49 protein-coding genes (1 of these 49 only partly in view) are annotated in these 56,373 nt (G+C 75.2%); 24 read left to right on the top strand and 25 right to left on the bottom strand.

The window, feature by feature from the left end:
- On the top strand, positions 1–378 hold the 3' portion of the coding sequence (locus tag SM793_RS21165) for a copper chaperone PCu(A)C (RefSeq protein ID WP_320439804.1). The gene continues 84 nt to the left of window position 1, outside the view; the window shows 378 of its 462 coding nt (coding positions 85–462); its start codon lies beyond the left edge, outside the window; it ends in the stop codon at positions 376–378.
- A gap of 377 nt (positions 379–755) precedes the next feature.
- Complete coding sequence (locus tag SM793_RS21160) at positions 756–1,991, top strand: hypothetical protein (RefSeq protein WP_320439803.1); 1,236 nt, start codon at positions 756–758, stop codon at positions 1,989–1,991.
- 58 nt (positions 1,992–2,049) lie between these two features.
- Here the strand turns inward: SM793_RS21160 and SM793_RS21155 are convergent, their stop codons facing one another.
- Together SM793_RS21155 and SM793_RS21150 are read right to left on the bottom strand one after the other, a co-directional pair.
- Complete coding sequence (locus SM793_RS21155; RefSeq protein WP_320439802.1) at positions 2,050–3,180, bottom strand: hypothetical protein; 1,131 nt, start codon at positions 3,178–3,180, stop codon at positions 2,050–2,052.
- A 402-nt stretch (positions 3,181–3,582) separates the two neighbouring features.
- Positions 3,583–4,530, bottom strand: a complete 948-nt coding sequence (locus tag SM793_RS21150; RefSeq protein WP_320439801.1) for a universal stress protein — start codon at positions 4,528–4,530, stop codon at positions 3,583–3,585.
- A 424-nt stretch (positions 4,531–4,954) separates the two neighbouring features.
- Here SM793_RS21150 and SM793_RS21145 point away from each other — a divergent pair, with 424 nt between their 5' ends.
- Complete coding sequence (locus SM793_RS21145) at positions 4,955–5,110, top strand: hypothetical protein (protein WP_413816005.1); 156 nt, start codon at positions 4,955–4,957, stop codon at positions 5,108–5,110.
- A 71-nt stretch (positions 5,111–5,181) separates the two neighbouring features.
- Here SM793_RS21145 and SM793_RS21140 read toward each other — a convergent pair whose 3' ends face one another.
- The 3 genes from SM793_RS21140 to SM793_RS21130 form a co-directional block, all read right to left on the bottom strand.
- Complete coding sequence (locus SM793_RS21140; protein ID WP_320439800.1) at positions 5,182–5,544, bottom strand: hypothetical protein; 363 nt, start codon at positions 5,542–5,544, stop codon at positions 5,182–5,184.
- Positions 5,545–5,641: 97 nt separating this feature from the next.
- Positions 5,642–6,073: a pyridoxamine 5'-phosphate oxidase family protein gene (locus tag SM793_RS21135; protein WP_320439799.1), complete on the bottom strand. Its 432-nt coding sequence runs from the start codon at positions 6,071–6,073 to the stop codon at positions 5,642–5,644.
- A 163-nt stretch (positions 6,074–6,236) separates the two neighbouring features.
- Positions 6,237–6,680 (bottom strand): nuclear transport factor 2 family protein, encoded by a 444-nt coding sequence (locus tag SM793_RS21130; RefSeq protein ID WP_320439798.1) that lies wholly within the window; start codon positions 6,678–6,680, stop codon positions 6,237–6,239.
- Between the two features lie 281 nt (positions 6,681–6,961).
- Here SM793_RS21130 and SM793_RS21125 point away from each other — a divergent pair, with 281 nt between their 5' ends.
- The 4 genes from SM793_RS21125 to SM793_RS21110 all read left to right on the top strand — a co-directional run bounded on the left by SM793_RS21125 (position 6,962) and on the right by SM793_RS21110 (position 15,065).
- A complete protein-coding gene (locus SM793_RS21125; RefSeq protein WP_320439797.1) occupies positions 6,962–7,606 on the top strand; it encodes a class I SAM-dependent methyltransferase in 645 nt (214 codons plus the stop codon).
- 626 nt (positions 7,607–8,232) lie between these two features.
- Positions 8,233–11,400: a type 2 lanthipeptide synthetase LanM family protein gene (locus SM793_RS21120; protein WP_320439796.1), complete on the top strand. Its 3,168-nt coding sequence runs from the start codon at positions 8,233–8,235 to the stop codon at positions 11,398–11,400.
- Positions 11,401–11,511: 111 nt separating this feature from the next.
- Positions 11,512–11,703 (top strand): hypothetical protein, encoded by a 192-nt coding sequence (locus SM793_RS21115; RefSeq protein WP_320439795.1) that lies wholly within the window; start codon positions 11,512–11,514, stop codon positions 11,701–11,703.
- A gap of 290 nt (positions 11,704–11,993) precedes the next feature.
- Positions 11,994–15,065 (top strand): helix-turn-helix transcriptional regulator, encoded by a 3,072-nt coding sequence (locus SM793_RS21110; protein ID WP_320439824.1) that lies wholly within the window; start codon positions 11,994–11,996, stop codon positions 15,063–15,065.
- A 54-nt stretch (positions 15,066–15,119) separates the two neighbouring features.
- On the opposite strand, the gene SM793_RS21105 is transcribed toward SM793_RS21110, so the two are convergent.
- Positions 15,120–16,022, bottom strand: a complete 903-nt coding sequence (locus SM793_RS21105; RefSeq protein WP_320439794.1) for a virginiamycin B lyase — start codon at positions 16,020–16,022, stop codon at positions 15,120–15,122.
- Between the two features lie 132 nt (positions 16,023–16,154).
- On the opposite strand from SM793_RS21105, the gene SM793_RS21100 reads away from it, so the two are divergent.
- Entirely contained in the window at positions 16,155–16,727 is a 573-nt protein-coding gene (locus SM793_RS21100) for a hypothetical protein (protein WP_320439793.1), read from the top strand.
- Here the strand turns inward: SM793_RS21100 and SM793_RS21095 are convergent.
- From SM793_RS21095 to SM793_RS21070, 6 genes are all read right to left on the bottom strand, one after another.
- Positions 16,718–17,887 (bottom strand): AI-2E family transporter, encoded by a 1,170-nt coding sequence (locus SM793_RS21095; RefSeq protein ID WP_320439792.1) that lies wholly within the window; start codon positions 17,885–17,887, stop codon positions 16,718–16,720. The two genes, SM793_RS21100 and SM793_RS21095, sit on opposite strands and share 10 nt — an antisense overlap.
- Positions 17,888–18,194: 307 nt before the next feature.
- On the bottom strand, positions 18,195–19,334 hold the full coding sequence (locus SM793_RS21090; protein ID WP_320439791.1) for a winged helix DNA-binding domain-containing protein: 1,140 nt from the start codon (positions 19,332–19,334) through the stop codon (positions 18,195–18,197).
- Complete coding sequence (locus SM793_RS21085) at positions 19,331–20,044, bottom strand: glycerophosphodiester phosphodiesterase (protein WP_320439790.1); 714 nt, start codon at positions 20,042–20,044, stop codon at positions 19,331–19,333. Before SM793_RS21085 ends, SM793_RS21090 begins: the two co-directional genes overlap by 4 nt.
- A gap of 88 nt (positions 20,045–20,132) precedes the next feature.
- Complete coding sequence (locus SM793_RS21080; protein ID WP_320439789.1) at positions 20,133–20,588, bottom strand: hypothetical protein; 456 nt, start codon at positions 20,586–20,588, stop codon at positions 20,133–20,135.
- 123 nt (positions 20,589–20,711) lie between these two features.
- Positions 20,712–21,128, bottom strand: coding sequence for a TOBE domain-containing protein (locus SM793_RS21075; RefSeq protein ID WP_320439788.1), 417 nt, complete (start codon positions 21,126–21,128; stop codon positions 20,712–20,714).
- Positions 21,129–21,543: 415 nt separating this feature from the next.
- Complete coding sequence (locus SM793_RS21070; RefSeq protein WP_320439787.1) at positions 21,544–22,761, bottom strand: ROK family transcriptional regulator; 1,218 nt, start codon at positions 22,759–22,761, stop codon at positions 21,544–21,546.
- A gap of 210 nt (positions 22,762–22,971) precedes the next feature.
- On the opposite strand from SM793_RS21070, the gene SM793_RS21065 reads away from it, so the two are divergent.
- The 6 genes from SM793_RS21065 (at position 22,972) to SM793_RS21040 (ending at position 29,198) form a co-directional block, all read left to right on the top strand.
- Positions 22,972–24,297 (top strand): MFS transporter, encoded by a 1,326-nt coding sequence (locus SM793_RS21065; RefSeq protein WP_320439786.1) that lies wholly within the window; start codon positions 22,972–22,974, stop codon positions 24,295–24,297.
- A 222-nt stretch (positions 24,298–24,519) separates the two neighbouring features.
- Positions 24,520–25,149, top strand: coding sequence for an RICIN domain-containing protein (locus SM793_RS21060; protein ID WP_320439785.1), 630 nt, complete (start codon positions 24,520–24,522; stop codon positions 25,147–25,149).
- A 193-nt stretch (positions 25,150–25,342) separates the two neighbouring features.
- Positions 25,343–26,068, top strand: coding sequence for a TVP38/TMEM64 family protein (locus SM793_RS21055; RefSeq protein WP_320439784.1), 726 nt, complete (start codon positions 25,343–25,345; stop codon positions 26,066–26,068).
- 352 nt (positions 26,069–26,420) lie between these two features.
- The gene (locus tag SM793_RS21050; RefSeq protein ID WP_320439783.1) at positions 26,421–26,813 is read left to right on the top strand and encodes a cell division protein SepF; all 393 of its coding nucleotides are present in this window, start codon (positions 26,421–26,423) and stop codon (positions 26,811–26,813) included.
- A gap of 173 nt (positions 26,814–26,986) precedes the next feature.
- A complete protein-coding gene (locus tag SM793_RS21045; RefSeq protein ID WP_320439782.1) occupies positions 26,987–27,541 on the top strand; it encodes a helix-turn-helix domain-containing protein in 555 nt (184 codons plus the stop codon).
- Between the two features lie 82 nt (positions 27,542–27,623).
- Positions 27,624–29,198, top strand: a complete 1,575-nt coding sequence (locus SM793_RS21040) for an MFS transporter (RefSeq protein ID WP_320439781.1) — start codon at positions 27,624–27,626, stop codon at positions 29,196–29,198.
- A gap of 75 nt (positions 29,199–29,273) precedes the next feature.
- Here the strand turns inward: SM793_RS21040 and SM793_RS21035 are convergent, their stop codons facing one another.
- From SM793_RS21035 to SM793_RS21000, 8 genes are all read right to left on the bottom strand, one after another.
- Positions 29,274–31,748, bottom strand: coding sequence for a SpoIIE family protein phosphatase (locus SM793_RS21035; RefSeq protein ID WP_320439780.1), 2,475 nt, complete (start codon positions 31,746–31,748; stop codon positions 29,274–29,276).
- Between the two features lie 144 nt (positions 31,749–31,892).
- Positions 31,893–32,516, bottom strand: coding sequence for a TetR/AcrR family transcriptional regulator (locus SM793_RS21030; RefSeq protein WP_320439779.1), 624 nt, complete (start codon positions 32,514–32,516; stop codon positions 31,893–31,895).
- Positions 32,517–32,708: 192 nt separating this feature from the next.
- Positions 32,709–34,301, bottom strand: a complete 1,593-nt coding sequence (locus SM793_RS21025) for a 4-coumarate--CoA ligase family protein (protein ID WP_320439778.1) — start codon at positions 34,299–34,301, stop codon at positions 32,709–32,711.
- A 407-nt stretch (positions 34,302–34,708) separates the two neighbouring features.
- Positions 34,709–35,896 carry an acyl-CoA dehydrogenase family protein gene (locus SM793_RS21020; RefSeq protein ID WP_320439777.1) on the bottom strand — a complete coding sequence of 396 codons (1,188 nt, stop codon included), beginning with the start codon at positions 35,894–35,896 and terminating at the stop codon, positions 34,709–34,711.
- A 145-nt stretch (positions 35,897–36,041) separates the two neighbouring features.
- On the bottom strand, positions 36,042–38,117 hold the full coding sequence (locus SM793_RS21015; RefSeq protein WP_320439776.1) for a biotin carboxylase N-terminal domain-containing protein: 2,076 nt from the start codon (positions 38,115–38,117) through the stop codon (positions 36,042–36,044).
- Positions 38,118–38,131: 14 nt separating this feature from the next.
- Positions 38,132–39,730, bottom strand: coding sequence for an acyl-CoA carboxylase subunit beta (locus SM793_RS21010; protein ID WP_320439775.1), 1,599 nt, complete (start codon positions 39,728–39,730; stop codon positions 38,132–38,134).
- On the bottom strand, positions 39,727–41,466 hold the full coding sequence (locus SM793_RS21005; RefSeq protein ID WP_413816004.1) for an acyclic terpene utilization AtuA family protein: 1,740 nt from the start codon (positions 41,464–41,466) through the stop codon (positions 39,727–39,729). The genes SM793_RS21010 and SM793_RS21005 overlap by 4 nt, the downstream gene beginning before the upstream one ends.
- A 241-nt stretch (positions 41,467–41,707) precedes the next feature.
- Positions 41,708–42,559, bottom strand: a complete 852-nt coding sequence (locus tag SM793_RS21000; RefSeq protein ID WP_320439774.1) for a LysR family transcriptional regulator — start codon at positions 42,557–42,559, stop codon at positions 41,708–41,710.
- A gap of 95 nt (positions 42,560–42,654) precedes the next feature.
- On the opposite strand from SM793_RS21000, the gene SM793_RS20995 reads away from it, so the two are divergent.
- Positions 42,655–43,386 (top strand): SDR family oxidoreductase, encoded by a 732-nt coding sequence (locus SM793_RS20995; RefSeq protein ID WP_320439773.1) that lies wholly within the window; start codon positions 42,655–42,657, stop codon positions 43,384–43,386.
- A 45-nt stretch (positions 43,387–43,431) separates the two neighbouring features.
- A complete protein-coding gene (locus SM793_RS20990) occupies positions 43,432–44,325 on the top strand; it encodes a carbon-nitrogen hydrolase family protein (RefSeq protein ID WP_320439772.1) in 894 nt (297 codons plus the stop codon).
- A 133-nt stretch (positions 44,326–44,458) separates the two neighbouring features.
- On the opposite strand, the gene SM793_RS20985 is transcribed toward SM793_RS20990, so the two are convergent.
- Positions 44,459–45,373, bottom strand: a complete 915-nt coding sequence (locus SM793_RS20985; protein WP_320439771.1) for a S41 family peptidase — start codon at positions 45,371–45,373, stop codon at positions 44,459–44,461.
- A gap of 57 nt (positions 45,374–45,430) precedes the next feature.
- Between SM793_RS20985 and SM793_RS20980 the strand changes: the two genes are divergently transcribed.
- From SM793_RS20980 to SM793_RS20970, 3 genes are all read left to right on the top strand, one after another.
- On the top strand, positions 45,431–45,937 hold the full coding sequence (locus tag SM793_RS20980) for a winged helix-turn-helix domain-containing protein (protein ID WP_320439770.1): 507 nt from the start codon (positions 45,431–45,433) through the stop codon (positions 45,935–45,937).
- Positions 45,938–46,212: 275 nt separating this feature from the next.
- Positions 46,213–46,563 carry a thioredoxin family protein gene (locus SM793_RS20975; protein ID WP_320439769.1) on the top strand — a complete coding sequence of 117 codons (351 nt, stop codon included), beginning with the start codon at positions 46,213–46,215 and terminating at the stop codon, positions 46,561–46,563.
- Positions 46,564–46,672: 109 nt separating this feature from the next.
- A complete protein-coding gene (locus SM793_RS20970; protein WP_320439768.1) occupies positions 46,673–47,197 on the top strand; it encodes an ATP-binding protein in 525 nt (174 codons plus the stop codon).
- On the opposite strand, the gene SM793_RS20965 is transcribed toward SM793_RS20970, so the two are convergent.
- Both SM793_RS20965 and SM793_RS20960 read right to left on the bottom strand, forming a co-directional pair.
- Entirely contained in the window at positions 47,187–48,488 is a 1,302-nt protein-coding gene (locus SM793_RS20965; RefSeq protein ID WP_320439767.1) for an MFS transporter, read from the bottom strand. The genes SM793_RS20970 and SM793_RS20965 overlap by 11 nt on opposite strands.
- Before the next feature lie 114 nt (positions 48,489–48,602).
- Positions 48,603–49,976: an FAD-dependent oxidoreductase gene (locus SM793_RS20960; RefSeq protein WP_320439766.1), complete on the bottom strand. Its 1,374-nt coding sequence runs from the start codon at positions 49,974–49,976 to the stop codon at positions 48,603–48,605.
- Positions 49,977–50,092: 116 nt separating this feature from the next.
- Between SM793_RS20960 and SM793_RS20955 the strand changes: the two genes are divergently transcribed.
- The 3 genes from SM793_RS20955 (at position 50,093) to SM793_RS20945 (ending at position 52,217) form a co-directional block, all read left to right on the top strand.
- The gene (locus SM793_RS20955) at positions 50,093–50,851 is read left to right on the top strand and encodes an SOS response-associated peptidase (protein ID WP_320439765.1); all 759 of its coding nucleotides are present in this window, start codon (positions 50,093–50,095) and stop codon (positions 50,849–50,851) included.
- Positions 50,852–50,947: 96 nt separating this feature from the next.
- Positions 50,948–51,664 (top strand): helix-turn-helix transcriptional regulator, encoded by a 717-nt coding sequence (locus tag SM793_RS20950; RefSeq protein WP_320439764.1) that lies wholly within the window; start codon positions 50,948–50,950, stop codon positions 51,662–51,664.
- 31 nt (positions 51,665–51,695) lie between these two features.
- Positions 51,696–52,217, top strand: a complete 522-nt coding sequence (locus SM793_RS20945) for a DUF3291 domain-containing protein (RefSeq protein WP_320439763.1) — start codon at positions 51,696–51,698, stop codon at positions 52,215–52,217.
- Between the two features lie 36 nt (positions 52,218–52,253).
- On the opposite strand, the gene SM793_RS20940 is transcribed toward SM793_RS20945, so the two are convergent.
- Positions 52,254–52,775: a GNAT family N-acetyltransferase gene (locus SM793_RS20940; RefSeq protein ID WP_320439762.1), complete on the bottom strand. Its 522-nt coding sequence runs from the start codon at positions 52,773–52,775 to the stop codon at positions 52,254–52,256.
- 185 nt (positions 52,776–52,960) lie between these two features.
- Between SM793_RS20940 and SM793_RS20935 the strand changes: the two genes are divergently transcribed.
- Complete coding sequence (locus SM793_RS20935; protein WP_320439761.1) at positions 52,961–53,965, top strand: aldo/keto reductase; 1,005 nt, start codon at positions 52,961–52,963, stop codon at positions 53,963–53,965.
- Between the two features lie 48 nt (positions 53,966–54,013).
- Here the strand turns inward: SM793_RS20935 and SM793_RS20930 are convergent, their stop codons facing one another.
- Complete coding sequence (locus SM793_RS20930; RefSeq protein ID WP_320439760.1) at positions 54,014–54,871, bottom strand: class I SAM-dependent methyltransferase; 858 nt, start codon at positions 54,869–54,871, stop codon at positions 54,014–54,016.
- A 310-nt stretch (positions 54,872–55,181) separates the two neighbouring features.
- On the opposite strand from SM793_RS20930, the gene ddaH reads away from it, so the two are divergent.
- A complete protein-coding gene (gene ddaH / locus SM793_RS20925; RefSeq protein ID WP_413816003.1) occupies positions 55,182–56,000 on the top strand; it encodes a dimethylargininase in 819 nt (272 codons plus the stop codon).
- The last annotated feature ends 373 nt before the right edge of the window (positions 56,001–56,373 follow it).

Genomic DNA, 56,373 nt, shown 5'->3' with positions numbered 1-56,373 from the left:
CGCCCGGTCGAGGCCGGGCCGGGCTGGCTGCTCCTGCCCTCGGTGGGCGGGGTCCCGTCCACCGCGGCCTTCTTCACCGTCCGCAACCCGGGCGATGTTCCGGACGAACTCACCGGCGCCAGCTGGGAGTTCGGCGGCAAGGTGACCCTGAAACGGCACCTGCACCAGGGCGCGGCGGGTAGCTGGGCGCCGGTCACGGCCCTGGAGGTCCCCGAGCGGGGCGAGCTGGCCATGTCCCCGGAGGATGCCGATCTGATGATCATAAATCCGCCCGCGCTCAAGGTCGGCCAGTGGGTGGAGTTCACCCTGACCTTCCGCAACAGCCCCGACCTGCGGGTCAAGGCGGAGGTCCGCCCACCCGGCGGCCGCCGCAGCTGAACTCCGAGGAGGCCCGGCCCCCCGTCCGGCCTCCTCGGACCCCCCGGGTGGGCCGCTCGCGTCGAGGGTCGGCGGCCCACCCGGCGGGGGACGCCGGGCCCGGCCGACGGATAGTCGGTCGGGCCCGGTAGTTTGTGGACCGCCCTTCCGGGGGCCGCCGGGAATTCGGATGCCCTGACCAGGGAGTCCGTGCTTTCCTGTGTCACCGCGTCAAGCCGTCGCACCGTCGTGCTGTCGCGTCGTCGCGTCGTCGCGTCGTCGTACTGTCGCGCCGTCGCGCGGTCACGCGGTCACGCCGTCGCACCGTTCGCTGAGCGTGGTGGCGGTCGTAGGACCGGCAGCCCTGCCCCGCACCGAGGAGTCCTCCCATCAGTACCGTGATACGCCGGACCGCCCGCACCGCCCTGGCCACCGCCGCCTGCGGCGCCGTCCTCGCCGGCGGCCTCGCCGCGTGCGGGACCGTCCAGCAGCTCAACGCGGCCGACAAGGTGTCGAAGGCCTTCGAGACCTTCGGCAGCGGCAAGTCCTTCAGCGCCAAGCTGTCGGTCGACGCCACCCCCACGCAGATCGAGGCGTTCGGCGCGGCCACCGGCGAGGAGATCGACAAGGCCGGCGCAGCCGCGCTGGCCGGCGTGGGCCTGTCCGTCGCCTTCAGCGCGGACAAGCCGCTCAAGGACATCCGGCCGACCAAGGGCGCCGGTTCCGGCAACGGCGCCGCACCGGCCGCCGGCCCGTCGGTCTCGGCCTCCTACACGCTCACCGGCAAGGGCGGCGCACCGCTGCTGGAGCTCCGCCAGGTCGGCGGCAAGGCCTACGCGCGGGGCGACCTCACCGGCCTCGCTCAGCTCGTCGGTGAGGACGCCGCCGAGGTCGAGGGGCTGGCCGAGGGCCTGCCCGGCGCGCTGGGGAACGCGCTCAAGGGCCAGTGGGTCAGCTTCGACGCGAAGGCCCTCGAAGGCACGGGCACCACCGGCGCGACGGGCGGGGCCGCGACCCCCGCACCGACCCTGGACCCGAAGGCCGCGGAGAGCCTGAACGCCTCGCTGAAAGGCATCCTCACCCGCGACCTGTCCTTCGAGGACAAGGGCAAGCAGGACGGCAAGGACCGGATCACCGTCACCGCCCCGGCCCGCAAGCTGACGGACGACCTGCTGAAAGCCGTCGAACCGCTCGCCAAGGACATCCCGAACCTCGGCAAGCTGCCCAGGTCAGCCCCGTCCAACGTGCCGGACCGCCCGCTGGCGCTGGACGTCTACCTCGACGGCGGCGCGCTGTCCGCCGTGACCTTCGACCTGGCCCAGCTGGCGGAGAAGGCCGGGCCCGGCACACCGCTGCCGCTCCGGATCGCGTTCGGCCACGACACCCCGGCCGTCCAGGCGCCCGCCGGCGCCACCGAACTGGCCACCGATGACATCATGGGCCTCTTCGGCGAACTCGCCGCCGGCGGCACGGGCGGACCGGGCGGCACGGGCGGACCGGCCGCACCGCTCACCGACGCCCAGGTCAAGGAGCTGACCCGGGACGGCGCCATGAACGAGGAGCAGGTGCGGCTGTACAACTCCATGGGCCTGGACTACCAGGACATCAAGGAACTCGCCGACCTGAAATCCTGACCGTCCGGCTGCCCCAGCACGCCCCGGCCCGGCCCCGGCACACCCCGGTCCCGTCCGGCTACGCCGGTGGCGGCCCGGGGCGTGCCGACAGGTCCAGTACGTCCTCGACCGGTCGGCGCGGGGTGTCCGCACCGGCCGGACCGTAGCCCATCCGCAGCACCAGTTGGACGTGGCGGGGCCCGTCGGCCGGGTCGCGCAGGCGCCAGCGCAGGTCGGGCAACTCCACCGGCTGGTGCCACATCGTCAGCCGCAGTCCGTGCACGGTGGCCAGCAGCCAGACGCGCTCCAGCGCCTGCCCCGCCCGCAGCCAGTCCGCAGGGCCGTCCCCCGGGGTGCTCAGCGTGCAGAGCCGGGGCAGCGCCTCGAACCGTTCGGACGGTCGGGCCGGCCCCTCGTGGTGCGGCGGCCGGCCCTCGTACTCGCGCATCGGCAGCCGGGCGTCGTGGTCCTGTGGGCCGAGGGCCCCGTACGGCAGGCCGTCGACGGCGGCGGGTGCGGCCTTGTCGTTCCCGGCATCCCCGGTGACCCCGGTGACCCCGGCGGTCCCGGTGACCCCGGCGGTCCCGGCGTCCGGCCGGAGCCAGGCGCGGGTCTCGGCCTGCCATGCGGGGTCGTGGGCGATCCGGTCCTCGGCCTCCGTGGTGACCGCCTGCACCCGCCGCACCCCCGCCTCCCCCAGGACGACGAGCGCCGCACCCTCCTCCCCCGCGGCGGCGACCAACTCGGTGACGACCGCCTCCGGAACGTCCTGATCGGTGAACGGCCGCCGGCTGGAGTGGCGCTCGGCGATCGCGGGGTAGAGATCCCTGCCGAACGGCCCGACATAGCCGCCACCGCCGCCACCGTCGACACCGCCCACCTCGGCGGGCCCGGCGGGCCCGGACAGCTCCAGGACGGCGAGCAGCCGCGGGTCCGCCGGACCGGGCAGCAGCCGGACGACGGCCGCACGACCGAGCCGAGCGGCCGCGACCCGCAGATTGAACAGCGCCGCGCCCGCCGCGATGTGCAGGGCGGCGCCACTGGCATCGGCGAGCGGGACGGCCCGGCCCTGGTCGGCGTACACCTCGACGCCCTGGCCGTTCGGGGCCGGCCGGAAGCGCCACGGCTGGCTGTTGTGCAGCGACGGCGCCGCGCCACCGGCTGCGGCGAGCATCCGCAGGTCGGCCGGAGTGAGAGCTGGCTGGGTCATGGTGATCGTCTCCTGGCCTCGAAACCCCCGGGGTCCCGGCCGCACCGGCCGCACTCCCCGGTACCCCTGAGCGTGCCCCGCGCCCGCCCCGGCCGGAAGGGTCCAACGGCCCGCTTCCCCGGCCCGGGGCCCCCGGACTGTCGGCGGCAGGCGCTACCTCCGTCCCCGCCCCCGGCCTTCGAGCCGTCCTCGCTCCCGGCGAAATCGTCGAAGTGGAGGCCCGATACGGCGGCGAGCTCCGCCACCGGGACCGCGCGCGCAACCCGCCCTTCGAACCGGCCGTCGACGCGGGGGAACCGGCACGGTTTCGGGACGTGGTACCTCGAGTGGCTCGAGCGACGCGAGCGCGCGGCCCGATGACCGAAGGCGGCCGTACCGGGGCCCGTATCGAGGCCAGGGAGGTCAGGGGTGGGGGACGACGGTGATCGGGGGGCGGGCGTGGTGGAGGACGGCGTGGGCGACGCGGCCGAGGCGGGGAGCGAGGTCATGGGGGCGGCGTCGGCGGCCGACCACCAGCAGTGCGGCGTCGGCGGTGTCCTCGACGAGGGTGCGGGCCGCTCCCAGGCGGGCCTGTTCGACGACCTCGGTGTGCGGGTGCCGGGCGCGGTGGCCGGCCAGGGCGGCGGCCAAAGCCTTCTCCTCGGCCGCCTGGAGCTGGGCCGTCTCGACAGCGGACGGCAGGAAACCGACCACGGCGAAGGCCGGCGGGAGGTTCCAGCCGTGGACGGCGCGGAGCCGGGCGCCGCGCAGCTCGGCCTCGCGGAAGGCGAAGTCGAGCACCGTGTCGCTCGGCGCGCCCGCGTCGACGCCGACCACCACCTCGGGCACGGCCCCGGCGGCGCTCTCCCCGGCACTGTTCCCGGCGCTCTTTCGGGCGCTCTCCGTGCCGGTCTCCGGCCCCGGCTGCCGGACCACCACGACCGGGACGGCCGCGCGGCCGGCGACCGCCATGCTCACCGAGCCGACCAGCAACCCCTTGAACCCGCCCAGTCCGCGCGAGCCGAGAACGAGCAGACCGGCGCCCTCGGTAGCCTCGGTGGCCTCGGCGGTCTCGGCGGTCTCGGTGGCCGCGACCAGGCCGTCCACGGCGGCGTCGAGCACCACATCGGTCCGCACGGTGAGGCCCGGGTGCCGTGCGCCGACCTCCTCCGCCACGGCGGCCAGCATCCGCTGGGCGGCCACCGGCAGATCCTCCGGATCGGCGAACGAGGCGCGCCCGTCGGTCAGCCACGGCCAGGCGTGCAGCAACCGCAGCGGGGCTCCCCTCCGCAGCGCCTCCCCGGCCGCCCAGTGAGCGGCGACGGTGCTCTCGGGCGAGCCGTCGACTCCGGCCAGGACTGCGGGCGTCATGAGTGTTCCTTCCGCTGCGGGTCCGCGGTGCGGGGCGCACCGTCGGGTGGCACTTCCGGGTGGCGCTTCCGGGTGCCGGGTGCCTGTCGACCGCGCGCCCTCGATCTGCGCTGACGCGCCGTCGGCACCCTCCCCACCCTGGTCTGCGGGCCCGATCACCGGCCAGGGGCCACAAGGCCCTGCCCGCCGGGTCTTAGGGCCTGGATCATCGCCGGGGGCGCGGGGGCGGTTGCCGACCGGCGCGCGGACTGCCTCGGGCGGATCCGGACCAGCAGTACGACCGCACGAGCCAGCAGCACGAGCACACGAGGAGGACGCCGCTGGGCGGCGCGGAGGAGACGCTGACGGGCACCGGCGGAGGTCGGCACGGACGGGCGGACGGCAGCCGCGCGGCCACGCGTCCGGCGGCACGGTGACGCTCACGGTGACGGACGACGGCGTGGACGTCCCGGCCGCCGGACGCCGCAGCGGGCTCCCCAACCTCGCCGAACGCGCCGAACGCGCGGGCGGCACCTTCGACCTCCGGCCCGCCGAGGGCGGCGGCACCCGCCTGGTGTGGGAGGCCCCGCTGGGGAGCTGAGCCCTCACCGAGCGCGGCGGGGCACCGGGGCGGCACCGGGCGCGGCACCGGGTACGACGCCGGGCGCGGCCTCAGGTGCGGACGGGCTTGGCGAAGATCTTGACCGTGCCGACGGCGGCGGCCGTGGTCACGGACACGTGGTCCGTGCCGGGGCCGCCGGCGGTGACGGTGATGCACATCGGGCCGCCGAGGAGGGTGTAGCCCTCGATCCTGGTGATCGTGTAGCCGGGATAGCTCGCCTCGGTCCTGTTCCCGGCGACGACGCGCACCTGCATCAGCATGTCGCCCGGTTGCCGGGTGCCGACCTCGTTGCAGGCGGCCAACCGGGCCGCGGGCGCGGAGGCGGCGCCGGGGACCGCCGCCGAGGCCGCCGGGGCCAGGGCCAGGACGGAGAGGGCGGCCGAGACCGCGAGGCAGGCACTTCGTGTACGCATGGCTGTCATGCGGCGATCGTCCACCGGGACCCGTCCCCGCGCGAGCGGACCGGGAGGCCGACTGCTCCGAACGCTGGACACGCCCCCGGCCGGGCCCTCAGACCGTGTCGGGGGCCAGGCGACGGCCGACCACCAGTTCGGGGGCGATGCGGATCTCCGCGCGGGCGCCGGGCGCCGGAGACGGGCGGCGGACCTCCGCCCGGCCGAGGAGGGTGACGCACCAGCCGGTGCCGTCGGCGCCGTCCACCTCGTCCGCCTCGAAGGCGATCACGGCGCCGTCGACGGCGCGGGCCAGTTCGGAGCCTGGCGCCGTGGAGAGCAGCACGCCGCCGAGCGGGTCCAGCCGGAACCGGACCGGGAGAACGGCCGGCAGGGCGCCGACCGTGTAGACCACTCGGCCCACTCCGGCACGGCGTAGCAGTTCCAGCGAGCGGGCCGCGTCGAGGCGGGACTCCGGCGCGGCATCCCCCGGCCGCCGCGCGCCGGGCGGCTCGAGGTGCACGGGCGAAGCTTCACGATCGGCGTTCATGCGAGCGATCGTCACCCGTCGAGCCGCGCGGGGCGAGGGCCGATGGTCCCGCCGGGAGTCCCGCGCTCGGCCCGATCGACCCCCGCCCGTCCGGCCCCGGGGCGAGCACCGGACGGCCGGCCTCGGGGCGGCCCTGGGCAGCGGTCGGCCTCGCGAGTGCGTCCTACTCCGCCGGGCGGAGCGCGCCGAGCAGCCGCTCGACGGCGCCGAAGGCGACCGCGCCGTCCAGGGGGTTGGTGTACACACGGGACCAGGTGATCAGGCCGCCCCGGACGCGGGCGAACATCACCGAGTCGAGGGTGTAGCGCTTCCCCGTGGCCAGCACCTCGCCGTGCAACCGGTACTCGGCGACGGCGAGTTCGGGATCGGTCGTGCCGTACACCGCTATGTGGTCGACCGCGTCGAAGCGCTGTATCGCGGCCCCCCGCTGGAGGTGGGCCAGGAAGGCCGCCCGGCCCGGCTGCTGCTGCGGCACCCCGGGCGTCAGGTAGGGCAGTTCGAAGGCGGCGTCGGTGGTGACCAGGTCGACCACCGCCAGGTCGGGCCCCTTGCCCATCAACTGGACGAACTGGTGCAGGACTTCGCTCGGCGAGGCGGTGGCGGTCATCGGACGTTCCTCTCGACAGGACCGGGGGCGCTCCCCGGTGGGCTGATTGGTATCCGGGCCCGGAGTTCCTCGGCAAGGCTACGGCGGTGGATCGGTGATGGTACGTCAGGGTCGGTACCGGCCGGCGCCGCCGGGGCCGAGGGGCGGGAAGGCGGCGGAACCGGTGCCCGGGCGCGGTGCGAGCGGGCCGCCCCGCCGCGCCGCCCCGCGTACCGCGCCGAACACGCGCCCCACGCACCCCCGGCGCACCATCGTCACCCGGGGCGTGCCATCATCGGGCCATGTCGGCACCTGACGACCAGTCCGCGTACTGGAATTCCACCGGGACCACCAAGATCTTCGGGCATCCGCTCAACCCCGCCTGGGCCGCCCGGACCGACCCGGGGGCCGCCCTGCTCGACTACGGCTGCGGCTACGGCCGGCTCGCGGGCGACCTGCTCGGCCTGGGCTTCCGTGACATCGAGGGCGTGGACGTCGCCCCCGAGCTGATCGCCCGGGCCCTCGCCGAACAGCCCGCCGCCCGCTTCACCGTGCTGGCCGACCCGCCCCGGCTCGACCGGCCGGACGGCAGCTACGACGCGGCGTTCCTGTTCGCCGTGCTCACCTGCGTGCCCGACGACGAAGCCCAGCGTGCCCTGGTCGCCGAGCTGCACCGGGTCCTGCGCCCGGGCGGGCTGCTGCACATCAGCGACTACGTCCTCCAGCCGGACGAGCGGAACCAGGAGCGCTACCGGCGGTTCGAGGCGCGCTTCGGCCGGTTCGGCGTGTTCGAGACCGGTGACGGGGCGGTCTGCCGCCACCACACCCGGGACTGGCTGGACGGGCTGTTCGCCGGGTTCGACCAGGTGGACGCGCGGGAACTCCCGGTGCACACCATGAACGGCCGCCCCGCCACGGCCACCCAACTGCTCCTTGCCCGCCGCTGACGGCCGCCCGGGCCCCGGTCGGGTCCCGGTCCGGGCCTGCGCCGGACCGGGCCCGGCCACCGGGAACGCCCCCCTCCATCGGCGGGGGTCCGGCGGATCGTGCGGGCCGAGCGGCACAAAGATGGGGGCACGTCCCCCATGCCCCGGCAACCGCCCCAACGACAGGATCAGCAACGAGGGCAGCGCCTTCGACGGCAGCGCGGCTCTCTCCCGGCATCGGAGGTGCGGTGGTGGCTGAGGTGAACGCCGTGCGCAAAACGCGCCCCGACGGGGGCGCCGGACCGGTTCAGGGCCCGGTCGCACCGGCAATTCCCTCGGCCATACCGTTCCCGCACACTCCGATGCCCGGCGACTTCCCCGCACCACCCGCCGCACCCGCACGACCCGCTCCACCCGCCGCACCCGCTCCACCCGCCGCACCCGCCCCGACAGCGGAAGCGGCGGGGACGACGGAGACGGCGGCGCCCGACCCGGACCCGCTCCACCCCTCCCCGACTTCCCGTTCCCACCACGCTCGTCTCCGGTCCCCCCGTGCCGGCGGCCCGTCGTGGTGGGAGCGGGGACTGACCCCTGGCCGGCCCGCGCCGGCCACCCGCCCGGACTGGGCCGCGTTCACCGAGGCCGCGGTGGCCGCCGCGCCCGTCCGCCCGGTCGTGCCGCGCGCCGCCTACCCGGGCCTGAGCGGCTTCGCGCTCGTCCTCCAGCCCTTCGCCGACCGTGCGCAGGTCCGGCTGCTGACCGCGCTCGGCCCCGCCGCGCGGGCGGCCGACCAGCTGGGCCGGATCGACCTGCCCGCGCTGCGCGCCGAGTTCACGGCGCGGCTCACCGAACGGCTGGCCCGGATCGCCGCCCGCACCCTGGTCCTGGAACTCGACACGGCCCGGGCGGCCGGGCGGCTGGCCGGCGGCACCCCGCAGGAGCGCTTCCGGTCCTTCCTCGCGCTCACCGCCCGCCGCGAGGGCCTGGCCGCGCTGCTGCGCGACTACCCCGTCCTGGCCCGGCTGCTCGCCCGCGCCTGCCTGGACGCCGCCGACGCCCACGCCGAACTCCTGGACCGCTTCGCCGTCGACCGGGCGCCGCTGGTCGCCGGGCTGCTGCGGGGCCGCGACCCGGGCACGCTGCTGGCCGTCACCGCCGACGCCGGCGACCGCCACCGGCGCGGCCGGGCCGTCGCCGTGCTGCACTTCGCCAACGGCACCGCCGTCGTCCACCGCCCCCGGCCGCCCGCCGCGCACCGGCACTTCAACGCCCTGCTCGGCTGGTACGGCGCCCAGCCCGGCGTGCCCCGGCTGCACGCGCTCGGCCTGCTCGACCGGGGCACCCACGGCTGGACCGAGTACGCCGAGGCCCGGCCCTGCCTGACCCGCTACGACGTCGAGCGGTTCTACCGGCGGCAGGGCGCGCTGCTCGCGCTGCTGCACGTCCTGGACGGCACCGACACCCACTTCGAGAACCTGATCGCCTGTGGGGACCATCCGGTCCTGGTGGACGTCGAGACGCTGTTCCATCCGCCGGCGGGCGAGCCCCGCCCCGCCCCCGACACCCGCCCCGCCTCCGATACCGGCACGGCCCTCGATACCGGCACGGCCCTCGGTACCGACGCCCCCGACGAGGACCCGGCGGCCCGCGCGCTCGCCGAGTCCGTCCACCGCGTCGGCCTGCTGCCGCAGCTGCTGATCGGCGACGACGGCGCCGCGGACGTCTCCGGCATCGGCGGCGGCGGCACCGGACGGCGGCTCTCCCCGGTCGACGGCGTGGACTGGGCCGGCGCCGGCACCGACGAGATGCGGCTGGTGCGCCGCCCGCGCCCGTTCGGCGCCGCGCACAACCGGCCGACGCTCGGCGGCGCGCAGGTCGAGCCCGCCGAGCACACCGAGGCCCTGGTGGCCGGCTTCCGCGCCGGGTACGCGGCGCTCGCCGCCGGCCGCGACGACCTCACCGGCCCGCGCGGGCTGCTGCGCTCCTTCGCGGACGCCGAGGTCAGGGTGGTCCCCCGGGCGACCCGGGTCTACGCCCGGCTGCTGGACGAGTCCACCCACCCCGACGTGCTGCGCGAGGCGGGCGCCCGGCAGGCCGTGCTCGAGCTGCTGCGCACCGACGCGGTCGACGACCCCGGCCGTCCCGGGCTGGCGGAGCACGAGATCGCCGACCTGTGGACGGGCGACGTGCCGCTCTTCACCACCCGGCCCGGCAGCCGCGACCTGTGGACCTCCGGCGGCCGACGGCTGCCCGGGGAACTGGCCGAACCGGGGCTGGCCCGGGTCGAGGCCAAGCTCGCCGCGCTCGGCGCGGTCGACCGCAAGGACCAGGAGTGGATCGTGCGCGCCGCCATGGCCGGCGCCGCCGACACCCCCGCGCACCGGCCCGGGCGCCCGGTGCCGGAAAACGTCTGGGCCACCGCGCCCGAGCCCGAACGGCTGCTGGCCGCCGCCCGGGGGCTCGGTGACCAGCTCGTCGCCGCCGCCTACCAGGGCCGGTCCCGCACCAACTGGCTCGGGCTCGAACTGCTCGCCGACCGCCACTGGCGGGTCCGGCCGCTCGGCGCGGACCTCGCCGGCGGGTACACCGGCACCGCGCTGTTCCTCGCCCAGCTCGCCGCGCTCACCGGCACCGACCGCTACGCCGAGGCCGCCCGCCGGGCCCTCGCGCCCGTCCCCGCCCTGCTCGACGCCCTCGGCGCCCACCCCGGCCACCCGGCCGCCGTCGGCTCCGGCGCCTTCGCCGGCCTCGGCGGCATCACCTACGCGCTCGCCGAACTCGCCCGGCTCCTGGACGATCCGCCGATCGCCGCGTGGGCCGGGACCGCGGTGGCGCTCACGGCCGCCGCGGCCGAGGGCGAGGCCGACCCGGGCGTGCACAGCGGCACCGCGGGCGGGCTCGCGGCCCTGCTCGCCGTCCACGCCGGGGCCGTCCAGTCCGGAGCCGTCCACGCCGGAGCCGGCCACCGGGCCGACCTACCCACTGGAGCCGCCACCCGCGCCGACGTCCGGACCGCCGCTGAAATCAGGGCCGCCGCCGAGGCACCGGCCGCCACCGACGCGCAGGCCGCCGCGGCCCGCTGCGCCGAGCGGCTCACCGCCCACCCCCTCCCCGCCACGGCCGGCTTCGCCCACGGTTCGGCCGGCGTCGGCTGGGCACTGCTGCGCTACGCCGAGGCCACCGGCGAGCCCCCCGAGGGCCCGCACCACCGGGCCGGTCTGGCCGCCCTGCGCGCGGCCACCGCCGTCCGGTCCCGGGAGGGCTCCTGGTGCCGGGGCCGTCCCGGGATCGCGCTCGCCGTCCTCGACAGTCCGCTCGCGCTCGCCGACCGGGAACTCGCCGCCTGGGCCCAGCGGGCCGCCCGGAACACCGCCCGTGCCACCGCGCTCGGCGACCACAGCCTGTGCCACGGCGAGCTGGGGGTGCTGGAGCTGCTCGGCCGGCACGGGCCCGCCGCCGGCCGCACCCCGTGGGTCCGGCGGGCCGGCGCCCTGCTGGCCGCCGTCGACCAGGACGGCGCGCGGTCCGGCACGCCCGACCACGTCCCGCACCCCGGACTGCTCACCGGTCTGGCCGGGATCGGCCACGGACTGCTCCGCCTCGGCTTCCCCGAGCAGGTGCCGTCGGCCCTGCTGCTCCGCCCCGGCGCCCCGGCCACGACCCACCCCGCCCCGGCGGCGAACGGCCCCGCCCCGGCGGCCCACCGGACGGCGCGGCCCTTCGACACCGCCCTCCCCGACCCCCCGGCCGCCCAGGCCACCGCCGCTTCCCTCCGCGTCGTCGGCGGGCCGCCCAGCCCGGTCGCGCTCCGCTGACCGCCCCGGCGGGCCGCCCGGGCCCCCGGCCACCCCGACCGAACCGGCGCCGCCCGCACGACGTCCTCCTTCCCGAACCATCCATCACCACCACGAACGGAGCACCGAATCATGCACAACCACGACGAGCGGCTCACCCTGCCGCAACCCGCCGTCCGCCCCGGCGAGACGGCCGACCACCCGGCCGGCGAGATCCGCCTGCGCGCGGGCGGCGGCCTGGGCCTGCGTTCCCACCTGCTCGCCGGTACGGGTGGGGCCATCCCCCCGATCGTCGAGTTCCCGACCATGACCACCCCCTTCTGATGACCCACCGGCCCTTCTGACCCGCTACCACCCTTCGGGAACAGCCCGACCCTGTGCACCACCCCGGCCAGGACCGGCCGGACCGTCCGCCGCCGAGGACCGGGCAGCCCCTCGGCGGCGGACCCCGCCCCGCCCCGCCCCCGCGAGCGCACCCCGACCCGTCGACCGGCGAGGGCCCGGCACTCCGATTGTGGTCGTACCGCAACCACCCGGTGCTGACACGGTGTCTGCTTCGTGACCGATCCACCGCACTTCATAACAGAATCCCCGTCAAGTAGCCTGCGCCCATGGTGCGCACCACGTCGTCGATCACCGTCGGCCGCGCCGCGGAGCTCGCGATGCTCGGCGGCGCGCTGGCCGCTGCCCGGCAACGGGCCGGCGGGGCGGTCTTCCTGCTCGGCGAGGCCGGCATCGGCAAGTCCCGGCTGGCCGGGGAATGCGCCTACCACGCGTACGGGCTGGGCCTGCCGGTACTGCGCGGGCGCGGCAGTTCGACCGGCACGGTGACGCCCTTCCGCCCGTTGATCGAGGCACTGTCCTCCCGGTTCCGGGCCGCCGGTCCCCCGACCGACCCCGAACTCGCCCCCTACCGCCCCGCGCTCGCCCGGCTCGTCCCCGAGTGGCGGGACGCCGCGCCGGCGGCCGGCGCGGGCGCCTACCCGGAGACGGTCGTCGAACTGGCCGAGGCGCTGCTCCGGCTGCTCGCGGTACTCGGCCGCGACCAGGGCTGCGTCCTGCTGCTGGAGGACCTCCACGACACCGACGCCGAGACCGTCGCCGTCCTGGAGTACCTGGTCGACAACCTCGCGGGCCTCCCGGTCCTGCTGCTCGCGACCCTGCGGGCCGAACCGGGCCCGGCCCTGGAGCTGGTACGGGCCGCCGAGCGCCGCCGCGCCGCGACCGTCGCCGAACTCCCGCCGCTGCCGCCCGCCGAGGTGGCCGCGCTGGCCGCCGCCATCCTGGAGGACGGGACCGGCGGACTCCCGGCGTCCCTGGTGGAGCACCTCGTCGAACGCGGCGACGGCTGCCCGTACCTCGTCGAGGAACTCCTCGCCGACCTGCTGGACCGGGGCGCGCTGCGGCGCACCGAGGACGGCCGCTGGCTGCTGGCCGACGGCTCCCGGCCCGGCGTGCCGAGCACCATCGTCCGCAGCTGGGGCCACCGGATCGACCAACTCGACCCCCAGGTGCGGGAGCTGCTGCTGACGGCGGCCACCCTGGGCAGCCGGTTCTCGGTGACCACCGTCCAGCTGATCACCGGCTACGACGACCGGACCCTCTTCAGCCACCTCCGCTCGGCCTCCGAGGCCAATGTGATCGTGCCGGACGGTTCCGCGCCCGACCGCTACGCCTTCCGGCACGCGCTGACCGCCGACGCCCTGACGGCCGCCCTCGCCCCCGCCGAACGGGCCGCGCTGGCCCGCCGGGCGGCCCGCGCCATCGTCCGCGCCGATCCCGGACTCGCCGACGAGCGACGCCAGTTGGTCGCCTCCCTGCTCCTGGTGAGCGGCGACAGGGCGGGTGCGGCCGTGCACTTCGCGGAGGCCGGCCGACGGGTGCTGGAGGCCGGGGCGGCCGGCTCCGCCGTGGTCCTGCTGGAACGCGCGCACGAACTCGCCGCGGACGCCGAACGGGCCTGCGTCACCGAGCGGCTGCTCCCGGCGCTGGCCGAGTCCGGGCAGCTGGACCGGGCGTTCGAGCTGGTCCGCACCCTGCCGCCGGTCCCGCAGTCCGCGACCGCCGCGACCGGCCCCGGTGAAGGGCGGGGGCCGCTCCCCAGCCCGGCCGTGGAACGCCGGGTCGAGCTGCACACCCGGCTCGCCTGGGCGGCCGTGATGGCCGAACGCGGCCCGGACGCGGTGGCCCAGGTGGCCGCCGCGCGGGCGCTCACCGCGGGCCGGCCGCGCCCCGAGCAGGATGCCGCGCTGGCGGTGGTCGAGGGCCACCTCGCCCTGCTGCCGGACCACGCCCCGCAGCACACCCCGGACCAGGCCGACGGCGGGGGCGACAGCGGCGACAGCCAGGAGGCCACCGCGCCCGCCGGACCCGCCGGACCCGCCGCACCGACCGCGGCCCGCCTCGCGGAGGCCGAACGACGCGCCCGCCGCGCCGCCGAAGTGGCCGAGCACGCCGGCCTCCCGGTGGTCGCCTGCCAGGCCTGGCAACTGCTCGCCCTGCTCGCCCGCGAACAGGGCTTCGACGCCGCCGACGCCTGCCTGGAACGCATGCTGGCCGTCGCCGAGGCCAACGCCCTGCCCGTCTGGCGGGTCGAGGCGATGCTCCGGCTCGGCGCCAACGCCTTCATGCGCACCGGCGACGGCACCCGACTGGAACGCGCCCGGGAGGCCGCCGCCGGGCTCGGCGCGATCGTCCTCACCCAGACCCTCGACGGACTGCTCGCGATGAACGCCGTGATGCGCGGCGAGTGGCACACCGCCCGCACCATCGTCGACCGCTGCCTCGACGCCACCGCCCGGCTGCGCAACCTCGCCGCCCACCGCTACCTGCTGCTCTCCTCGGCCACCCTCGCCGCGCACCTCGGCCGCACCCGGGAGATGGAGCGCGAACTCGCCCGGTTCCGGCAGGCCGGCGGCGAGGAGTCCTTCCTGACGCCGCTGCGCTACGGGCTGTGCCGGGCGGTCGGCGCCCTGCTGGCCGAGGACCGCCCCGGCGCCCGCGCCGAACTCGCCGCCGGGCTGGCCTGGGAGGAGGCACACCCCAGCGTGTTCTACCTGGCGGGCCGACACGGCCTGCACCCGCTGCTGGAGGTGGTCGAGGGCCGCTGGGACCGCTCCGCGCTCGACCGGGCCGCCGCCGTGCCCGCCGCCGAACTGGCCTGGAACCGCCAGTTCCTGCGGTTCGCGGACGCGGTGCTGCTGGGCCGCGAGGGCCGCCCCGCCGAGGCCGCCCGCGCGGTCGCCGAGGCCGGCCCGGGCGCCGCGTCCTTCCCGCTCGCCCACCACCTCGCGCTGCGGCTCGCCGCCGAGGCCGCGCTCGCCGACGGCTGGGGCGACCCGGTGGCCTGGCTGCGCACCGCCGAGGAGTACTTCCACCAGTTGGAGGTCCAGCCGGTCGCCGCCGCCTGCCGGACCCTGCTGCGCCGGGCCGGCGCCAGCGTCGCCCAGCACCGCGGCGGTCGCGACGCCGTCCCGGCCGGACTGCGGACCTGCGGGGTGACGGTCCGCGAGTACGAGGTGCTCGTCCTGCTCGCCGACCGCCCGGGCAACCAGGAGCTGGCCCGCAAGCTCTCCATCTCACCGCGCACGGTGGAGAAGCACCTGGCCAGCCTCCTCGCCAAGACGGGTCACCCGGACCGCGCCGCCCTCTGCGCCCTCGCCACCGACCTCCCCACCGGCTCCTGACCGGCTCTCCTGACCGGCTCCTGACCGGCTCCCGACCGGCCGGGGTCCCGTCCCCTAGGCGGTGAGCCGGGCGATCGCGCCGAGCTCCAGGGCGACGTGCACGGTGCCGTCCGGGGTGACGGCGATGCCGTGCGGTTCGGAGGCCACGCCCGCGCCGTCCGGCCCGGAGTCGCCGTCCAGCTCGTACCCGGTGTAGGCGCCGTCGGGCGTGAGGGAGCCGATCCGGCCGGCGGCCCACTCGGTGAACCAGAGCCGGCCGTCCGGGCCCGCGGTGACGGCGTGCGGGCGGGCCTCGCGGTCCGGCAGCGGGAACTCCGTCACCTCGCCGTCCACGGTGATCCGGCCCACCTGGCCGGCGCCGATCTCGACGAACCAGAGCGCGCCGTCGGGGCCCGCCGTGATGCCGACCGGGGCGGCGCCCTCGGTCGGCAGCGGGTACCGGGCGGTCTCGCCGTCCACCGTGATCCGGCCGATCGCGTTGCCCTGGTTGAGGGTGAACCAGAGCGCGCCGTCCGACCCGGCGGCGATCATCGAGGGGAAGCCGCCGGCGACCGGCAGCGGGTACTCGGTGACCTCGCCGTCCACCGTGATCCGCCCGATCCGGTCGGCGTTCATCTCGGTGAACCACAGCGCGCCGTCCGGTCCGACCGCCAGGCCGTACGGCCCGCAGTCCGCGGTGGGCAGCGCGAAGGACACCGCCTCGCCGTCGACCGTGATCCGGCCGATCCGGTGGTCCCGCATCCGGGTGAACCAGAGGGCGCCGTCCGGCCCCGCCGCGATCACCGCGGGGCCGCAGTCCGGCGAGTCGAGCGGGTGGCGGGTCACCGTCCCGTCCGCCGCCAGCCGCCCGATCTCCCCGGCGTGCACCAGGGTGAACCACACCCCGCCGTCGGCCCCGACCGCCACCCCGTACGGCCCGGCCGCGCCGTCCGCCACCACGACCCGTTCGATCGTCATCGGTCGCCCCACCCCGCTCTCTTGACACTTCGACAACAAAACCGTGCCCGAAGCACTCTCCCCCACCCGCCCCGGCGGGGGCAAACCACCGCTCGCCGCCGATTGTCAGTGGGGTGGCCTACCGTCCTCGGCATGGGCATCTATCTGGTGAGTGTCGAGGCCGACGACTGGCTCGACGAGGAAGTCCTCGGGCCGGTCGCCCAGGAGCTCGACGCGGTCCTGACCGGGCGGGGACTGCCGCCGTTCGTCTGCCCGCCGACGACGGAGTTCCGGGCCGGTTCCGGGCGGCACTTCGAGGCGAAGCTGAACCGGCCGATCAGCGGGTTCGAGGCGTTCTGCCGCGAGCTGGGCGACGGCACGGTGGAAGCCCTGCTCGGCTGGGACGTGCTGCTCCCGGTGGAGCTGGAGGCGCCGGTGCTGCTGCCGGTGGCGTGCTCCTACAACGACATGACGGCGGTCGGCGACGCGCCCCGGGCGCTCGCCGCCGCCCGGGGGCTGGCCGAACTGCTCGCGCTGCCGCCCGGGATACCCGAGCACTGCGACAACCTGGAACTCAACTGCTGGTTCGAGGACCACGCCGCCGCCGCTGCCGCCGCCTCCCCGGGGCGCTGGACGGAGGACCTGGACATCGCCTTCCACGCCGCGCTGTTCCTGCGCGCCGCCGAGTACACGCTGCGGCGTGGCCGCCCGCTGTCCTACTCCTGACGCCCCCCGGCGACCGGACCGGCCGTCGGGCCTGCGGTCGGACCTGCCGCGACGACCCCGCCGTCCCGCTCGCCGCGGCGGCCCCGCCCGGGACCGCCGCGCAGCACGGAGACGACGCCGAGCCCGGCGGCGCAGACCGGCACGGCCAGCAGGGCGCCGATGATGCCGGCGATCCCCGCGCCCGCCACCACGGCGACCATGATGGTGCCCGGGTGGAGTTCCACCGTGCGGCTCTGGATCAGCGGCTGGAGGACGTTGCCCTCGACGGCCTGGACGGCGACGACGATGCCGAGCGCCCACAGGGCCGTGCCGAGGCCGCCGTCGGCGAGGGCGACCAGGACGGCGACCGCGCCGGAGAGGAAGGCCCCGACGAACGGGATGTAGGCGCCCATGAAGACCAGCGCACCGAGCCCGGGCGCGCCGGGGACCCCGAGGACGAGCAGGCCGACGGTGATGAAGAGGGCGTCGATCAGGGCGATCAGGGTGGTGCCGCGCATGAAGCCGGCCATCGCGTCGAAGGCCCGCTCGGCGCACAGGACGACGGTCTCCGCGCTGCCGGCGGGCAGGTACGCGCGGACGACCTCGCCGGTGCGGTGGCCGTCGCGGAGGAAGAAGAAGACCAGGGCGAGGGCCAGCACGCCGCCGGTGGCGATCTGGGTGGCCAGGCCGAGACCGGAGAGCACGCCGTCGGTGACGGTCGAGACGAGCGAGTTGGTCTCGCCCTGGGCGTTGGCCAGTGCGTGCCGGATCTTCTCGCCGACGGGTCCGAGCCAGTCGGCGATCCGGTCGCCCGCCTCCGGGAGCGCGTGGGCGATCTGCGGGGCGCTGTGCACCAGCGAGTTGACGAGCAGGGCGATCACCCCGCCGACGGCGGCGACCAGCACGGCGCAGGTCAGCCCGGCGGCGACCGAGCGGCTGAACCCGCGCCGGACCATCCACGGCATCACCGGGTAGAGCAGCGAGGTGCCGAGCAGCGCCAGGATGACCGGCACGGTCGCGGACCGCAGTTCGACGAGGGCGAAGACGGCCAGCGAGGCGACGGTGATGAGCAGCACGACCGCCGCGGACCAGGCGGCGGCCGCCCGGAGCGGGGGCGGCAGCATGAGGTAGGGGCGGCGGTGGTCGACCGGCCTCGGCTCGGGTGGGTTCTCCCCCGGCATCCGTTCCTCCCGTCGTCCGCCTTCCGCCCGGTCGGGCGATCGGCCCAGGCGTGCACCCATCCCAACAGATGATCAGATCGGACGCGCGTTGTGCGACCGCCGCCGGGGGCTGGACCGATTGAAGCCAGCCCACCGGTGCGGGCACAGCGCACTCGCCGTCGGACCACCCCAATGAGTCACCCCACCACGAACGGCCGTCCGGGTACCGGACACCAGCGCTATCCGGTGCTGCCCGGCGTTTCCCGGTGCTTCCCGGTGCTGCCCGGCGCTGCCCGGCGCTGCCCGGCGCCATCCGGTGCGCCCGGCGCTACCCGGCGGCCTCGAAGCGGACCTCGCCGTCGCCGCCCGCGAAGGCGAGCACCCGTTCGGCCTCGGCCACGGCGGCCCGCCGGTCGGACGGGTCCAGCGGCGGGCCGAACGGGCGGACCGTCAGCGACCGGGCGCCGGAGCGCTCCTCGACCAGCCGCCAGCTGCCGGCGACCAGGCCGTCCAGCAGCAGGGTGCCGAGCACCAGGCCGTTCTGGGTCATCACCCGGGGCCGGTACTCCTCGGGCAGCACCCGGGTGCGGTCGGCGTGCGACAGCAGCAGGTTGTCGAACGGGGCGAGCAGCCGGACCGGGGCCGGGGTGTCCGGATCGGGCCGGGGCGCCTCGGGCAGGTCGTGGAGCAGCCGGCCGTGTTCGTCGCGGAAGGTGACCAGGCGGGGGGCGAGCCGCTTGAGGACCGGGGCGAGCCCGCTGAGGCCGCACCACTTCTGCAGGTCGGCGGCGGTGGCCGGGCCGAAGGCCGCGAGGTAGCGCAGGGCGAGGTCGTCGAGCGAGGGCCCGGGGTCGAGCGGCCGGCCCAGCCAGGCTTCGGCGGTGGTGTGGGCGGCGGGTCCGCTCCGGCCCCAGAGACCGCGCGGCGGGACCTGCACCAGCGGGAGCAGGGCCCGTACGGCCTGGGCGAGCGCGGCCGGGTCGCGGTCGGGGCGGGTGGCGGCGAGTTCGGTGCCGAGCAGTTGGAAGGTGCGCGGCTGCTCCTCGACCAGGGCGCGGGCCTCGGCGGCGAGCGCGTCGAGGTCGAGGCCGACCAGCCACTTGCCGAAGGTGGTGCGCAGGGCCTTGTCGAGCACCGGTTGGAGCAGCGGACGCAGGGTCAGGCAGTCCTCGGCGGTGACCAGGTGGATGGTGCCGCGCTGGAGGGCGATCCTCACGGCCCGGCGGCTCTCGATCAGCTCGGTGAGCGCCCCGGGGGCGAAGCCGTCGAGGCGGGAGAGCAGGCCGAGGTAGGGCGGCTGCGGGACGGCCTGGGCCTGGAGGCCGCCGAGGTGTCCGATCATGGCGGCCGGGGTGGCGGTGGTCCGCTCCAGCAGGTGCTGCCGGGCCAGCAGGGCCCGTCCGAGCGCCCGCCGCCCCAGCACTCCGCCTTCGGCCGCCGCACCGCCGGCTTGCTCCCGCGCGCTCACCGGCGGCCGTCCAGGACGGCGCGCAGCAGGGTGATCCGGTTGCTGGTGATCGAGTCGACGCCGGCCGCGCCCAGCTTGCGCATGGTGCGGCGCAGGTCGGCGGTCCAGGTGGAGACCTCCAGTCCGGCCCGGTGCGCGGCGGCGGTGAACTCGGGGGTGGCGAGGCCGAACGGCGGGTTGATGTAGCGCGGGCGCAGATCGTCGAGCAGGGCGCGGGCGGGCAGCCGGGGCTGCTTCCAGGTGACGGCGATCTCGGCCTCGGGGGCGAGTGCCCGGACGGCCAGCATGGCGGTGGCCGAGCCGCAGAAGCCCACCCGCCGCTCGGCGCCGAGGCCGACGACGACCTCCCAGGTGGCGGCGACCGGGCCGGTGTCGTCGAGGTCGATGAGCAGCCGGCCGCCGGGGGTGGCCGCGGCGGTCTTGAGCGCCTCGGCGAGGGTGGGGACGCGGTACCGGCCGCCGCCGATCCCGTCGAGCTGCTCGGCGGTGAGCCGGGCGAGCGGGCGCGGGTCGTCCCAGAGCCGTTCGAGGGTTTCGTCGTGCAGCAGGACCGGGACCCGGTCGCGGGTCAGCTGGACGTCCACCTCGACGGCGTCGGCGCCGGCGGCGAACGCAGACTCGATGGAGGGGAGGGTGTTCTCGCGGTGGCGGTAGGGGTCGCCGCGGTGGGCGACGGCGAGCACGGGGCGGCGGGCGGCGGAAGCGGTCATCGGTCCGTTCATCGTTCGGCTCGTCGGTGGGCGGGGCGGTGAGCTCGTCGGTGGGCCATCGGCGGGCGGGGCGGCTGCGGACGTCCGGTCAGCGGGTTCTCCTGGCGAGCCAGGGCGTCAGGTTGAGCGCGGTGACGGACTCGCGGTAGCTCTGCTCGCCCGGCACGGTGACGATCATGGTGCAGGAGGGCGGGAAGACGCGCTGCTCGAGGTGGACCAGGCCGGTCCAGAGGGAGTTCAGGAAGGCCGGGACACTGTCGCGGGGGACGTCGAACGGCACGTGCTCCACGGTGACCAGGGCCTCGTCGTGGACGAAGAGCCGGACGGTGACCTCGGGCGGACCGGTGATCTCGACCAGCGCCTCGTGCGGTATCGCGGCGAGTTCGTCCGTGCCCGCGCCCGCGCCGTCGGCGCCGACCAGCCCGGCGAAGGTCCGGTCCCGGCCGATGTCGTGGCTGGTGCTCACCACGCGGCCGTGCCGGGCGGCCGTCGTCTCGATCGCGAGGACGGCACTCTGGGTGGACGGCAGCGGGGGGTGGGGCATCGGGCGGGGTCCTCTCGTCGGCGAGCGCGGCCTCGGGCACTGCCCCGGGCGGTCGGGCTCGGTGGCTCGGGGCTCAGTGGCTCGGGCCGGTCGCTCGGGCTCGATCGCTCGGGGCTCAGTCGATCATCGTCGCTCGATCATCACATTGGTCGATTTGATGACAGCCGTCGCGGGTGCACCGGGCACCAACTCCAGTTCCTCCGCCGACTCCCGGCTGATCAGCGACACCACCCGGAACGGCCCGGCCTGGATCTCCACCTGGGCGGCGACGTCCCCGAGCACCACCGCGGTGACGATGCCGGGGAAGCGGTTGCGGGCCGAGGAGGGCCGGCCCTCGGCCGCGGCGGTCTCCGGGCGGGCCAGCTCACGCGCGAACGCGGCCAGTCGGGCGCCCGCGATGATCCGGTGGCCGTGCTCGTCGCGCTCGGCGACGACCCGGCCGGCGTCCACCCAGCGGCGCATGGTGTCGGCGCTCACGCCGAGCAGCGCGGCGGCCTCGCCGATCCGGTACGGGTTGGCCGGTGCCCCTGGTTGGCCCATGCTTGCGACTCCTGACGGTGGTTCGGACGGTCCGGCGGGCGCGCGGCCCGACAAGCGCACTGCCCGACGGGCGGACCGCTGATCGGGCCGACCGCCGGTCGGACGGCCCCGGCCCGCCGCCCATCCTGCCGCACCGGGCGCCCACCCCGTGAAGCCCGGCCCCTCCTCGACGGCAGCCCCTCCGGGCCCCGCCCCCGAGCCACTTTGCAAAGTCCGGTCGACCTCACGCAGAAGCACTTTGCAAAGCCTGTCGGCCCCGCGCGGAAACACTTTGCAAAGTCTCGTCATCCCTGCCCCAAGGCACTTTGCAAAGTTTCATCAGCCCAGCTCAGCGGCACTTTGTGGCGCCCCGGTGGCCCGGCGGCCCCGGAAGCACTTTGCAAAGTTTCGTCAACGCGGCCCCGCCCGGACCCCCCTACAGCTCACCGAACAAGTCACGCCGGACGGCGTCACCGGCGGTGAGGACCGCGCCGCCGAGGACCGCGCCGCCGCCCGCCTCGCCCGCCCGGACCTCGGTGCGCACCGGCGAGAGCCCGGCCAGCCGCCGTTCCACCCGGGAGGCGAGTTCGGTGCCGCCGGCCCGGCCGACCTCGCCGCCGAGGACGACGCAGCCGGGGTCGAGGACGACGCAGATCGCCGAGGCGCCGAGCGCGATCCGCTCGGCCAGCTCATCCAGGAAGGGCCCGCCGGGTCCTCCGTCGCCGAGCGCGTCAAGCGCGTCCAGGGCGGCGCGGACGGCGGCCTCGGCGGCGGCCGCGTCGTCGGCGGGGTCCGCGGGCAGGCCGTGGGCGCGGGCCAGCGCACAGACGGCCGCGCTGCCGGCCAGGCCGTGGAAACCGCCCTCGCAACCGGTGGCGGTGGGCAGCGCCGTGGTGCCGGGGACGGGCAGGAAGCAGATCTCGCCGGCGCCGCCGCCCACCCCCCGCCGCAGCTTGCCGTCCAGGACGACGGCGGCGCCGACGCTGTGGCCGAGCCAGACGAGGACGAAGTCGTCCCGGCCCCGGGCGGCGCCGGTCCGGTACTCGGCCCGCCCGGCGAGGTTGACCTCGTTCTCCAGGATCACCTCGGTGCCGGGCAGCTCGCGCAGGGCGGCGAGGAGGTCGGCGTGCCAGGCGGGCAGGTCGCCGGTGGACTTGAGTCGGCCGGTGGCGGGGTCGACGAGGCCGGGGGCGCCGACGGCGACGGTGTGCAGGTGCGGGACCTCGGCCCGGCGGGCGGTGTCGAGCAGGGTGCGGACGATCCGGTCGGCGGCGGCGCGGTGGGCGGCGGCGTCGGCGCCGGGGTCCTCGACCACGAGCTCGGCGGCGGCGAGGGTCCGCCCGGCCAGGTCGGCGACGACCAGGGAGACCCCGCCGGAGCGGACGTCGAAGGCGGCGAGGTGGGCGCGGGAGGCGACCAGCGCGTAGAGGCGGGCGTTGGGGCCGCGTCGCTGTTCGCCGCGTTCGCCGACGACGGCGACCAGGCCGCTGCGGCCGAGCCGGTCGAGCAGGTCGGCGACGGTGGGGCGGGAGAGCCCGGTGAGGTCGCGCAGCTCGGTCGCCGTGAGTGGTCCTTGGTCGAGCAGCAGATTGAGCGCCAGACGGTCGTTGATCGCCCGGGCGGTGCTCGGCGTGGCCGTGCGCGCGGTGGTCATGGCCGGACATCTTTCCAGAGTCTTTCTATCAGGGTCCCTTCCTGATAATTTATCGAACCGTCGGCCGGTACGCCTTCCGGACCAGCGACCGGCCCGGCACAACCGCCGCGGACACGGCGCCCCGCTGACAAGGGCCGCCTTCGGCAGGACCATCGAGACATCACCCACGGGGCACCGCCGCGCGGCACGCGGTGGGGAGGGAAGAGCCGGATGACCACCAGCACGACCACAGGAGCACCACCCCCGGGCCCGCCGGGCACCGCCCACCGGGCCCGGATCGCCGTCGCCCTCGTCTTCGCCGTGCACGGCGCCGTCGGCGGCACCTTCGTCAGCCGGATCCCCTGGATCCAGCAGCAGCTCGACCTCTCCGCAGGCCAGCTCGGACTGGCCCTGGTGATGCCGGCGATCGGCTCGTCCCTCGCGATGCCGCTGGCCGGTCGGTTCGTGCACCGCTGGGGCGGGCGGGCCGCGGTGCGCGTCCTGCTCTCGCTCTGCTGTCTGAGCGTCGCCCTGCCCGTGCTCGCACCTTCGCTGCCGGTGCTCTGCCTGGCCCTGCTGGCGTACGGGGCGACGGCGGGCATGTCCGACGTGGCGATGAACGCCCAGGGCGTGGAGATCGAGCAGCGGCTCGGCCGCTCGATCATGTCCGGTCTGCACGGGATGTGGAGCGCGGGCGGGCTGGTGGCCGCCGGCGTCGGCATCCTCGCGGCCCACCAGTCCTTCGACCCGCGGCTGCAGCTCGCCGTGGCGGCCGTCCTGCTGCTGGCCCTCGCCCAGCCCGTCTGCGCCGCCCTGCCCGATCCGCGGGCACCCGAGCAGGCCGAGGAGCCGCCCCGGTTCGCGCTGCCGCCGCGCAGTTCGCTGGTGATCGGGCTGGTCGGCTTCTGCGCGGTGTTCGCGGAGGGCGCGTCGATGGACTGGAGCGGCGTCTACCTGCGCGACGTCACCGGCGCCTCGCCCACCGTGGCGGGCGCGGCGTACACGGCGTTCGCGCTCACCATGACGGCCGGCCGGCTGGCCGGGGACGCGGTGATCCACCGCCTGGGCGCCGTGCGGGCGGCCCGGCTCAGCGGCGCCGTCGCCACGGCCGGCGGGCTGCTGGTGGTGGTGGCGGACCGGCCCGCGCTCGCGATCCCCGGCTTCGCGCTGATCGGGATCGGCGTCGCGGCGGTCGTCCCGCTGGCCTTCGCGGCGGCGGGCCGGATCGGCGACAACCCCAGCCAGTCCATCGCCGGGGTCGCCACCGTCACCTACACCTCGGGCCTGGTCGCACCCGCGATCGTCGGCGGCCTGGCCCAGGCGTCCTCGCTCACCGTGTCCTTCGGGGTGGTCACCGCGCTCACCTTCGCCCTGCTGCTCAGCGCTGGCGCGCTGCGCCGGGCGGAGGGCGGGACCCCCGGCGGCACCGTCCTGGTGGACGCCTCACCGAGCAGCACCGCGCCGGGCGGCCCGGGCACGCGGGAACCAGTCGTGGGCGAACCGGCCGCGCGGGAGCCGGTGACCCGGGGCTCCGGGCCGAACTCCCCCGCGGGCTGACCCCGGCACCACCCGGGCGGGAATCCCGGCACCACCCGCACCCTGGCCGGGCGCGCACACCGCGTGCCCGGCCTCCGCGCGCCCGAGGCCGGATCGGCCGACGGGCTCCTAACCTTTCGTCATATCGCGTAGCGCCTCATATCGCGTTCGACCTCTTCGGGCCGCCGGCCGTCGACCACCTCGGCACCGCGTCCTCGAAGCCACCCACCGAGGGGAACCCCCATGACCCGCCCTCGCTCCGCCGCCGCGCTCGCCGCCGGCGCCCTCACCCTCTCCCTCGCCGCCACCCTGGCGGCACCGGCCACCGCCACGGCCACCTCCACCTCCCGGACCGCCGGCCCCACCGACAACACCGACTCCCCCCGTCCGAGCGGCTCCGCCACCACCACCGCCACCACCGCCGCCGTCGCCGCGACCGCTCCGACGACGGTCATCACCGCCAACCCCTCCGACACCCAGAAGTGCCTGGACGTCACCGGGCAGAGCACCGCCTCCGGCACCCTCGTCGAGCAGTGGACCTGCAACGGCGGCACCAACCAGCAGTGGTACTGGACCGAGGCCGGTGAACTGGTCAGCGTGGCCAGCGGCAAGTGCCTGGACATCCCCCGGTTCAGTACCGACGGGGGCGTGCAGGCCATCATCTGGCCCTGCAACGGCGGGACCAACCAGAAGTGGACCCAGACCCTCGTCCACCACGCCGGCGTCTACAACCTGACCAACGTCAACAGCGGTCTCAACCTGGACGTCCAGGGCGCCTCCCCCGCGGACGGCACCCCGGTGATCCAGTGGCCGCAGACCTACGGGCTCAACCAGTGGTGGTTCTACGGCTCCGTGCCCACCGCCCGGGGCTGAGCCCTGCCGGTAGCCCCGCTGGTAGCCCTGCCGGCAGCCCGGCCGCCCGGGACCACCCGCGTCCCGGGCGGGCGGGCGCCCCCGTTACGCTCGAACGGTGCCCGCACCCGTGACCTCCCCGCCGCCGCCCGGCCCCGCACCGGCGGACGGATCCGCACCGGTCGAAGGATCCTCACCGGTCGAAGGACCCGCCGTGGCCGACGGACCCGCCCCGGAGCACGGACCGGCTCCTCTCGACAGCGCGGCACCGGCCGACGGGCCGCCCCGCTCGCCCTGGCCCCGCTTCGCCCTGCTGGTGGCGATCCTCGGCGCGGCGGCCGGCTCACTGCTGCTGTGGAGCCCCACCGCCCTGCTCGACGGCGGACTCTCCCACGGGATGCCCTGGTACTGGCGCGGACCCCTGTTCGCCGCGGTGTACGCGGTGGGCACGGTGGCGTTCTTCCCCCGGCCCGCCCTGAACGCCGCCGCCGGGCTGCTGCTCGGACTGCAGGAGGGCCTGCTGCTCGCCGTCCTGGGCACCACCCTCGGCGCTGCCGCCGCCTTCGGGCTCGCCCGCTGCCTGGGACAGGACGCGCTGCGCCGCCTGCTGCGCGGGCGCGTGCTGGTGGCGCTGGACCGGCGCTTCACCGACCAGGGCTTCCGCAGCGTCCTGCTGCTCCGGCTGTTCCCCGGCCTGCCGTTCCAGGCGGCCAACTACGGCGCCGCCGTCTCCGGGGTCCGGTTCGGCTCCTTCATCGGGGCGACCGCGCTCGGGGTGATCCCGGTCACCGCGGTCTACGTCTCGGCGGCGGCCACCGCGCGCGAGCCCGGGTCGACCGGTTTCCTGCTCTCCGTCGGGGCCCTCGGAGTGCTCGGACTGGCGACCCTGGTCCAGGTCGGACGGGCCACTGCCCGGCGGCGGCGCACGGTCGCTGACTGAGCGCCGGGCGTCCGATCCAACACGCGGGCGCGCGGGGCATCGGATCCGCTCGGCCGACCGGGGTTGTTGTCGGTCCCGTGTGAAATCGTTCCCTCGTTGTTGACAGAAGGTCAATTGCGCGGTGACCGCGACCGATATGGTCTACGCGCGCAACCGTACGCCGTTCTCCCGCGTCGCAACTGGTGCCCGGGTCCGCCCGGGGCCCCGGCGCGGCGCGACTCGTACGGACCGCGCGAGCGGGCACGACACCGGTGATCAGTGCGATACTCGGACAGTTCCGACGAGTGGATGACGTGTCAAAAGGACACGCGCACCGGGGGACCTGTACGGAACAGAGGCAGGGAGGCGCGGCATGGGAGCACTTCGCGACGAGCACCACAACGGGTGGCTGATGCCCTCCGGGCACTACCCGGCCGCGGTGTACGACGACGAGTGGGTCGAGCAGGAGACGGTGTCGTCCTCCCCCGCCCCGACGAAGATCGTCTCCCTGCGGCCGACCGGGTTCGAGGCGGCCCGCACGGTCGGCGAGCACATCCGGGCGAGCATCCCGGTCGTCATGGACCTCACCGAGATGGACGAGGCGGAGGCCAAGCGCATGGTCGACTTCGCCTCCGGTCTGATCTTCGGCACCCGTGGCGGCATCGAGCGGATCGCCCGGCGGGTCTTCCTGCTCACCCCGGCGGACGTCGAGGTGATGGTCATCGACCGCCCGCTCGACGAGACCGGCTTCTACAACCAGAGCTGACCGGCGGCCGCGCGGACCGCGGCGCCCCCGACCGGGGACGGCACTCGCCGTCCCCGGTTTTTTGCTGCCCGCTGTCCGTCTCCACCACCCGAGGGATCGGACAGCGGTGGCTCGGATGAACCACTGAGAATAAATCTGAGACATCCATGTCTCATACGGAGTACACTCGTCCCATGGCCACCGATCGTGACTCCGTTCTCGAAGCTGCCGTCGGCGTGCTCTCCCGCCGCCCGACCGCCCATCTCGACGAGATCGCCCGCGCCGCGGGCATCAGCCGCGCCACCCTGCACCGGCTCTTCCCGGGCCGGGACGCGCTGATCCGCGAGGTCGGCCTGCTGGGGCTCCAGCGCTTCGGCGCGGCACTCGACCATGCCGCCGTCGAGGAGGGCGACCCGCACGCCGCGCTGCGCCGCCTGGTCGACGCGCTGGTCCCGGACGCCGCGCTCTGCGCCTTCCTGACCGGTGAGAGCACCCTCTACGACAACGACGAGATCAACGATCTCTGGGAGTCGCAGATCGCCCGGATGCACGCGCTCTTCCTGCGCGGGCAGCAGCAGGGCGTGTTCCGCGTCGAGCTCTCCGCCGCCTGGCTCAGCGAAGCCTTCTTCGACCTGGTGGCCGGGATCGGCTGGGCGATCCAGGACGGCCGGCTGGCCCCGCGCGACGCCGCCTTCTCGCTCGCCGAGCTCTTCCTCGGCGGCGCGCTGCGCGCCCCGCGGCCGCTCTGATCCCGCGCTCCACCCTCGCCCCACCCCCTGACGTTCGCCCTCACCTGCCGCATACCGGACCGGAAACCGGACACCGATACCCATGAGCAGCACCGTCCACCTCCAGCCCCGCCAGCGCTGGACCGGCCTCGCCGTCCTCGTCCTGGCCGTCACCCTGGTCGCCGTCGACGCGACCGTCCTCTCCCTGGCCATCCCCTCGATCAGCGAGACCCTGCGCCCCAGCGGCACCCAGCTGCTGTGGATCGGCGACGCCTACTCCTTCGTGCTCGCCGGACTGCTGGTCTCGATGGGCTCGCTCAGCGACCGGATCGGCCGCAAGCGCCTGCTGCTGATCGGCTCCACCGCGTTCGGCGCCGCCTCGCTGCTCGCCGCGTACGCGCCCAGCGCCGGTTGGCTGATCCTGGCCCGCGCGCTGCTCGGCGTGGCCGGGGCGACGATCATGCCGTCCACCCTGTCGCTGATCCGCACCCTCTTCCCGGACGACCGCGAGCGGGCCACCGCGATCGGCATCTGGGGTGCCGCCGCGACCGCCGGCGCCGCGCTCGGCCCGGTGGTCGGCGGGGTGCTGCTGGAGCACTTCTGGTGGGGTTCGGTCTTCCTGCTGAACATCCCGGTGCTGGTGCTGCTGCTCGTGTTCGGCGCCTGGCTGCTGCCCGAGTCCAAGGACCCGAACCCCGGCCGCTGGGACGTGCTGAGCGTGCTGCTCTCGCTCGCCGGTGTGATCGGCGTGGTCTACGCGGTCAAGGAAGCGGCCGCGCACGGCGTCCTGCGCTGGGACGTGCCGGTCACCGCCGTGCTGGGCGCGGTGGCGCTGACCGTGTTCGTCCGGCGCCAGCTGCGGCTGGACACCCCGCTGCTGGATGTCCGGCTGTTCCGGGACCGCCGGTTCACGGCCGCCGTGCTGGCCTCGCTGATCGCGCTGATCGGGCTCTCCGGCGTGGTCTTCGTGACCTCCCAGTACCTCCAGCTGGTGCGCGGCTACCCGCCGCTCAAGGCCGGTCTGGCCGAGCTGCCCGCCTTCGCGGGCGCGGTGGTCGGCGGTCTGCTCACCGCCCGGCTGGTGCGCCGTACCGGCGCCCGGACGGCGCTGACCGCCGGTCTGCTGATCATGGGCATCGGCATCGGGATGCTCGGCTGGATCCAGCAGGACTCCACCTATCTGCTGCTGGCCGCCGCGTTCCTGCTGGTCGGCACCGCCGAGGGCGTGGTCTACACGCTCGGCGCCGACCTGGTGCTGAGCGCCGCGCCCGCGGACCGGTCCGGCGCCGCGTCGGCGGTCTCCGAGACCGCCTACGAGCTGGGCACCGCGCTGGGCATCGCCCTGGTCGGCTCGGTGGTCGGCGCCCTGTACACGGGCCGGCTGACCGTCCCCGCGGGGGCGGACCCGGCGGTGGCCACGCAGGCCGGTGAGTCGCTGGGCGGCGCGGTGGAGGCGGCCCACGGGCTGCCGGACACCCTGGCCGGACCGCTGCTGGAGAGCGCCAGGACGTCCTTCGTCCACGGCGTCAACGTGGCCGGGATGCTGGCGGGCGCGCTGCTGCTGGGTGCGGCGGTGCTGGCCTGGCGACTGCTGCGGGGGCTGGACGACCGGCCCGCCGCGAGCGGTCCGGAGCAGTCGCCCGCGGCGCCGGAGCCGGCCCGGGCCCCGGCGCACTGACGACGGACGAACGATGGACGGCGCGGGCCCCCCGGTACCCCCGGCGGCGGCCCGCGCCGTCGTCCGTTCCCCGGCTCAGGCCGCGCCGAAGGGGAGTTCCAGTTCGGCCCAGACCACCTTGCCGTCCCCGGTCAGCCGGCTGCCCCAGCGCTGGGCGAGTTCGCTGACCAGGAACATCCCGCGACCGCCCTCGTCCTGTTCGGCGAAGGGGCGCAGCTGGGGCGTCTGGCCGCCCGTGTCGGCGACCTCGACGGTGAGCACCCGGTCGCGGAAGAGCCGCAGCCGGCGCGGGGCGTCGGAGTGCAGCAGGGCGTTCGTGACCAGTTCGCTGACCAGTAGTTCGGCGTAGTCTGCGAGTGCGGACAGGCCCCAGTCGGCGAGTGTGGCGCGGGTGAAGCGGCGGGCCGTGCCGGGCAGGCGGCCGCCGCCGGTGAGCGGGAGGGTGGCGATCCGGTCGGCGGGCAGCGGCAGCACCCGGGCCATGATCATGGCGATGTCGTCGTCGCTGCCGCCGCTGACCAGCGCGGCGAGCACGGCGTCGCAGTTCTCCTCCAGGGTCCGGCCGGGGCCGGACAGGGTGCGGGCGAGCAGGTCGATGCCCTCGTCGAGGTCCTGGCCGCGCCGTTCGACCAGGCCGTCGGTGTAGAGGGCGACCATGCCGCCTTCGGGGAGGACGAACCGGACCGACTCGAAGGCCACTCCGCCGACGCCGAGCGGTACGCCGGGCGGTGTCTCGATCCGGCGGGGGGTGCCGTCCGGGTCGACCCAGACCGGGGGCAGGTGGCCGGCGGAGGCGATCTGGAGGGTGCGCTCCAGTGGGTCGTAGACGGCGCAGACGCAGGTGGCGAACTGGCCTTCGCCGATGCCGGAGGCGGTCTCGTCCAGGCGGGTGAGTACCTGCTCGGGCGGCATGTCGAGGGTGGCGAGGGTGCGGGCGACGGTGCGCAGCTGTCCCATGGTGGCGGCGGCTCTGATGCCGTGTCCCATGACGTCGCCGACGACCAGGGCGACCCGGCCGCAGGAGAGCGGGACGACGTCGAACCAGTCGCCGCCGACTTCGCTGGTGACGCTGGACGGCAGGTAGCGGTAGGCGATCTCGAGGCCGAGGGTGCGGTGGATCTCCTGTGGCAGCAGGCTGCGCTGGAGGGTGAGCGCGGTTTCCCGTTCGCGCCGGTAGAGCCGGGCGTTGTCGATGGCGAGGGCGGTGCGGGCGACGAGTTCCTCGGCGAGCGCGACGTCGGAGGCGGTGAACGGTTCCGGGTTGCGCATCCGGATGAACTCGGCGCCGCCGAGGACCATGCCCCGGGCGGTGACCGGGAGCATCAGATAGGAGTGGATGCCGGCCGCGAGTCCGGGGGCGACCCGGTCGGGGCTGGCGACCAGGCTGCGCAGTGCTTCCTCGTCGACGTGGGAGCGCAGTAGTGGGCGGCCGCTGCGCAGGCACTGGGTGTAGCTGCGTTCGGGGGCGTACTCGGAGACTTCGCCGACGGTGTCGACGGCGTGCACGAGCCCGGTTTCGTAGGATTCGCCGACGGCGACGGCGCGTAGTTGGACGCCGCGGTCCTCGGGGATGGGTGTGGGTTCGGAGCCGCGGAGCACGGTTTCGAGCAGGTCGACGGTGGCGAAGTCGGCGAATCTGGGGACGACGGCCTCGATCAGTTCCTCGGCGGTGCGCTGGAGGTCGAGGGTGGTGCCGATGCGGGCGGTGGCTTCGGCGATGGTGGCGAGGCGTTCCTGGGCGCGGGAGGCGCGGGCCTCGGCCTGGAAGCGTTCGGTGACGTCGATGATGGAGGAGCAGACGCCGAAGACGCGGCCGGTGGAGTCCTCCAGTCGGAAGTAGGAGGCGGACCAGGCGCGGTCGCGGCGCGGGTCGCCGGGGACGCGGCCGTGCGAGCGGGCGTCGACCACGGGCCGGCCGGTGGCGAGCACCTGCTTCATGGTGTGTTCTATTTCGGCGCTGTTGATGCCGGGCAGGACGCTGCTGATCCGGCGGCCGAGGTGGGCGGCGACGGGTACGCCGTTCATCCGGGCCAGGGATTCGTTGAGCCGTACGTAGCGGAGTTCGGTGTCGTAGACGGCCATGCCGATCGGGGACTGGCCGAAGATGCCGTCGAGTACGGCGAGGTCGGCCTCGATGCGGTGCAGGGCGGCGGTGTCGGAGGCGGTGGCGAGCAGTAGCAGGGTGCCGCCGGGGCCGGCGATCGGGTAGGTGCGGAACTCCAGCTCGACGGTGCGGCCGTCGCGGTGGCGGACCGGGAAGACGCCGGTCCAGCCCTTGCCGCTCATGATCCGGGCGAAGAGTTCGAGGACCTCGGGGCGGTCGCGGTCGTCGGTGAGCAGTTGGGCGGCGTGGCTGCCGACGGCCTCCTCGGCGGTCCAGCCGAGCAGTGCTTCGGCGTCCTCACTCCAGTGCAGGATCAGTCCGTCGTCCTGGAGCAGGGCGGTGGCGAGGGGGACGAGGCGGTGGCCGTCCAGGCGTGTGGGGGCGGCGCCCGTTCGGGGGCCGGTGGCGTCGGTCGCGTCGGTCGCGTCCCACTCGTCTCTCCGCATGATCAGGCAGCACCCCGGTTCGGCTCGTGCCCGGCCGGGCGGGCCTCGTGGTCCGTGCGGCCGGGGTTCTTCTCCAGACTGCACGGACATCGACCGCCCGGCGACCCCTTGGTGAGGGTTACCGGTCGGGCAGGTGTACGGGCGTCATGGGCCTACCGGGCGCAGCGTACTCTCCAGAAGGCTCGCCCACTGCCGGATCACTCCGGATCGTCGGAGGCTGTCGTCGGTGAGCAGATCGGCGAGGCCGAGTCCGCGGGCGAGGTCGAGGGTGGCCTGCACGGTTTCGCGTACGCCGGGTCGGCTTTCGTCGGCGCCGAGGAACTCGACGGCGGCGCGGTGGGCCTCGCGTCCGACGTGTTCTTCCAGTCGGATGATCCGTTCACGCAGCGGTTCGTCGGTGGCGGCGGCGACCCACAGCTGGAGTGCGGCCCGGAAGAGGGGGCCGGTGCAGAGGCGGACGATCATGCCGACGACGGCTTCGGTGCGGGCCGGGCCGGCGGGGGGCAGTGTGTCCGCGTGGGCGCGGACGGCGGCGAGGCGTTCGGCGGTGACGTGTTCGACGGCTGCGGTGAAGAGGTCCTCGCGGGTCGGGAAGTGGTGCTGGGCGGCGCCGCGGGAGACGCCGGCCCGTTCGGCGACGACGGCGACCGTGGAGCCGTGCCAGCCGAGTTCGGCGAGGCAGTCGACGGCCGCCGCCAGCAGCCGGGCCCGGGTGGCGCGGCTGCGGTCCTGCTGGGGGGTGCGGGCGGCGGCGGGGTGGGTGGTCATCTGCGGCGGCGGTTCCTGTCCGGGCGGGGGCGGGCGGCTGGTCGATCCTCGCAGACGGCGGGCACGGGGCGGGTGGCACGGGAAGGGCGGGAGCGGGGGCGGGTGGTGGGGGCGGTGCGGGTGGCACGGGAAGGGGCGGGGGCGGTGCGGCCGGGTGGGTGGGGGTGGTGGCCGGGCCGGTGCGCGGGGGGATCAGCCGGTGGCGGCCGCCTCGCGCTCGCGCAGTTCCCGGCGGAGGATCTTGCCCGCCGCCGACTTCGGGACGGCGTCCAGGAACTCCACCGCCCGGACCTTCTTGTACGGCGCGACCTGGCCCGCCACGAAGGCCGCGACCTCCTGCTCGGTGAGGGCGCTGCCGGGGGCCCGGACCACGAAGGCCTTGGGGCACTCGGTGCCCTCGGCGTCGCGTACCCCGATCACCGCCGCGTCGGCGATCTGCGGGTGGCTCAGCAGCAGCGCCTCGAGTTCGGCGGGCGCGACCTGGTACCCCTTGTACTTGATCAGCTCCTTGACCCGGTCGACGATGTGCAGGTAGCCGCGGTCGTCGACGAAGCCGATGTCGCCGGTGTGCAGCCAGCCGTCGGCGTCGACGGTCGCGGCGGTGTCGGACGGCCGGCCGAAGTAGCCCTTCATCACCTGTGGGCCACGGATCAGCAGTTCGCCGCGCTGCCCGGTCCCGAGGTCGGCGCCGGCGCCGTCCAGCGCGGTGACCCGCAGCTCGGTGGAGGGCAGCATCCGGCCGACCGAGCCCGGCGCGGGGTCCGGGTCCGCCGGGGACATCACGTGGCTGACCGGGGACAGCTCGGTCATGCCGTAGCCCTGGAGGATCCGGGGCAGGCCGAGGCGGCGGGCGCAGGCCTCGGCGAGTTCGCCGTCGAGCGGGGCGGCGGCGCACAGCAGGTACTCGACCGAGGACAGGTCGAACCCGTCGACCAGCGGGTGCTTGGCGAGGGCCAGCACGATCGGCGGGGCCGCGAGCACGGACTGCACGCGCTGGTCCTGGATGGTGCGGCAGAACTGCTCCAGGTCGAAGCGGGGCAGTACGACGACGGTGGCGCCGCAGCGCAGCGGCTGGTTGAGCAGCGCGGCCAGCCCGTAGATGTGGAAGAACGGGAGTACCGCGAGTACCCGCTCGCCCACCTCGGGGCGGAAGACGGCGTCGGTCTGGGCGAGGTTGGTGGCGATGGACCGGTGGGTCAGCATGACGCCCTTGGGCAGGCCGGTGGTGCCGCTGGAGTACGGCAGCACGGCGATGTCCCGGCCCGGGTCGAGGTCGATCGTGGGCGCGGGCCCGGTGGCGGCGAGCAGGTCGGCGAGCGAGAGGTGGCCCTCCGCGCCGTCCAGGACGACGATCCCGGCGAGTTCCCGGCCCTCGGCGGCGAGCTTCTCGGCGGCGGCGCGGGCGGTGGGCAGGAAGGGCGACACGGTCAGCAGCCAGCGCGCGCCGCTGTCGGCGAGCTGGCCGGCGAGTTCGCCGGGGGTGGTGAGGGAGGAGACGGGGGTGACGGTCGCGCCGGCCCGGGTGGCGCCGAAGAAGGCCATCGGGTAGCGGATGCTGTTGGGGCTGAACAGGGCCACCACGTCGCCCTGGCGGACGCCCGCTTCGGCGAGGCCGGCCGCGACCCGGCCGACGGCGTGGACGAGTTGCGCGTAACTGACCGTCTCGCCGGTGATCCCGTCGATGAGGGCGGGCCGGTCGCCGTGGCGCTCGGCGTCACCGAGAACGGCGTCGTGCAGGGCGAGGTCGACGATGCCGACGTCCGGGAACTCGCTGTGGAACACCAAGGCGTGCCTCCTGTGCGGTAGTTGGCGCGGGGCGGGGCGGCCGGCGGGAGGTCCTTTGCGACCGGCCGTACGGCGCGCGGACAGGAGCATACGGACAGTGGGCGGTCGGTGCGCCCCTGTGACGGACGTTTGGCGGAGCGCGCGGGGCGCAGGGGTGGCGCGGTATGGCGAAACGCGAGGTGGGGGCGGGGCGGCGGTGCGCCGGGGTGGTGGGGCGGGCGGGATCCGCTCAGATGCCAGAACGATGATGCGACGATCTGTTCGAGGACGAATCGGACGGAGGGGCGCGCGGGGCGCAGGGAGGAACCGGGCGGAGGGGCGCGCGGGACGTAGGGCGGAGGGCGCGGGCCCGGGGATCCGGGCGGGCGGCGCCCGAGGGGGACGGCCGCCGCCCGGCCCGGTCCGGCTCAGTACGACTTGGGCAGGCCGAGGGTGTGCTGTGCCACGTAGTTGAGCACCATCTCGCGGCTGACCGGGGCGACCCGGCCCACCCGGGTGGCGGCGAGCAGCGCGCCCAGCCCGTACTCCTGGGTGAGGCCGTTGCCGCCGAGCGTCTGCACCGCCTGGTCGACGGTCCGGGCGGCCGCCTCCCCGGCGGCGTACTTGGCCATGTTGGCGGCCTCGCCGGCGGCGGCGTCCTCGCCCTCGTCGTAGAGCAGCGCGGCCTTCTGGGTCATCAGCCGGGCGAGTTCGATCTCCACCGCGCACTGCGCCAGCGGGTGCGCGAGCCCCTGGTGGGCGCCGATCGGGGTGGACCAGACGACCCGGGTGCGCGCGTACTCGACGGCCTTGCCGAGCGCCTGCCGGGCCAGCCCGAGGGAGAAGGCCGCCGTCATGATCCGTTCGGGGTTGAGGCCGGCGAACAGTTGCAGCAGCCCGGCGTTCTCGTCGCCGACCAGCGCCTCGGCGGGCAGCCGCACGTCGTCCAGGAAGACCTGGAACTGCCGTTCGGGAGAGACCAGTTCCATCGGGATCGGCCGGTACTCGAAGCCGGGCGTGTCGCGCGGGACGACGAACAGGGCGGGCTTCAGCTTTCCGGTGCGGGCGTCCTCGGTGCGGGCGACGAACAGCACCGCGTCGCAGTGGTCGATGCCCGAGACGAACACCTTGCGGCCGGTCAGCAGCCAGTCCTCGCCGTCGCGGCGGGCCACGGTGGAGATCCGGTGGGAATTGGACCCGGCGTCCGGCTCGGTGATGCCGAAGGCCATCCGGCGGCTGCCGTCGGCCAGACCGGGCAGCCAGTGCCGCTTCTGCTCCTCGGTGCCGTAACGGGCGATCACGGTGCCGCAGATCGCCGGGGAGACGATCAGCAGGAGCAGCGGGCAGCCCGCGGTGCCGAGCTCCTCCAGGACGATCGCGAGGTCCGTGATCCCGCCGCCGCCCCCGCCGTACTCCGCGGGGAGGTTGACGCCGAGGTAGCCGGCCTTGCCGGCCTCGGCCCAGAGTTCGTCGGCGGGCCGGCCGGCGCGGGCCTTGGCGAGGTAGTAGGCGGAGCCGTAGCGGCCGCCGAGGTCGGCGACGGCGCGGCGCAGGGCGACGCGCTCCGGGGTCTCGATCAGCTGGCTGCCGGGGGCGGTGGTGCGCGGTGCGGACATGGCTGGTCCTTCCGGGCGGTTCTTCGGCGGGGGTTGCGGGGCGGGAATTGCGGGGCGGGGAGTGCCGGGTGGGCCACTGCGGCGGGCGGTGAGGTGGGCGGTGCGGTGGGCGGTGCGGTGGGCGGCGCGGTGGGAGGAGGCGCGGTCAGGGCGCGGGGTGCACGACGGCGAGCAGGGTGCCGAGTTCGACCTGCTGCCCGGGGGCGGCCCGGAGTTCGGCGAGAACGCCGTCGGCCGGGGCGGTGACCTTGTGCTCCATCTTCATCGCCTCCAGCCAGAGCAGCGGCTGTCCGGCGGTGACGGTGTCGCCGACCTCGGCCCCGGTGCGCACGACGGTGCCCGGCATCGGGGCCAGCAGGGCGCCGGGGTCGGTCTGCCCGACGGAGTCGGGGAAGCGCGGGAGCGCCGTGAGCACGGTGCAGCCGAACGGCGTGTCGACGTAGACCCGGTCGCCGTGGCGGGCGACCTCGTAGGCGCGCCGGACCTCGCCCTCGCTCAGCACGACCCGCTCGGCGGAAGCCTCGACCAGCGCCACCCCGGGGTACTCGTCGGCCCGCAGCCCGTCCCGGGTGAGCCGGTAGCGGACCACCGCCTCCGCGCCGTCCTCGGTGCGGTAGCGCCTGGCCTGCGGCTGGGACGGCAGGTTGCGCCAGCCCGACGGCAGTGCGCCGGTCCGCGCGGTGGACCGGGCGGCCGCCTCGGCGAGGGCGGCGGCCAGCGCCGCGCGGCCGGTGCCCTTGCTGTCCGGCGCGAGGAGCCCGGCCGCGTGCTCGGCCAGGAAGCCGGTGTGCACCCGCCCGGCGAGGAAGGCCGGGTGGCGCAGCGCCCGGACCAGCAACTCCCGGTTGGTGGCCGGTCCGTGGACCTTCGCGCGGGACAGTGCGTCCGCCAGTCGCCGGGCGGCGGCCGTGCGGGTCGGCGCCCAGGCGATCACCTTGGCGAGCATCGCGTCGTAGTGCGGGGTGATCTCGCCGCCGGGCGCGACTCCGGAGTCCAGCCGCAGGCCGGTTCCGGCGGTCCCGCCGGTCTCGCCAGTCGAGGTGAACTCGTGGTATCGGGTGGCGAGTTCGAGCCGGTGGAGGGTCCCGGTGGCGGGCTGCCAGTCCTTGGCCGGGTCCTCCGCGTACAGCCGGGCCTCGACGGCGTGCCCGGTGGTCGGCGGTGCGTCCGGACCGGGGAGCTTCTCCCCCTCCGCCACGGCGAGTTGGAGCGCGACCAGGTCCAGTCCGGTGACGGCCTCGGTGACCGGGTGCTCGACCTGGAGCCGGGTGTTCATCTCCAGGAACCAGAACCGGCCGTCCTCGGCGAGCAGGAACTCGGCGGTACCGGCGCCGGTGTAGCCGATCGCCCGGGCCGCGCTCACCGCCGCGGCGTGCAGTGCCGAGCGGACGTCGTCCGGGACGCCGGGGGCCGGCGCCTCCTCGATCACCTTCTGGTGGCGCCGCTGCAGTGAGCAGTCGCGGTCGCCGACCGCCCAGACCGTGCCGTGCGCGTCCGCCAGCAACTGGACCTCGACATGCCGGCCGGTGGGCAGGTAGCGCTCGCAGAACACCTCGTCCGAGCCGAAGGCCTTGGCGGCCTCCGCCCGGGCGGCGCCGAGTGCGGCCGGCAGGTCGGCGAGGTCCCGTACGATCCGCATGCCGCGCCCGCCCCCGCCGGCGGCCGCCTTGACCAGCAGCGGCAGGTCGGCCTCGGTCGGGGCGCCGAGCGCGTCCAGCACGGGCACGCCGGCCTCGGCCATCAGGCGCTTGGCGGCGGTCTTGGAACCCATCGCGGCGATGGCGGCCGGCGGCGGCCCGACCCAGCACAGGCCGGCGTCCAGTACGGCCTGCGCGAACCCGGGGCTCTCGGAGAGGAATCCGTACCCGGGGTGGACGGCGTCGGCGCCGGCCTCCAGCGCGGCGCGGACGATCAGGTCGATCCGCAGGTAGGTGTCGGCGGGCGCGGCGCCGGGCAGCCGGACGGCGGTGTCGGCCTCCCGGACGTGCGGGGCGTCCGCGTCCGGGTCGGAGTACACGGCGGTGGTGGCGATGCCGAGTTCGCGGCAGGTGCGGAAGATCCGGCGGGCGATCTCGCCCCGGTTGGCGACCAGCAGGTTGGTGATCGACGGGCTGGTGATGGGCGGATCGGTGATGGACGGATCGGTGATCGGCGGATCGGTGATCGGTGGGCTGTCGGTGGTGCGCGGGTCGTCGGTGGTGCGCGGGTCGTCGGTGGTCATCGCGGGAAGCTCCCTCACATCCGGAAGACGCCGTAGCCGGGTGCGCCCTCGACCGGCGCGTTGTGGATCGCCGAGAGGCAGAGCCCGAGCACGGTGCGGGTGTCGCGCGGGTCGATCACCCCGTCGTCGTAGAGTCGGCCGGACAGGAACACCGGCAGCGACTCGGCCTCGATCTGCTGCTCCACCATGGCCCGGATCGCGGCGTCCGCGTCCTCGTCGTACGGCTGCCCCTTCGCCGCGGCCGACTGCCGGGCGACGATCGACAGCACCCCGGCCAGTTGCTGCGGTCCCATCACCGCCGATTTGGCACTCGGCCAGGCGAACAGGAACCTCGGTTCGTAGGCCCGCCCGCACATGCCGTAGTGCCCCGCCCCGTACGAGGCGCCCATCAGCACGGACAGGTGCGGCACCCGCGAGTTGGCGACGGCGTTGATCATCATCGCGCCGTGCTTGATGATGCCGCCCTGCTCGTAGTCCTTGCCGACCATGTAGCCGGTGGTGTTGTGCAGGAACAGCAGCGGGACCGCCCGCTGGTTCGCCAACTGGATGAACTGGGCGGCCTTCTGCGACTCCTGGCTGAACAGCACGCCCTGCGCGTTGGCCAGGACGCCGACCGGGTAGCCGTGCAGGCGGGCCCAGCCGGTGGCGAGGCTGCCGCCGTAGCGCGGTTTGAACTCGTCGAAGTCCGAGCCGTCGACGATCCGGGCGATCACCTCGCGCGGGTCGAAGGGGACCTTGAGGTCGCCGGGGACGATGCCGAGCAACTCCTCCTCGGCGTACTTCGGCGGCTCGGCGAACCGGTCCGGATCGGGGCCCGGTTTGAGGTGGTTGAGCCGGGCGACGATCCGGCGGGCCAGGCGCAGCGCGTCCGGCTCGTCCAGCGCGAAGTGGTCGGCCAGGCCGGAGACCCGGGCGTGCATCTCGGCGCCGCCGAGCGATTCGTCGTCGGACTCCTCGCCGGTGGCCATCTTCACCAGCGGCGGTCCGCCGAGGAAGACCTTGGCCCGTTCCTTGACCATCACGGTGTGGTCGGACATGCCGGGCACATAGGCGCCGCCGGCCGTGGAGTTGCCGAAGACGACGGCGACGGTGGGGATTCCGGCGGCGGAGAGCCGGGTGAGGTCGCGGAACAGCGCGCCGCCGGGGATGAAGATCTCCTTCTGGCTGGGCAGGTCGGCGCCGCCGGACTCGACCAGGTTCACCAGCGGGAGCCGGTTGGTGAGGGCGATCTCGTTGGCCCGCAGCGCCTTGCGCAGCGTCCACGGGTTGGAGGCGCCGCCGCGCACGGTCGGGTCGTTGGCGGTGATCACGCACTCGACGCCTTCCACCACCCCGATGCCGGTGACCAGCGCGGCGCCGACGGGGTGGTCGCTGCCCCAGGCGGCGAGCGGGGAGAGTTCCAGGAACGGCGAGTCCTCGTCGATCAGCAGCTCGATCCGCTCGCGGGCGAGCAGCTTGCCGCGCTTGCGGTGGCGTTCGACGTACTTGGGGCCGCCGCCGGCCAGCGCCTTGGCGTGCTCGCCGTCCAGCTCGGCGAGTTTGGCGAGCATCGCCTCCCGGAACGCGGTGTACTCGGCGCCGCCCGGGTCGAGGCGGGTGGGCAGGACGGTCACAGCAGTGCCTCCGGGATGTCGAGTCGGCGCGAGCGCAGCCACTCCCCCAGTGCCTTCGCCTGCGGGTCGAAGCGGTGCTGGGCGGCGACGCCCTCGCCGAGCAGGCCGGTGATGGTGAAGTTGAGCGCGCGGAGGTTCGGCAGGAGGTGCCGGGTGATCGGCAACTCCGCTGTCTCCGGGAGGAGTTCGCGGAGACGTTCGGTGGTGAGGGTGCGGGAGAGCCAGTGCCAGCCGGGTTCGTCCCTGGCCCAGACGCCGAGGTTGGCGTCGCCGCCCTTGTCGCCGCTGCGGGCACCGGCCACCAGGCCGAGCGGGGCGCGGCGGGTGGGGCCGGGGTCCGCAGCGCCGGCCTCCGCCTCTTGCCTTTCCGGCTCCTCCCCTTCCGGCCTCTCCTCCCGTTCCGGCCTCTCCTCCTCCGGCCTCTCCTCCTCCGGCCTCTCCTCCTCCGGCCTCTCCTCCTCCGGCTCCGCCAGGGTGGTGGCGGTGACCGGTGCGGGCGGGACGGTCACCCGGCGCCCGTCCGGCAGTACGGCGGTGTGCTCGACCTGCCCCGCCGCGAGGTACGCGGCCTCGAACACCCCGTACGGCGCGCCCGGCCCCGGCGGGGCGGTGAGGTGGAAGCCCGGACAGCCGGCCAGGCCCATCTCGACGGCCACCCGCCCGAGTTCACGCCCCACCCGGGCCGGGTCGCCGTCCTTGGCGGTGAGTCGCAACAGCGCGGAGGCGGCCTCCTCGGTGGCGGCGTCGGGGTGGTCGGTGCGGGCCAGTGTCCAGCGCAGTTCGGCCGGCCGCCGGTCCGGCGCCAACCCCTCCTCGAACTGCCGCCGTACCAGGGCGGCCTTGGCCTCGATGTCGAGTCCGGTGAGGACGAACACCACCTCGTTGCGGTGGCCGCCGAGCCGGTTGAGCCCGGCCTTGAGGGTGGCCGGTGGCGCCTCGCCGCGCACGCCGTCGATCCGCACCCGGTCCGGCCCGTCCCCGGTCAGCCGGACGGTGTCGAGACGGGCGGTGACGTCCGGACCGAGGTAGCGCGGACCGCCGGTCTCGTACAGGAGTTGGGCGGTCACCGTGCCGACGGTGACCGCGCCGCCGGTCCCCGGGTGCTTGGTGATGACGCTCGACCCGTCCGCGTGGATCTCGGCGAGCGGGAAGCCGGGCCGGGTCACGTCGTGCTCCCGGAAGAACGCGTAGTTGCCGCCGGTGGCCTGCGCGCCGCACTCCAGCACGTGTCCCGCCACCACGGCACCCGCGAGCGCGTCCAAGTCCCCGGCGGTCCAGCCGAAGTGGGCGGCGGCCGGACCGACCACCAGCGCCGCGTCGGTGACCCGACCGGTCACCACCACATCCGCGCCGTGCCGCAGGCACTCCGCGATACCGAACGCCCCCAGATAGGCGTTGGCCGCCAGCAGCCCTTGAGGAAGGCCGAGTTCTTTGCCGCGCGGCAGCAGGTCGTCACCCTCGACATGGCTGACGGCCGGGTCCAGCCCCTGGCTTTTCGCCAACTCCCGTACCGCGTCGGCCAGTCGGGCGGGGTTCAGCCCGCCCGCGTTGACGACGATCCGCACCCCGCGTTCCAGTGCCAGGCCGAGGCACTCCTCCAGCTGCCGCAGAAAGGTCTTCGCGTAGCCGAGCGAGGGGTCCTTCAACCGGTCCCGCGCCAGGATCAGCATCGTCAACTCGGCCAGATAGTCCCCGGTGAGCACATCCAGCGGCCCACCGGTGAGCATCTCCCGCATCGCCGAGAACCGGTCCCCGTAGAACCCCGAAGCATTCCCGACCCGCAACACCGCCCGGTCGCCCACCCCGGCTTCCGACCCTACTCGCACGCCTACCCCCAGAGGTGGCCCAACGATCGCCGTCGGTGAGCACACTGGCACCCTCCGGAAGATAAAGCAATCACGCCTGCTTGTTTTTCTCGCGGTCGACGGCCGCCGAGCCGCGAGCGGTGCGACCGGGACCCGGCCGGGCGTACGGGAACTACCGGAGACGGGTCGCGGTCCGGACCAGGTCCGCGACGGCCCTGGACCGGCTGTGCGGCGGCCAGGCGATCACGGTGGTGACCTTCGGCGCGTCCAGCACGGGCACGGCGGCGAGGTCGTCGGGGAGTTGGGCCCGGCACGACTCCGGCGAGACCGCGCAAGCGCGGCCGAGCGCGACGAGTTGCAGCAGTTGCGCGTGGTCGCGGACCTGTGGGCCGGGACCGGGCGGATAGGTGCCGTCGGGGCAGGGCCAGCGCGGCAGGGGCAGACCGGGCAGATCGGTGATGTCGGCCAGGTGCACATGGTCCCGGCCGGTGAGCGGATGCCCGGCCGGCAGGACCGCGACCTGGCCCTCCGTGCCGAGTTCTTCGGTGTGGAACCCGGCCGTCGAGTCGAACGGCCGGTGCAGCAGCGCCACATCGGCCCGGCCCTCGCGCAGAGTCCGCTCCTGCTCGGCCGGGCCGCACAGGAGGACGTCGACGGCCACGGCGCCGGGTTCGGCGGCGTACGCGTCCAGCAGTTCCGCCAGCAGTTCGCGGGACGCGCTGGCCTTCGTGACCAGGACCAGCCCGGGACGACCGGTCGAGGCAAGGGCGGCGCGGCGGGTCCGGCGCTCGGCCGCTTCGACCGCGTCGAGGGCCGACCGGCCCTCGGCCAGCAGCACCGAACCGGCCTCGGTCAACGTGACGGTGCGGCTGGTCCGGTCCAGCAGCGCCGCGCCGAGCCGGCGTTCGAGCTGCTGGATCGCCCTGGACAGCGGCGGCTGTGCGATCCCGAGCCGCTGCGCGGCCCGCCCGAAGTGCAACTCCTCGGCGACGGTGACGAAGTAGCGCAGTTCCCTGGTCTCCATCCGGCCACGGTACCCCGGATCAATACCTGGTAGGTATCGTTGCCCACCCAATCGGTCTTGGACCTCCGCCGGGGCCCGAGAGCAGCATGGTCCTCATGAGCGAACGAACGATTGCGCTGGTCACCGGCGCGAACAAGGGAATCGGCTACCAGATCGCCGCAGGTCTGGGCGCCCTCGGCTGGAGCGTCGGCGTCGGCGCCCGCGACGACGAGCGTCGCCGGGCCGCGGTGGAGAAGCTGCGCGCGGCCGGCGTCGACGCGTTCGGCGTACCGCTGGACGTGACCGACGACGCGAGCGCGACAGCCGCCGCACGGCTGATCGAGGAACAGGCCGGGCGCCTCGACGTACTCGTCAACAACGCGGCCATCACCGGCGGCATGCCCCAGGAGCCCACCCGCGTCGACCCCGCCACCATCCGCACGGTCGTGGAGACCAACGTCATCGGCGTCGTCCGCGTCACCAACGCGATGATGCCGCTGCTGCGCCGCTCCGCCTCACCGCGGATCGTGAACATGTCCAGCAGTGTCGGCTCCCTCACCCTGCAGTCGGGGCCCGCCGGTGAGCTGACCACGGGTCCGGTGTCCGCGGCGTACTCGCCGTCGAAGGCGTTCCTGAATGCCGTCACCCTCCAGTACGCCCGGGAGCTGAGCGGCACCGACATCCTGATCAACGCCGGCTGCCCCGGCTACGTCGCGACCGACCTCAACGGCTTCCGCGGTGTGCGCACCCCCGAACAGGGCGCGGCGATCGCCGTCCGGCTCGCGACCCTGCCCGACGACGGCCCGACCGGGCGGTTCTTCGACGACGCCGGCGTCGTTCCCTGGTGATGTGGGGGGCCGCCGTCCCTTCCGGTGTGCCGTAGCATCCGCGGCGTGGCGAAGACATTGCGGATCGCGGTCGCGCAGAGCACGGTGCCGGAGGACCCCACGGACCGGGGCGCGCTGCGGGCGGCCGGGCAGGGGATCCGGGCCCTGATGGTCGAGGCCGCCGGGGCGGGTGCACGGCTGGCGCAGTTCCCGGAGGGCGCGGTCACCTACCCGAGCAAGCACGTGATGGCGACCGGTCCGGCCGGCGAGCGGGCGCCGGCCGACTGGAGCCGTGCGGCGTGGGACGTCCTGCGCGAGGAGGCGGAGTCGATCGCCGCGCTGGCGGGGAAGCTCGGCCTGTGGACGGTGTTCGGATCGATCCACCCGCTCACGCCGCCGAACCGGCCGCACAACAGCCTCTACATCGTCTCCGACGCCGGCCGGCCGGTGGCACGGTACGACAAGCGGTACCTGTCGCACACCGAGGTCTCCTACCTCTACTCCCCGGGACAGCAGCCGCTCGTCGTCGAGGTGGACGGCGTCCGGTTCGGCTTCGCGCTGTGCATCGAGGCCAACTTCCCGGAGGTGTTCGCCGAGTACGAGCGGCTGGACGTCGACTGCGTCCTGCTGTCCGTGATGGTCGACGACGCGTCCCGGGCCCGCGTCGCCCAGGCATACGGCATCCTCCACAACTACTGGCTCGGCTACTCGGTCCCGGCGCAGTTCAGTGCCACCGTGCCTTCCGGGATCGTGGCACCCGGCGGACGATGGCTGGCACGCTGCCCCGCGGACGGGCGCCCCGCCCTGGCGATCGCGGACATCGACCTCGACCCGCAGGACGAGGACATCGGCATGGCCGTCCGCTACGCCCGTCCATGGCGCCGCTCGGCCCGAGCCGGGCTCTACGACGAACGACTCCCGGTCGGTGACGCCCGCAGCGACACCCGCACGGCGTTCTGAGACCGGCCGGCCACCGGCCCCGCCGGGGCTCACGGAACGGCGCGCCGCCGCCGTCGCCGCCGGGACTCACGGAACGGCGCGCCGAGTCGGAGTCGTCCGCAGGACGCGACCCGGGGCACCGTCCGGCGGGGCGTTACCGGGCCAGGCGCGCCACGGCCAGGGAGAGCGCGCGGTCGAGCGCGTCCTCGGCGGCGCAGGGGACGTCGGGGCGGACGCCGGCGCCCTCCCAGTTGGTGCCCGAGACCGGGTTGACCGCGCGGGCGATGGGCACGCTGAGCTCCAGGTGCGGGTGCACCGTCCAGCCGTCGCGCGGGTGGGCGCCGCCGCGGGTGGTCTCGCCGACGACCTCGGCGCGTCCGAGCTGCTGCAGGTCGTAGGCGAGTTCCTCGCCCGCGGAGAAGGTGTTTCCGCTCGTCAGGACGTAGAGCGGCTTGTCGGCGCCGAAGCGGGCGCCCGGCACGAACGGGGGCGTCCAGGACTGTTCGGCGACCTCCCCCTGCCGCGACAGCATGGTGTTGAGGTGGGTGCGGCCGTCGAGCAGGTAGCCGCAGACGAACGCCACCGTGTCCGGGTCGCCGCCGAGGTTGCGGCGCAGGTCCAGGACGAGCGCCTCGGCCGGCGCCACCAGCGAGAGCGCCGCGGCCAGCGGCCCCGCGGCCCAGTCCAGCGGGAACATGTGGGACGCGATCTCCAGCACCGCGACACCGCCGTCGAGGAGTTCCACGCGCGGAACACCGCCCAGGGTGGCGTCGAACTTCCTCCGCATCGCGGCGAGCACCGCCGCGCCCTGCTCCGGCGGCACCGGCACGGTGTGGTGCTTGAGGGCCAGGTGCAGGTCGCCGTTGACGGACCGCAGGTCGGCGGTGACCGCGTCGGCCAACTCCTCGGCGGATCCGGCCCGGTAGGAGTCCTCGGCGCTCCGGCGGCGCAGCAGGTCCGCCAGTTCCCTGGCGACGTCGGGGAAGACGTACTTCTCGCGGACCAGGTCGGCGACCGACTCGACGACGGCGACGGTGTCCAACGCGGGTGACGATGTGGTGGAGGTCATGACAGGGAGTAGACCAGCGGCTTGCCAAAGCGTCAAACATACTTAACGCTTGATCCGGTGAGCCATCAATCGGACCAGAGCGTCCAGCAGATCAGCACGCCCCAGCAGCACAGCGCGATCGCCCACCCCACGCGCCAGCGCCTGATGTTCGCGCTGAGCGGGCGGCCGTCGACGATCAGCCGGCTGGCCGCGCAGCTGGGTGTGAACAAGGGCAGCGTCTCCCATCACCTCAGGGTGCTGTCCGAGGCGGGGCTGATCCAGGAGGCGGGAACGCGACAGGTGCGCGGCGGCACCGAGAAGTACTACCGGCGGACCGCCGAGCGGCTCGTCGTCGCCCGACCTCAGGCGGAGGGGACGGCCGCGCTGTTCGGCGCCGTCGCCCAGGAGTTGGAGCGCTCCCCCGTCGGCCATCTGCTGACCCTGCGGCACATCCGGCTCAGCCCGGCCAAGGCGGCCCGGCTCGCCAAGGCGCTGGCCGAGCTGGTCGACGAGGCGGAGGAGGAACCGGAGGGTGAGCCGCGGCACGGCATCCTGGTGACGCTGTACCAGCAGGCGGAGGCGTAGCGGCGGGCCGAGGCCGGTCGGGTTCCACCTGCCGGAGACGCTCCAGGTGCCGGCGGTGGCAGTGGCAGTGAAGGTGTTCCGGGCGGCGCCGTCGACCTCGAGCGCGTCGAGGAGGTAGGCGGAGATCGCGTCGGCGACGAGGGTGGCGCAGGAAGCCGACGGCTCGCGCCCGGGCCCGGAGGCACGGGTGCCGCCGGCGGAGCGCCGACCAGGGAGAATGGGGCGGCGAGCGAGCCGGTCGCGACGACGAAGACGAAGACGAAGGAGAAGACCGCATGGCAGCAGTCGGGGTGCACCATCCCAAGGAGGACGCGGAATTCGACTTCGTGCTCGCGAACGTCGACGGTCCGGTGCTCGCGTACTTCTGGGGTGTGTGGGCCGCCGCCTGCAAGGACCTGGAACCGGTGGTCAAGGACGTGGCCCGCGAGTACGCGGGCCGCGTCGCCGTCGTCCGCACCGACATCGTGCGCTGCCCGGCGGCCACCGCACGGTACGAGGTGCTGGGCGCGCCGACCTTCGTGCTCGTCCTGGACGGCGAAGCGGTGGCCACCACGACGGAGGCGACCGACGGGGCGGGCGTCCGGGCCTTCCTGGACGCCCATCTCCGGCCCGTCGGGGACAACTGACGGGCCCGAACCCGGACGGAGTCCGGAACACCGGGTGAGGACAGTCCGGGACTTGGCACCCCGGACGGAGGGACCGGCCCCGGCAGCTTCGCACTCTAGGATCGGGTGCATGATCGTATGGCTCAACGGCACCCACGGTGCGGGCAAGACGACGACGGCCGCGCTGGTGCAGCCGCTGATTCCGGATTCGCGGGTGTTCGACGCCGAGAAGGTCGGCGAGACACTCATGGACATCACGCCGGGGCTGCCCGACACGGACAACTTCCAGCACTGGCCGCCGTGGCGGCCGCTCGTGGTGGAGACCGCCCGGCGGGTGCTCGACTACACCGGGGGCACCCTGGTGATGCCGATGACCGTCCTGGTCGAGCGGTACTGGCGCGAGATCGGGGCGGGCCTGGCCCACCACGGCATTCCCGTGCGGCACTTCGTCCTCCACGCCGACCAGGACACCCTGCGCGGGCGGATCGAGGGGGACACCGTACTCGGCGGCCCCTCGCCGTTCCGCCTCAGGTATCTGGAGCCCTACGCCGAGGCGGCCCGCACCTGGCTGCACGCGGAGGCCGAGGTCGTCGACACCACGCACCTCACGCCCGCCCAGGCCGCCCGGCGGATCGCGGAGTCCGTCAGGAGCTGAGCCGGGCGGAGGAGTCGGCGGAGTCCTCGGCGGGGCCCCCGGCGGAAGCGGCGGGTGCCGGGGGTGCCGGGCGGGTGCGCTCGGCCCAGCCGGCCAGGGGCGTGCCGGCGACGCCGAGGGCGGCGAAGAAGAGGCCGAGGAGCAGCCAGCCCGTGTGGCCGAGGCCGAGGACGGCGCCGGTCAGGACCACCGGGGCGAGAGCCTGGCCCGCGTTGAAGCCGATGCCGAGGAGGCCCTGGTACTGGCCCTGGGCGTGGTCGGGCGCGAGGCCGAAGCCGAGGGCGTAGCCGGCCGAGGACTCCCACACCTCGCCGATGCTGTGGAGGGTCACCGCGAGGACGGCCGCCACCGGCGCCGCCCAGGCGGGGACGTCGGCCGTCAGGGCCATCAGCGGGCAGCTGAGGAGGAACATGAGCCCGGCGAGGCGGAAGGCGCGACCGCCCTGGCGGGGCGTCTCCACCTTGGAGCCGAGCCTGCTCTGGAGCAGCACGCAGACGCCGCTGTTGACCGCGTAGACCGCCGCCACGGTCCAGCGGGGTGCGTCGGTGTGGGCGCTGAGCCAGATCGGCAGGAGCAGCGAGACGGTCTGGTACTGCAGGCCCATGGCGCTGTAGAGGGCGACGAAGGAGACGTACGGCCGGTCGGCGAGGACCGACCACCGGCGGTGCTGCTCGGGCCGGGGCAGCGGCGGGTAGGCGGGGACGCCCAGCAGCACGACCAGTGCGGCGCCGGCGAAGCTGGCGGCGTTGGCGAGGATCAGCGCGGTGTAGGCGGCGCGGGTGTCGATCTGGAGGGCGACGGCCGCGCCCAGGGTGCCCGTGACCACACCGAGGTTGACGAAGGTCCGGAGCCTGGCCCGGAACGCGGCGGGCCGCTCACCGCTGACCCTGGCGATGAGCGCGCCGCCCGCGGCGCCGCCCGCCGTGGCGGCCAGCCGGTCCACCGTGGCGAGCAGGACGAACACGAGCCAGCTGTCGATGAGGACGAACGCGGCCATGCTGACGGCCTGGACGGTGAAGGAGATCAGCCAGATCAGGCGCGGCCCGTACCGGTCGGCCAGGTTGCCGGCCGGTATGCCGGCCGCCAGGCCGCAGAGGCCGGCGATCGTCAGGCCCGCCCCGACCTGGGTGGCGGGCAGGTGTGCCACGAGCGTGAAGTAGAGGACGGACGCGGCATTGAAGAGGCCGTTGCCGACCCGGTTGACGAAACTGGCGGCGATCAGGGCCCGCTGCGGACCGGCCTCCGACTCCACCGACATCCGCCCGCCCGCCCCCCGCTTGGTCATGATCATGCCGATGAGGCTAGCAGGGGGCCTCGCGGCTCCTTCGGGCGCACCGGCCGTTCGCACACCGGCATGGACCACGGACCGTGCGGACCGTGCGGACCGTGCGGACCGGTCAGGGCGTCAGACCGGGACGAGGGCGTCCCACTGGGCGCGGGTCGGGCCGTCGTGCGTCGGCTCGAAGTCCGGGCGGGCGGCCAGCCAGGCGGTGACGCTGCGGTCGACCTCGTCGGTCGCGTACGCCTCGCCGGGCGTCCGCAGCAGGTGCCGCACCTGGGCGCGGGCCCGCATGACGACGGGATCGTCCAAGGCGCAGGCGGCGAGGGCGGCGGCCCGTCGGTCCGCGGACTCCGCACTCTCGGCGAGGCGCTGTGCGCCGACCCGGTCGGCGGCCACCTGGGCGTCGAACCAGGGCCGCAGGGCCCGCACCGTCCAGTCGTGGTAGCCGCCCGGGTCCGCCGACGTCTCGTCCACGTGGCCGGCGAGGTACTGGGCGGCGCGCAGGCCGAGGGCCGCGCCGTGGCCGAGCGTCGGGTTGGTGTGGACGAGGCTGTCCCCGGCGTTGACCAGTCCGGTGACGACGGGGCCCTCGTCGTCGACGAGGGAGGTCCAGCGGTTGTCCAGGCCGGCCATCGCCAGGACGTCCGACAGCGGTTCGGCGGCCAGGTCGAGCCAGGCCGCGGTGGCGGGGAAGCTGCGGGCGACGGCCTCGAACACGGCGGGGTCGGTGAGCGCGCCCCGGGTCGGGTCGGCGGTGGAGACCACCACGTTCACCGCGAAGGTGTCGTTGTCGGAGGGGAAGACCCCGGCGAGCGCGAACGGCGTCGACGAGCCGTTCCGCAGCCGGCCCGGGTCGCGGGGGCCGTCCTCCCGTACGCGGTACCAGCGGCACAGGTAGGCGATCCCGGCGCGGTGGCTCTCGACCACGGGCGGGCGGCAGCCTGCCGCGACGAGCAGTCCGGGGACCGGGGAGCGGCGGCCGGCCGCGTCGACGACCAGGTCCGCCGGGTGGGTCCCGGCGCCGACCGCGACGCCGGTGACCCGGGCGGGGCGGCCCTCCGCGAAGGTGAGGCCGTCGACCCGGCGTCCGCGCCGCACCTCGACGGTCGGCTCGCGCCGCACGGCCGCGGCCAGGGCGGCCTCCAGCACGATCCGGCGGGTGCGGAGGGTCACCAGTTCCTCGTCGCCGGCCCGGTGCGGCGGATGCTCGTCGAACCAGTCGAACTCGTGGTACTCCCGGGCGCCGCGCGCCAGCAGGTCCGCGTAGACGTCCGGCGCCTCGGCGTGCAGCACCGTGCGCACCGGTGCGAGCAGGGAGTGGGGCTGGACGGCCTGCGGGACGCGGGGACGGTCCCAGTGGAAGAAGTCCCGGTGCAGGTCCTCCCCGGCTTCCCGCGCGTCCTGCTCGAACACTGTGACGGCGTGTCCCCGCCGTCCCAGCATGAGCGCGACCCCCAGGCCGCCGATACCTCCGCCGATCACCGCAACCCGCGCCACTGGCTCCCCTTCGCGTCGTGTTGCGGGTGGAGCCTACCGCTCGATGATCTTGGAGCGACGGCCGGGGGTGGGGCGATGCGTGACGCGTGGGGCGCGGTGGGGGCAGGATGAGGCGCATGTGCGGTCGATTCGTCTCCACCACCACCCCGCCCGATCTGGCGGAACTGCTGCGCGCCTCGCTGTGGCCGGCGGCGGAGGCGCTCGCGCCGTCGTGGAACGTCGCGCCGACCGACGAGGTGGCGAGCGTGCTGGAACGGGTCGACCGGGAGACCGGGGAGATCACGCGCCAGGTGCGGTCGCTGCGCTGGGGACTGGTGCCGTCCTGGTCGAAGGACCCGGGCTCCGGCGCACGGATGATCAACGCGCGGGTGGAGACGGCCGCCGAGAAGCCGGCGTTCCGCAAGGCGTTCAAGGAGCGGCGCTGCGTGGTCCCCGCCGACGGGTACTTCGAGTGGCGTCCGGTGCCGGCGGCGGACGGACGCAAGGGGTACAAGCAGCCCTACTACCTCCACCGGCCGGACGGCGGCCTGCTGTTGATGGCCGGGCTGTACGAGTTCTGGCGCGACCGCACGGCACCCGAGGACGCGGACGCGTGGCTGGTGACCTGCACCGTGCTGACCACCGAGGCGACCGACGCGGCCGGCCGGATCCACGACCGGATGCCGGTCACCCTCACCACCGACGCCCTGGACGCCTGGCTCGACCCGAGCGTCACCGACCCCGCCGAGGTCCGCGGCCTGCTGCACGCACCGGCGGGCGACCTGCTGGTGCGGCCGGTGGCGACCGCGGTGAACAGCGTCCGCAACGACGGACCGCAGCTGCTGGACGCAGTGCCGGACCCGCTACCGGACGCCACGGGCGGCCACTACGCCTGAGCGGCGGGGCTACCGGGGCCTCGGGGCTGCTGACGGCGGGACCTCCGGCGGCTCGGGGCTTCTAACAGCGATTCGCGTTGTTCTTAGAATGGCCGGATGGAGGACATCGACGCGATCGCGGTGCTGCAGGACCCAGTGCGGCGCCGACTGTACGAGTACGTGGTGGCGCAGGGCCGCGAGGTCGGGCGCAACGAGGCCGCCGAGGCCGCGGGGGTGGCCCGCACGCTCGCCGCGCACCACCTCGACAAGCTCACCGAGGCCGGGCTGCTGGAGAGCGGCAGCCGCCGGCTGACCGGCCGCTCGGGACCGGGGGCGGGCCGCCCCGCCAAGGTGTACACCCGGGCGCGTACCGAGTACGCGGTGTCGCTGCCCGCCCGTGACTACCGCACCGCCGCCGAGCTGCTCGCCGGAGCGGCCGAGGCGGCCGGGCTGGACCTCGCGCTCCGCGAGGCCGCGCGCCGCCGGGGGGAGGCGATGCGCGGAGCGGGTGCGCCCTGCGGCGACCTCGACCGGGCGATGGAGCTGCTGGCCGCGCGCGGCTACGAGCCCTATCCGGTGCGGGGCGAGGGAGCCGGCGACGATGACCGTGACGGTGACGGTGACGGTGACGATGGCAACGGGGTGGCGGCGGTCCGGATGCGCAACTGCCCGTTCCACGCCGTCGCGGAGCAGTTCCCGCCGCTGGTCTGCGGCATGAACCTGGCGTTGCTGGAGGGCCTGTTGGGGGCGGACGGTCCGCTCCGGGCGCGGATGGACGCCCGGCCGGGCGAGTGCTGCGTGGTGGTCGAAGCTTCTAAAAACAATGACGATTGACATAGAAACTCGGGCCGTGCTGGGATGAGGCATGACCTCGTCCCGGCCTGCCCCGCGCGATCGATCCGCTCAGCCCGCTCGATCCACTCAGCCCGCTCAGCTCGCCCAACTCAACGTCGCCACGCTGCTCCATCCGATCGACGACCCGCGGATCGCGCCGTTCGTCGAGCTGCTCGATCCGGTCAACGCCGCCGCTGACGGAACGCCCGGCTTCGTCTGGCGGCTGGTCGAGGACGGCGCCGACGACGCCACCGGCCTGCGCCCGGCGGGCGCGGACGTCGTCGTCAACCTGTCGGTGTGGGAGAGCCAGGAAGCGCTGTGGGAATTCGCCTACCGCAGCGGGCACTTGGAGGCGATGCGGCGTCGGCGGGAGTGGTTCGCACGGCACGTCGAGGCGCACCTGGTGCTCTGGTGGGTGCCCGCCGGGCACCGGCCGAGCGTCGCCGAGGCGTTGGAGCGGCTGGCGCACCTGCGGGCGCACGGGCCCTCGCCGCGAGCGTTCACCTTCGCCTCCGCGCACAGCGCCGAGGAGGCCCGGTCGGTGACGGGGTAAAGGAGGAGGTGGGGTAGCGGACCGGGTGAGGTCCGGTCAGGCCAGCGGCAGTGCCATCTCCAGTTCGCGGGCGGCCGGGTCCAGCGGGTAGGGCTTGGTGCCGCCGGTGAACTCGAAGCCCCGGCGCCGGTAGAAGGCGGCGGCCCGGGCGTTGTCCTCGTGCACGGTGAGCAGCAGGCGCCGCGCGCCCGTCTCCCGGGCCCAGGCGATGATCGCGTCCAGCATGGTGTCCGTCACCCCGCGCTCGCGGCCCCGGTGCTCCGGGTGGACCCAGACGCCGACCAGCAGCGCCGTCCCGGGCTCGGGCGTGAAGCCGATCATCGTCCCGACCCACTCCCCCGCCCCGGCGCCGTCGTCGTGCACGGCCGCCAGACCGACGCTGCCGGGCTCGTTGACCCGGCGGATCCGGGAGTGCCACTCCTCGTCGCCGTGTGCCAACGCCGTCCCGTAGGTCTCCAGGAACGCCATCGGGGTGTCCAGCAGCTGCGCGAGGCGCACCTCCCGCATCCGCTCCCAGTCCGTGTCCGTCCGGCCGATCCGTTCGATCCGGTAGGTCATGACGGCCCTCCCCGCGCTGGTCCCCGCTTCGGCTCATTCGGCACACTCGACACAGGAGCATAGGCACCCGCCCGGGGCCGGCCGCCGCCGGGGGTATCGCCGCAGGCCAGGGGCCGATCAGGGGCGGCGGGACCGATAAAGTGCGGTGGGGATGGACCCTGCCGACCTGCCGATGGAGACCCGCCATGCCGACCGCCCACGCCGCCACCGGAGTGTCCGAAGCGTCCGGACCGTCGATCGCGCGGTTCGGGTTGGGCACCGCGGCCGTCGGACGGCCCGGGTACATCACGCTCGGCCGCGACCTCGACCTCCCGGCCGAGCGCACCGTGGACGCCCTGCGCGCGCGGACCCACGCCCTGCTCGACGCCGCTTTCGCCGCCGGCGTGCGCTACTTCGACACCGCCCGTTCCTACGGCCGCGCGGAGGAGTTCCTCGGCGCCTGGCTCGCCACCCGGCCGCAGGCCGCGGCCGAGGTGACGGTCGGCAGCAAGTGGGGATACACGTACACCGCCGACTGGCGGGCCTCCGGCGTGCCGGTGCACGAGGTCAAGGAGCACTCGACGGCCGTCTTCGACCGTCAGGTGCGGGAGAGCCTCGCGCTGCTGGGACGCCGTCCGGACGTCTACCTGGTGCACTCGGTCACGCCGGACAGCCCCGCGCTCACCGACCCCGCGCTGCACGCCCGGCTGGCCGCGCTGGCCGCCGAGGGCGTGCGGGTGGGCCTGTCCACCAGCGGCCCGGAGCAGGCGGCGGCGGTCCGGGCGGCGCTGGCGGTGACGGTGGACGGCCGGCCGCTGTTCGGCGCCGTGCAGTCGACCTGGAACCTGCTGGAGCCCTCGGCCGGACCGGCGCTGGCCGAGGCGCACGCGGCGGGCCTGCTCGTCGTGGTCAAGGAGGGCATGGCCAACGGCCGGCTCGCCGACCGCCACGCCACCGGCCCGGACACCGCCGCCCTGCGCGAGCTCGCCGCCCGGACCGGCGCCTCCTGCGACGCCCTCGCGCTGGCGGCCGTCGCCGCGCGGCCCTGGGCGGACGTGGTGCTGTCCGGCGCGGCCACGACCGGCCAGCTCGCCTCGAACCTGGGCGCCGCCGGGCTCGCCCTGGACCCGGCCGCGTCGGCCGGACTCGCGCCGCTCGCCGAACCGGCCGAGCGGTACTGGCGCACGCGCTCGGCGCTGCCCTGGGCCTGACGGGCCGGGGCGGGCGGACCCGAAGGCGCAGGCCGGGCGGCGGCGCCGTCAGCGCGCGGCGCGGCGGACCGTCAGCATGTCCTGGGTGTGGCCGATGGCGTAGCCGCCGTCCGGCCGGGCGAAGTGGCGCTCGACGTAGGCGGTCAGTTCGTCCCGGTCCGGCAGCCGGTCCAGGGCGGCCAGGTCGGCCACGTTCACCATGAACTCGGCGACGTCCACCGCCTCCGCCAGCCGGTCCGTCCGGTAGCGCAGGTCGAGGGTCTCCAGGGCCACCGCGTACTCCGGCCCCTGTTCCGCCAACTGCTCGGCCAGCGGCCGCAGGTCGTGGCGCACGCCGGTGAAGTGCGCGGCCATCCGCATGCAGGGGCTCTCCGGGTTCTGCAGCACGACCAGCAGCGTCCCGCCGGGCGCCGCCCAGTCCAGGACCCGGCCGACGGTGCGCAGCCAGTCCTCCGACGGCACGTAGTAGAGCACGTGGGAGAGGTGGACGAGGTCCGCCGGCCCGGGCGGTTCGGCCGTGTCGATCGGGTCCGGCAGGACGAGGGCGTCCGGGCAGACGGCGCGGAGCCGCTCGCGCATCGCCGCGCTGGGCTCGATCGCCACCGTGCGCTCGAAGTACTGCGCGAGGTGGGCGGTGGTCCGGCCCTCGCCGGCGCCGACGTCCAGCAGCACCCGGCGCCGGTCCAGGCCGGTGGCGACCTCCGTCAGCCGGGCGTGGGTGAGGGGCTTCTCGTCCGTTCCGGCGAGGAACAGTTCGAACGCCCGGCGGTAGGCCGCGCCCGAGGGGTCCAGGACGCGCACCGGGCCGGTGGCCGCCTCGGGCGCCGCTCCTGTCCCGGTGCCCCTGCCCGCTCCCGCACTCGTGCCCGTTCCCGTGCTGGTCCCCGTTCCCGTGCTGGTCCCCATCGTGCGGTCTCCTCGTCGACGCGGCGTGTCCGGCCGGGCCAGTGCACCGCAGCGCACCGCACCGGCCGCGCAGGCACGTTCCTGCCCGCGTGTCGTGGAGCGCGCGCCCTTCGCGAGGTCCGGGGCGCCCCGACCTGCGCCGACGCCACCGTTCGCCGACCCCGGCTGGACCGCCGCCGTCCGATCACCGTGCATGTCGCGGCCACGTCCGCGATCGCCGCGCCCGGCACGCTCGGGGCAACCGGCGGGGCGCACCCCGCACCCGCCCGGCCCCTCCCGCACCACCCCGCCGGAAGGAAGACCACCGCCCGTGTCCCGTACCGCCCGCCCGCGCCACTACCTGATGTGCCGTCCGACGCACTTCACGGTCGACTACTCGATCAACCCGTGGATGGAGCCGGCGAAGCCGACCGACGCCGACCGCGCCGTCGCCCAGTGGGAGCAGCTGTACGCGCTGTTCCAGCAGCTCGGCCACACCGTCGAGTTGATCGAGCCGCTCCCCGGCCTGCCCGACATGGTGTTCGCGGCCAACGGCGCGACCGTGGTCGACGGCACCGCCCTGGTCGCCCGGTTCCGGCACGAGGAGCGCGCGGAGGAGGCCCCGGCGTACCTGGAGTGGTTCCGCTCGCGCGGCTACCGGGCGGTGCACCGGGCCGAGTTCACCAACGAGGGCGAGGGCGACTACCTGCTGGCCGGCGACCGCGTCCTGGCCGGCACCGGCTTCCGCACCGACCGCCGGGCGCACGCCGAGACGGAGCGCGTCCTCGGCCGCCCCGTGGTCACCCTGGAGCTGGTCGACCCGCGCTACTACCACCTGGACACCGCGCTGGCGGTGCTCGACCACGACGAGATCATGTACTACCCGGCCGCCTTCTCGCCCGAGAGCCGCCGCACCCTGGCCGGGCTGTACCCGGGCGCGGTGCTCGCCACCGACGAGGACGCCGCCGTCTTCGGCCTCAACGCCGTCTCGGACGGCCGCCGGGTGGTGCTGCCGGAGGCGGCGGCCGGGCTGGCGGCGCGGCTGCGCGCGCGGGGCTTCGAGCCGATCGGGGTCGACGTCACGGAGCTGCTCAAGGCGGGCGGCAGTGTGAAGTGCTGCACGCTGGAGCTGCGCGGCGCCCCGGCCTGACCGGGCCCCGGCCCGAGCGGCGGGCGCGAGCGGCCGACGGCGTGCCCGAGCGGCCGGGGGCGGGCGCGAGCGGCCGGCGGAAAACCGGATGCGGCCCCCGCACCCCCCGGTGTTACTGTCGCTCCGGCCGGCCGCGGGACTCCGGTGCGACTTCCGGAATGTGCCTCTAACGCAATGATTCGCAGCTCGTACCCCCATTCCCCGGCCGGCCTTCCCTCCCCGACAACCGGGAGTGGCAGGGCGGTGAGGCCCTGCGGCGGCCTGCCCGCCACCGAGGGCGTGCCGCTGTTCCGTCCGGGCCGTGACGTGCGTGCGCCCGGGTGGTGGGGGCGGCGGGGGGGGGCGGGCCGGCCCCCCCCGCGGGGCCCCCGGC

Source organism: Kitasatospora purpeofusca, assembly GCF_034043715.1.
Classification (GTDB): domain Bacteria; phylum Actinomycetota; class Actinomycetes; order Streptomycetales; family Streptomycetaceae; genus Kitasatospora; species Kitasatospora purpeofusca_A.
The sequence above is the reverse complement of the archived record's forward strand: the minus strand, read 5'-3'. Positions and strand labels throughout refer to the sequence as shown.

Bases quoted from the DNA above. Each gene is read 5' to 3' on its own strand.
- SM793_RS21155 (WP_320439802.1), bottom strand. From the start codon at position 3,180: ATGACCCAGCCAGCTCTCACTCCGGCCGACCTGCGGATGCTCGCCGCA.
- SM793_RS21150 (WP_320439801.1), bottom strand. From the start codon at position 4,530: ATGACGCCCGCAGTCCTGGCCGGAGTCGACGGCTCGCCCGAGAGCACC.
- SM793_RS21140 (WP_320439800.1), bottom strand. From the start codon at position 5,544: ATGCGTACACGAAGTGCCTGCCTCGCGGTCTCGGCCGCCCTCTCCGTC.
- SM793_RS21135 (WP_320439799.1), bottom strand. From the start codon at position 6,073: ATGAACGCCGATCGTGAAGCTTCGCCCGTGCACCTCGAGCCGCCCGGC.
- SM793_RS21130 (WP_320439798.1), bottom strand. From the start codon at position 6,680: ATGACCGCCACCGCCTCGCCGAGCGAAGTCCTGCACCAGTTCGTCCAG.
- SM793_RS21125 (WP_320439797.1), top strand. From the start codon at position 6,962: ATGTCGGCACCTGACGACCAGTCCGCGTACTGGAATTCCACCGGGACC.
- SM793_RS21115 (WP_320439795.1), top strand. From the start codon at position 11,512: ATGCACAACCACGACGAGCGGCTCACCCTGCCGCAACCCGCCGTCCGC.
- SM793_RS21105 (WP_320439794.1), bottom strand. From the start codon at position 16,022: ATGACGATCGAACGGGTCGTGGTGGCGGACGGCGCGGCCGGGCCGTAC.
- SM793_RS21100 (WP_320439793.1), top strand. From the start codon at position 16,155: ATGGGCATCTATCTGGTGAGTGTCGAGGCCGACGACTGGCTCGACGAG.
- SM793_RS21095 (WP_320439792.1), bottom strand. From the start codon at position 17,887: ATGCCGGGGGAGAACCCACCCGAGCCGAGGCCGGTCGACCACCGCCGC.
- SM793_RS21085 (WP_320439790.1), bottom strand. From the start codon at position 20,044: ATGACCGCTTCCGCCGCCCGCCGCCCCGTGCTCGCCGTCGCCCACCGC.
- SM793_RS21080 (WP_320439789.1), bottom strand. From the start codon at position 20,588: ATGCCCCACCCCCCGCTGCCGTCCACCCAGAGTGCCGTCCTCGCGATC.
- SM793_RS21075 (WP_320439788.1), bottom strand. From the start codon at position 21,128: ATGGGCCAACCAGGGGCACCGGCCAACCCGTACCGGATCGGCGAGGCC.
- SM793_RS21070 (WP_320439787.1), bottom strand. From the start codon at position 22,761: ATGACCACCGCGCGCACGGCCACGCCGAGCACCGCCCGGGCGATCAAC.
- SM793_RS21065 (WP_320439786.1), top strand. From the start codon at position 22,972: ATGACCACCAGCACGACCACAGGAGCACCACCCCCGGGCCCGCCGGGC.
- SM793_RS21060 (WP_320439785.1), top strand. From the start codon at position 24,520: ATGACCCGCCCTCGCTCCGCCGCCGCGCTCGCCGCCGGCGCCCTCACC.
- SM793_RS21050 (WP_320439783.1), top strand. From the start codon at position 26,421: ATGGGAGCACTTCGCGACGAGCACCACAACGGGTGGCTGATGCCCTCC.
- SM793_RS21045 (WP_320439782.1), top strand. From the start codon at position 26,987: ATGGCCACCGATCGTGACTCCGTTCTCGAAGCTGCCGTCGGCGTGCTC.
- SM793_RS21040 (WP_320439781.1), top strand. From the start codon at position 27,624: ATGAGCAGCACCGTCCACCTCCAGCCCCGCCAGCGCTGGACCGGCCTC.
- SM793_RS21035 (WP_320439780.1), bottom strand. From the start codon at position 31,748: ATGCGGAGAGACGAGTGGGACGCGACCGACGCGACCGACGCCACCGGC.
- SM793_RS21030 (WP_320439779.1), bottom strand. From the start codon at position 32,516: ATGACCACCCACCCCGCCGCCGCCCGCACCCCCCAGCAGGACCGCAGC.
- SM793_RS21020 (WP_320439777.1), bottom strand. From the start codon at position 35,896: ATGTCCGCACCGCGCACCACCGCCCCCGGCAGCCAGCTGATCGAGACC.
- SM793_RS21015 (WP_320439776.1), bottom strand. From the start codon at position 38,117: ATGACCACCGACGACCCGCGCACCACCGACGACCCGCGCACCACCGAC.
- SM793_RS21005 (WP_413816004.1), bottom strand. From the start codon at position 41,466: ATGCGGGAGATGCTCACCGGTGGGCCGCTGGATGTGCTCACCGGGGAC.
- SM793_RS21000 (WP_320439774.1), bottom strand. From the start codon at position 42,559: ATGGAGACCAGGGAACTGCGCTACTTCGTCACCGTCGCCGAGGAGTTG.
- SM793_RS20995 (WP_320439773.1), top strand. From the start codon at position 42,655: ATGAGCGAACGAACGATTGCGCTGGTCACCGGCGCGAACAAGGGAATC.
- SM793_RS20985 (WP_320439771.1), bottom strand. From the start codon at position 45,373: ATGACCTCCACCACATCGTCACCCGCGTTGGACACCGTCGCCGTCGTC.
- SM793_RS20975 (WP_320439769.1), top strand. From the start codon at position 46,213: ATGGCAGCAGTCGGGGTGCACCATCCCAAGGAGGACGCGGAATTCGAC.
- SM793_RS20970 (WP_320439768.1), top strand. From the start codon at position 46,673: ATGATCGTATGGCTCAACGGCACCCACGGTGCGGGCAAGACGACGACG.
- SM793_RS20965 (WP_320439767.1), bottom strand. From the start codon at position 48,488: ATGATCATGACCAAGCGGGGGGCGGGCGGGCGGATGTCGGTGGAGTCG.
- SM793_RS20955 (WP_320439765.1), top strand. From the start codon at position 50,093: ATGTGCGGTCGATTCGTCTCCACCACCACCCCGCCCGATCTGGCGGAA.
- SM793_RS20950 (WP_320439764.1), top strand. From the start codon at position 50,948: ATGGAGGACATCGACGCGATCGCGGTGCTGCAGGACCCAGTGCGGCGC.
- SM793_RS20945 (WP_320439763.1), top strand. From the start codon at position 51,696: ATGACCTCGTCCCGGCCTGCCCCGCGCGATCGATCCGCTCAGCCCGCT.
- SM793_RS20940 (WP_320439762.1), bottom strand. From the start codon at position 52,775: ATGACCTACCGGATCGAACGGATCGGCCGGACGGACACGGACTGGGAG.
- SM793_RS20935 (WP_320439761.1), top strand. From the start codon at position 52,961: ATGCCGACCGCCCACGCCGCCACCGGAGTGTCCGAAGCGTCCGGACCG.
- SM793_RS20930 (WP_320439760.1), bottom strand. From the start codon at position 54,871: ATGGGGACCAGCACGGGAACGGGGACCAGCACGGGAACGGGCACGAGT.